Here is a 57,671-nt window from a genome sequence, read left to right as displayed (position 1 = left end):
CTCCCGGTCCTGCCTGCTCCAGCCAGGACAGGAAGGCCGCGGCGTCGTCCGTGGGGCGGCCGTTGTAGGAGGCGGCCACGACGACCACGGGACGGTCGGTGGGCAGCCGGCCGGCATACGCGTCCAGGGATGCCGTGGCGGGCGTGGCGAACCCGAGTTCCTCGGCCTCGCCGGCCAGTTGCCCGGCGAAGGCGCGGCAGGTCCCGTAGTTGGAGCCGTGCAGCACCAGCAGGTCCGTACCGGCCACCACCCGGGTGGGCGGCGCGTCCGCGCCGGCCGGGGCCGCCGGGTCCTCGGCCGGCGCGTCCATGACGTGGACGGCGAGCGCGGTGCGGTCGTCGGCTCGGTCGGCGGGGGTGCGCGGGGTGAGCGTCAGGCTGAAGCCCTCGGGCTTGAGGGTGAGCGTCTCCTTGATCTTCAGCCGGTAGTCGGCGTGGTCGGTCAGCCGGTAGCGGTGCACCAGCAGCCCCAGCAGGAGGACGGCCTCGTGCAGCGCGAACTGCCGTCCGATGCAGGCGCGTTCACCGGTGCCGAAGGGCTTGTAGGCGTGCGGTGAGCGGGCGGCCTCGGCCTCCGGAGCGAAGCGGGCCGGGTCGAACAGCTCCGGGTTGGGTCCCCACACCGGATCGCGGTGGAGCATCGGGGTGAGGACCACGGCCGCCTGGCCGGCCCGCATCGGGATCCGGCCGCCCAGCAGGGTGTCCGCACGGGCCCGGCGCCCGAAGGCGGCCGCGGTCGGCCACAGCCGCAGCGCCTCGTTGACCACCTGGCGGGTGTAACGGAGCCGGCCCACGTCCTCGAACGACGGGTCCGGGTCGGGGGTGTCGCCCCAGAGCGCGTCCACCTCCCGCTGCACGAGGCGCAGCACGGTGGGGTCCTTGGCCAAGTGGTACAGGGCGAAGGAGAGGGCGCCGGAAGTGGTCTCGTGTCCCGCGATGAGGAAGGTGATGACCTGGTTGCGGATGTTGGCCAGGTCCAGGGTGGTGCCGTCGGACGGGTGCGGGGCGCCGAGCATCAGCCCGAGGAGGTCGTCGGTGGACCGGTCCCCGCCGGCCGCCCGGACCCCGATGACCTCGTCGACCACGGCGGCGAGATAGTCGGCGTCGGCGCGGAAGGCGCGGTCCTGAACGCTGTGGTCGCCGCCGGGCGCACGGCCCAGACTGGTCATGCTCCATTCGAGGCAGCGCACCATCGCACTCACGAAGGGGTGCATCCCGGGCCGGGAGAAGGACTCGAAGTCGTAGCCGAATCCGGCCAGTCCGATGGTGTCCAGCGTCATCCGGGTCATGTCGTCGGGTACGTCGACGGGCCGGCCCGCGGCGGCCGCGGCGTCCCAGGCGGCGAGCACCCGGCGGGCGACCTTCAGCATCACGGGGTGGTAGGTGCGCATGGAGCCGAGGGCGAAGGCCGGCATGAGGACGTCGTGCGCCTTGGCCCAGTTCGGCTCGTCGTTGTACGCCGTGAACAGCCCGTCGGCGGCCACCTCCCGGACGTTCTCCAGGGCGGGGCCGACGTGCTTGGCGAACCGGGTCTCGTCGGCGAGTTCCGTGACGAGGTCCAGTGAGCCGACGAACAGCGTCTCGATGCTGTGCAGCCGGCGGCGGAACACCGGGCCGTGCAGCCGGGCCTGCTCCATGGCCTGCTGGAGGGGCGTGTGCGAGGGGCCGGTGCGCGAAATGTCCACGACGGGGATCTCGTCGCGGTCCGGCCCGACGGTCGTGTCGGTCGTCATCACCTGTGCTGCTTCCGCTGGAGGAGGGGTACGCGGGTGCCCGTTCCCCGGACCGCCCGTGGTGGTGCGGTACGGGGCCGGAGGGGCACCTGGTTCAACCTTGGACCGAGTCACGTACCGTTCCGAGCGCGAGGACTACGGAAACATGTAGGGGATCGGCGGGGCGCGCGCTTGCGCTCGCACGGGCCGGGGTCCGGCCGGGTGCGGTGCGCGGGTTCGGCCGGGCGTGGTGCCCGGGTTCGTTCGGGCGTGGTGCGGGTTCCGCCGGGCGCGGTGCGGGTTCGGCCGGGCGCGGTGCGCTGGAGGTGGTCCCCGTTGTCTCGGGCGCGGTGCGCGGGAGACGTCCCGCTGTCACGGAAGGGGGCGTTCCGTTGTCGGAGTGCCGACGGTCGGCAGGGCCGGGCGAACAGTCGGGGCCGGGCGAGCGGTCAGGGCAAGTCGAGCGGTCAGGGCACGGCCGGCACCCGGGACCGGGCGAGCGGCCGGGGCCGCACCGTGACGAGGTGGTCTCCTGGCGCAACCGGTTCCTGGTGCTGTTCGACCGGATGCCGCTGCCTCTCGCCCTGTGCGGCGCGGACGGCGGCATCGGGCTGGCCAATCCCGCCATGGGTGCGGAGTTCGGGCGGACAGCCGGACAGCTCGTCGGCCGGAACATCCTCGAATTCTTCCGCCCGCAGGCCTCGGCCCAACTGGACCGGATCACCGAGGCGCTGCACCTGGGCCGGCGGTCACGCTATCCGCTGGCGGTGCGCTGGACGGCCGACGGCGCGGTGTGCGAGGGCGAGGGCGAGCTGATGGTCGATCCGGTCAGCGAGGACACCGGCGGCCCGCCCGGGCTGCTGGTGATGCTGCGGCGGACGGACGCGGCGCGGGCCGACGCCGACGGGCCCCCGGCGCACCGGCCACCGGAGGTCGGGCCGATGGCCGGGCGGATCCTGGCGCTGGCCGCGGCAGGACACACCACAGCGGCCATCGCCCGGACCGTGGGCCTGACCGTGGACGGCGTCACCTACCACCTGACGCAGCTGTCCCGGCGGTGGCGGGCCCCGAACCGGGCCGCGCTGGTGGCCCGGGCGTACGCCCTCGGGGTCCTGGTCCCGGGGCGTTGGCCGCCGGTACCGGCGGGGGACGAGGACCCGCCGCCGACGGAGGGCGGTACGGGGTGAGCCGCGGGGAGGCGTCACCCTCGCCGACGTGAACCGCGGGGAGGCGTACACCCTCGCCCGGGTGGGCCTCCGCGCCCGGCATCGGCCCCGCCCCGCCCTCACCCCGCCGGCGCGCCCCGCAGGCTGAGGGCGAGGAGCGTGACGAACACCAGCCCGCATCCGGCCAGCAGACAGGCCGCGACCAGGCGCCTGCGCAGGGTGCGGTAGCGGGCCCGGTACTCCTCCTGGAGCTCCTCGCAGCGGGCGGCGACCCGCCGCAGGTCGCGCCGGGCGTCGTCCAGCCGGTCCTGGACATAGACGCGTTCGACCTCCTCGCGCTGGCCCGTCGTGAGCCAGGGGAGCCGGTCGCAGAACGCCTCGGCCCGCTCCTCGGCTCCGGCTGTCTCGGCCTGCCACAGCAGATACCCCTCGATCCGGTTGATCCCGGCGGTGACCCCCTGCGGGTCGGGGGCGTCGGTGCTCGTCAACTGCGTACCTCCCTGGTCCGGAACTCCTTGGTATCCCCTTTCCGGTCAGTTCCGCTCGGAGGCAACGCCGGTGCCGCCCTGGCGAGGGGCCGGCGGGCGCCGCTCACCGGCTGCTGGATGTGCGTCGGCGCCGCCGAGTGCGCCGGCCGCGACATCCGGGTGGTGCAGATCGAACGCCGGGGACTCGGAGCGGATCCGGGGCAGGCTGACGAAGTTGTGCCGCGGTGGCGGGCAGGACGTCGCCCACTCCAGCGAACGGCCCCAGCCCCACGGGTCGTCCACCTCGATCTTCTTGCCGTACTTGGCGGTCTTCCAGACGTTGTAGAGGAACGGCAGGAAGGAGAGCCCCAGGACGAACGACGCGATGGTGGAGACCGTGTTCAGCGTGGTGACCCCGTCGGCCGCGAGGTAGTCCGGAATGCGGCGCTGCATGCCTTCGGTGCCCAGCCAGTGCTGGACGAGGAAGGTGCCGTGGAAGCCGATGAACAGCGTCCAGAAGGTGATCTTGCCGAGCCGCTCGTCCAGCATCTTGCCGGTGAACTTCGGCCACCAGAAGTGGAAGCCGGCGAACATCGCGAACACCACGGTGCCGAACACCACGTAGTGGAAGTGCGCCACCACGAAGTACGAGTCCGAGACGTGGAAGTCCATCGGCGGCGAGGCCAGGATCACCCCGGTCAGACCGCCGAAGAGGAAGGTGACCAGGAAGCCGACCGTCCACAGCATCGGCGTCTCGAAACTCAGCGAGCCCTTCCACATGGTGCCGATCCAGTTGAAGAACTTCACCCCGGTCGGGACCGCGATCAGCAGCGTCATGAACGAGAAGAACGGCAGCAGCACGCCACCCGAGACGTACATGTGGTGCGCCCACACCGTCACCGAGAGACCGGCGATGGAAATCGTCGCGGCGATGAGGCTGATGTAACCGAACATCGGCTTACGGCTGAAGACCGGCACCACCTCGGAGATGATGCCGAAGAACGGCAGCGCGATGATGTACACCTCGGGATGGCCGAAGAACCAGAAGAGGTGCTGCCAGAGCAGCGCCCCGCCGTTGGCCGCGTCGAAGATGTGCGCCCCGAACTTCCGGTCCAGTTCCAGTGCGAAGAGCGCGGCCGCCAGGACGGGGAAGGCCATCAGCACCAGCACCCCGGTGAGCAGCACGTTCCAGGTGAAGACCGGCATCCGGAACATCGTCATGCCGGGGGCCCGCAGGCACATGATGGTGGTGATGAAGTTGACCGCGCCCAGAATCGTGCCGAAGCCGGAGAGCGCCAGACCCATGATCCACATATCCGCGCCGACGCCCGGGGAGCGCACCGCGTCCGACAGCGGGGCGTAGGCGAACCAGCCGAAGTCCGCGGCGCCCTGCGGCGTCAGAAAGCCCCCTATCGCGATCAGCGAACCCAGCAGATACAGCCAGTAGGCGAACATGTTCAGCCGCGGGAACGCCACGTCGGGCGCGCCGATCTGCAGCGGCATGATCCAGTTCGCGAATCCGGCGAACAGCGGCGTCGCGAACATCAGCAGCATGATCGTGCCGTGCATCGTGAACGCCTGGTTGAACTGCTCGTTCGACATGATCTGCGTGCCCGGGCGGGCCAGTTCGGCGCGCATGAGCAGCGCCATCAGCCCGCCGAGGCAGAAGAAGGCGAACGACGTCACCAGATACAGCGTGCCGATCGTCTTGTGATCGGTGGTGGTCAGCCACTTCACCCATCCGGTGCGCGCGGCGGTGGACGGCTCGTGGGCCGGGTCTGTCTCGCTCATGCCCTGTTGGTGTCCGGCAGCGCTTCGATCGTCACCGCTCACCGGCGTTACGTGACCGGCGTCTCACCCGTGCCCGCGGCCCCGCCGGGACGGTGACAACGCTCACACCGCGAGGTGTGAGGATGCGGACCGTGCCGGACACGAACAGATCATGAGCAGGGACGACCTTTTCGCCGCCGCGTACCGCGAGCACTACTGGGCGGTCAGCCGCTATGTGGCCCGCCGGCTCGACGGGCAGGCGTGGGAGGTCGACGAAGTGGTCGCGGAGGTCTTCTCCGTGGCCTGGCGGCGCCACGCCGAGGCACCGGAGGCGATGCTGCCGTGGCTGTACGGGGTGGCCCGGAACTGCCTGGCGAACGCGGTGCGCGGCCGCAGCCGGTACCGGCGGCTCCTGCAACGGCTGAGCCACCACGAGGCCACCCGCGGCCCCCGCGTGATGTCCGGCCCCGACGCCGAACAGCCCGGCGCCTGGGTGCGCGAGGCGCTCGCCGCGCTCCCCGAGGCGGACCAGGAGGTGCTGCGGCTGACCACCTGGGAGGAACTGACCCTGGAGGAGGCCGGACTGGCACTGGGGTGCAGCACCACGGCGGCGGGCATGCGGCTGCACCGCGCGCGGCAACGGCTGCGCACGGTGATCGCCACGTTGGACACCACGACTCCGCGCGGTGAGCGGACAGCGGACGAAGCAGCCGGCGAAGCGGCGGACGCAACGGCCGTCGCGGCGGGGACGAGGAAGCGCCGATGAGCGATGAGTTGTCGATGAGTCATGAGGTGCCGACGGACGATGGGGTGCCGATGGACGATGGGGTGCCGGTGGCCGAGGAGGTGCCGATGGACGAAGAGGTGCCGAAGAGCAACGGAGTGCCGGAGGGCCACGAGGTGTCGGAGGGCCACGAGGTTCCGGAAAGCCACGCTGCTCGGGAGGGCGGGGATCGGCCGGTGAGGGATGAGCCGCCGGTGGACGACGCGTTGGACCTGATGCGCCGCGCGAACCCGGTACCGGCCGACGCCCCCCGCCTGCGGGACCGTCCACTGGACGCCGGCGCCGAGCGACGGCTGACGGCACTCCTCCGGGACCGAGGGAGCCCCTCCGGGGAAGCAGGGCGCGGCGCGGCCCCGCTCCGGCAGCGTCGTCCCCGCCGTCTGCTGTACGGACTGGCCGCGACGGTCGCGGGCGTGGTCACCGCGGTCACCATGACCCTGTCGGGGCCCGGAGCGCCGGTGGCGGTCGCGGCCCCCGCTCCCCTGGTGACCGACGGCTCCTCGGCCGTGCCCCTGGCCCGGATCGCCGACCGGGCCCAGAGCCTGGCCCGCCGCCCGGGCGCGGACCGGCGCGCCGAACCGGGCAGCCATGTGCAGGAGTGGGCCCTGGCCATGGAGTCCGGCCCCGGCGCCCGGCCGCCGGTGACCGTGCCCCAGGAGCGGTATCTGCGCTGGAACCGGGACGGCAGCGGCTCGCTGCTGGAGGTCGCCACCGACCCACGGCACCCCGGCAGGCCCGTCATCGACGGCAGCGGAGTGAAGTCCCGGGTGGTGGACGACGGCCATGTCGTCCGCCATGACACCTACCCCGCGGGGTCGCTGGCCGGCAACAGCCTCTACACCACTCCCCCGCCGCGGACCCCGGACGCCCTCCGCGCGTACTTCGACCGGGACGAACGGGCGGGCGTCTCGGAAGCAGGACCGGCCGCCGACCTGCTGGACGACGTGTCGGAGTTCCTCGGGGACTGGACACCCGGACCGCGGGAAACCGCCGCGATCACCACCCTGCTCGCCCGGTCCGACGGCCTGCGGCCGGCGGGAGCGGTGACGGACCGGCTCGGCCGGCGGGGACAGGCCTACGCCACGCGGGACGACCACGGCACCGGGGCGCGTCAGATGGTCGTCCTCGATCCGGAGACGGGCCGGATCCTCGGCCGCGAGGTGACCGTCACCAGGGACTGGAAGGAGGCGCGGGTCGAGGCCGGGGACGTGCTGTCCTACGAGGCGTGGATGTACTGAGGCCGGGGCGGTCGGGCGGGTGGCGAGCCGAGGCCCGTGGGCGCCCGGCACAGCAGCCACCGTCGGCAGGGGGCAGGTGCGTCAGGCGGCGGCCCGACGGATCGGTTCGCCCGCGTCGTGCAAGTGCCCCACGACCTCCCGGTACGACGCCAGCAGCCCGGTCTCGTAGTAGGGGATCCCCTTCTCCGCGCAGAACTCCTTGGTGATCTGGGCGGTCCGGCCGAGCGCGGGAGTCGGCATGCTCGGGAAGAGGTGGTGCTCGATCTGGTAGTTGAGACCGCCCATGACCGCGTCGATGAAGCGGCCGCCGCGGACGTTGCGGGAGGTGAGCACCTGCCGGCGCAGGAAGTCGAGCTTCATGTCGGGGGTGACCATCAGCATGCCCTTGTGGTTGGGGGCGAAGACGCACCCCATGTAGATCCCGAGCAGCCCCTCGTGCACGGCGATGAAGGCGAGTGCTTTGCCCAGCGGCAGCACGGCGAATATCGCACCGAAGTAGGCAACGAAGTGGGCGACCAGCAGGGCGCCTTCGAGATATGGCCGCTTCATCGCCGGACTCCGCAGCGCCCGGAAGCTGGAGACGCTGAGGTTGAGCCCCTCCAGCGTCAGCAGCGGGAAGAAGAGCAGGCCCTGCCGCTTGCCGATGAACTTCGCGAGCCCGTTCGCGTTCCTCGCCTGCCGCTGGGACCACACCAGGATGTCGGGGGCCACATCGGGGTCCCGCTCCTCGTGGTTGGGGTTGGCGTGGTGGCGGGTGTGCTTGTTCATCCACCAGCCGTAGCTCATCCCCATGACGAGGTTCGCGGCGATCCGGCCGCCGACCTCGCTGTACCTCCGGTGGGAGAACACCTGCCGGTGCGCCAGGTCATGGGCGATGAGCCCGACCTGGGCGAAGACCACGGCCAGCACCGCGGCCAGGGCCAGTTGCAGCCATGAGTCACCCAGCAGGAAGAACGCGACGCAGCCGCCCACCAGCGTCAGGCCCACCAGACCGAACCGCACCGTGTAGTAACCGGGCCGCCGGTCCAGCAGCCCTTCTTCGGCGACGCGGCGGCTGAGTTGCGCGAAGTCGCTCCCGGAGGCCCTGCCGACGGGTGGCGTGGCCACCCCCGCCGCGGGCGCCTCCACCGTTGTCATCACTGACTGAATGCTCATGGCCTCGAGTCTGGTTTCCGGGAGCGGGCGTCAGAACCCGCTTAGCCCCCCACTTCGAGGTGGGCAAAACCCTACCCCCGCCCCTGGGGCCCGCCTTGCCCGCCAGGGGGGCCGGCCATAGGCTCACTGGACATCACACCAGCCAGGACCACCCACAGTGCTTGGAGCATGCGAGTTGCCCACGAGGAGCACGTGGTGGCCCGAGCCGCTGCGCGGCGAACTGCGTCCCTGGCGTCGTACCGAACTACGTCCCTGGCTGCGCACCGAACTGCGTCCCTGGCTGATCACCGGGCTGGTGACCGCCCGGCGCGGCCTCGCCCTGGCCCTGCTGTCACAGCTGGGGGCCGTGCCCCTGCTCACGCTGACGGTGGTGTCCCTGGCCCTGCTCGTCACGGGCGTCGGTGTGCTCACCCTGCCGATCGCGCTGTTCGCCGTGCGCGGCCTCGCCGACATGCACCGCCGCTTCGCCCGGGAGTGGTGGTCGGTCGACATCCCCACTCCCTACCGGGCCCAGCAGGGCGAGGACTTCGAGCCGCTGGACGTGCCCAGCAGCCTGCGCTATTGCCGTTCGCTGCTCACCGACCCGGCCACCTGGCGTGATCTGCTGTGGCTCCTCATCCACGCCCCGGCCGGACTGGTCCTGGGACTGCTGCCGGGCTGGCTGATCGTCTACGGCATCCACGGGGTGGTGGCCACTCCCCTGTTCTGGCCCTTCATGCGGCCGGACTACGGGTACGGGCTGATCTGGCCGGTCCACAGCCCCGGCATGGCGGCGCTCGCGTTCGTCGAGGGACTGGTCATCCTCTTCCTGGGCTTCTGGTCGGGGACGCGGCTGCTGCGGGTCCACACCCGGATCACCGAGAGACTGCTGCGCCCCACGGAGAAGGCCCGGCTCGCCCGGCGGGTCCTGCACCTGACCGAGACCCGCTCGGAGGCCGTGGACGCCCAGGCCGCGGAGTTGCGGCGCATCGAACGGGATCTGCACGACGGCGCCCAGGCACGACTGGTGACCGTGGGGCTCAAACTCGGCCTCGCGGAGCAGCTGTTCACCCGGAACCCCGACGCCGCGCACAAACTGCTCACCGACGCCCGCGCGGCGAGCAGCCAGGCCCTTGCCGAGCTGCGGGACCTGGTGCGGGGCATCCATCCGCCGGTCCTCGCCGAACGCGGCCTCGACGGCGCCGTCCGGGCCCTCGCCCTCGATCTGCCGGTTCCGGTGGAGGTGCACATCGACCTGCCTGCCCGCCCGCAGGCGCCGGTGGAGTCGGCCGGATACTTCGCCGTCGCCGAGGCGCTGGCGAACGTCGTGAAGCACAGCGGCGCCGCCACGGCCCGGGTACGGATCCACCACGCCGACGGACGGCTGCACCTGACCGTCGGCGACAACGGCGGCGGGGGCGCCACGGTGCAGCCGGGCGGCGGGCTGGACGGCATGCGGCGCCGGCTCGCCACCTTCGACGGAACCCTCGACCTGAACAGTCCGGTGGGCGGACCCACCACAGTGACCATGGAGCTGCCGTGCGCGTTGTGATCGCCGAGGACCTGGCCCTGCTCCGGGAGGGCATCATCCAGTTGCTCACGATCAACGACTTCGAGGTCGTCGAAGCCGTGGACAACGGTCCCGATCTGCTGCGGGCGCTGCTGGAGCACCGTCCGGACGTCGCCGTGGTCGACGTCCGGCTGCCGCCCACCTTCACCGACGAAGGACTGCAGGCGGTCACCAAGGCCCGCCGCGAGGTTCCCGGCCTGCCGGTCCTGGTCCTGTCCCAGCACGTGGAGCACCTGTACGCGCGGGAGCTGCTCTCCGACCACGACGGCGGCATCGGCTACCTGCTCAAGGACCGGGTCTTCGAGGTGAGCGAATTCGTCGACGCCGTACGCCGGGTGGCCGCCGGCGGCACGGCCATGGACACCTCCGTCATCTCCCAGCTGCTGGCCAGGAACTCCGGACAGGAGCCGATGCAGTCCCTGACGGTCCGGGAACGCGAAGTGCTGGGCCTGATGGCGGAGGGACGGACCAACGCGGCGATAGCCCGGCAGCTGTGCATCACCGAGAAGTCGGTGAGCAAGCACACCAACAACATCTTCGCGAAACTGGGCCTGGCCCCGTCGGGCGACGACAACCGCCGGGTGCTGGCGGTGCTGGCCCATCTGGACCTCTGAGGGCGCGGAGCTGCAACGGCTCTCACCACCGACGGCCGACGGCCAGGGCCGCCGTGTCGCCGTCCCCGACAGCGAACGATCAGGACCAGCCCTCAAAACCTCAAGACAGCCCGCATGACCACGAACACCATCTGGAAGATCTCAGTGGACTCGGCGGTGGCCTCCGCCGTCGCCATCATGCTCGCGGCGGTCCACACCCCCTGGTGGCTGGCGGCCTACCCCCTGGTCATCGCCGTCTGCTGGACCCGAGTGGCCCTGACCTACCACTCCGTCGCCCAGACCGTCGCGGGGGCGTCCCTGGGGGCGGTGGCGGCGGGGGCCTTGGTGCTGTTCTAGGGGCTGCTCAGCCCTTGGAACGTGTGTTGATCCGGCAGGGACTACGGGACACCCCTCAGGTCGGACAGCAGCGTGTCGAGGACCGCTTCCTCCTCGACGCGGACGCCCGCCTCCGCGAGTGCGTCGGGCAACTCCGAATCCCAGGGAGCCTCAACCGGTATTCCCGTCAGGGGCGGTCCTTCCGGGGAGACGAGCACGGCGGCCCGGTAGTCGGCGGCCGTGTAGCGCCAGGGCCGCCAAGGGAGGCGCCTGAGCAGCGCGGAGGCGATGCGCAGCCCGCCCCAGTCGAAATCGCCGTGGTAGTGGAGCGTCGCCCCGCCCTCGTGAAGGTGGCGCAGGAGTGCGAGGCCGGCCGCGGACGGCTGGCCCTGCAGGCAGACCAGTGGTGCGCAGTCCGGTCCGTGGGCGTCGGCCGCCGCGGCAAGTACGGTGGGATTCTCGCAGATGTGAACCCTCGGCGGGGAAGCGGCGAGCGGCCGACGGACGAGCTGACGGAGGGTGAGGACAGCGGGCTCACCCATGTCGGCCAGCGAGTCGAGGGCGTGGGTCCCCCGCAGGTTCAGGGTGAGGACGGTCGAGGACAGCTCGTCGCGCAGCAGCCCCGCGGCCGCCCATGCTTCCCGCCGCCATTCGGCCCCGGTTCCGTCGGGAAAGCCGGTCAGTGCACGGATCCCGGACAGGGTGACGGTGGCCAGTGCGGTCCCGTCGTCCAGCGCATGGGCACCGCCCAGAAGGCGGGCTGCGAAGGCGGGCAGCGAGACGGGCGGGTCGGCAGGCAGCGCCCGCAGGGCGGTGGCGGCCTGATCGAGCAGGGACCGGGCAGCTTCCGGGCCCCCGGTGAGGCGTCGTACGAGACCGTCGCCCCGGAGCCGGGCGACCCATGGCGCGAGGGCCGGTTCCTCCTCCGCCGCGGCGTCGATCCGGGCGAACGCCTTCCGCCAGGCGTCCTCTTCGGCCAGGCGTGCGGGCCCTCGGAGGACCACGGGTCCGGTGAGGGCGGTGATCGCCACGGCGAGGCCACCGGGGCTGACACCGGAGCGGCGCAGCACGGCGTCCACGGTGTCCAGGCGCAGGGTCAGGGAGCGGCCCCCGCCGGGCCCTCGGCCCAGCAGCCGCTCGGCCGCCAGACGCTGCTCCGGAGTGGGATGCGCCAGTGAAACGGATCCCGTAAGCGGCTCCCCGGCAGCCATGCGCCGTCGTATCCGGTCGACGAGCCAGGTGAGTTCGGGGGGTCCGAGGAGGCGGTGAAGCCGTGTCCCGTCGACTGTCTGCGGGGTCCCGTCCCCCGCCGCCGTGCCGGATCTCTCTGTCACCCGGGCTCTCCTGCCGTCAGGACCGGGTCGGGCTGCCGGACCGGATCGCCGTGGCGCAGTCGCCGGGCGCCGTCCCACTGCCATCGCGTGACCAGCACAGCTGCCACCTCGTCGATCCGGGACAGCTGGGCGATCGCGATGCCGGGCACCTGCGGATAGCAGGCCCATTCCCGCTCGCTGGTCATCACCACGTCCAGGTCGAAGGCGTGCAGCAGGCCGAGGCACTTGGCCCTCGAGTCGTCGTCCACACCCGCGAACGCCTCGTCCAGGGTGACCAGACGCGGAGCGTACGGGCTGCCGGCGCTCGCGTAGTGCGAGGAGGCTGCGGCGAACAGCGGCACGGACACGGCGAGGACGCGTTCACCGCCGGATGCGGGACCCGTGGCGGGGACCCAGCGGCCGTGCTGGTGGCGCTCGACTCCGAACTCGTGCCAGGAGCGGTAATCGAGCGCCGCGGTGAGGTGCTCGAGCCAGCTGCCTGACGTGTCATCGGTCTGCTGCCGGGCGATCTGTGCCTGAAGGAACTCGCCCACTGCCGCGCGGTCTTCGGGCGTCCAGGCGTCGGCGGACTGGCGCAGCCGCTCACGGGCCTGGGCCAGTCCGGAGGGGGCCTTGCGGGAGGCCCGCCACACGAGCCGCAGTTTCATGCCGGTGGAGGTGGGGCGGTCCTCCAGCTCGGCGTTCATGTCCCGTACCTGCCGTTCGGCGGCCCCGATGAGCTCCTGGAGGGTGCCCGCCACCTCCGTGATCAGGTGGTTCTCCAGGATCTCCCGTTCATGTGCGGAGAGGATGCGGGTGAGCTCTGCGGTCTCGGTCACCAGGGCGTCAACGAGTTCGGGGACGGCGTGCTCGCGGCCCTGGTAGACGATGTCGACGACCATGCCGTCCTCGATGAGACGGGCGGAGGCCGTGTGACCGTGCCGGGACAGGGTGTCCTGAAGGGTCTTGAGTTCCCCGCCGATCCTGCTCTGTACGCGTTCCCAAGCACTGTCGGAGTCGTCGGTCGCGGACAGGCCCGTCTCGATGGCGCGGGCGAGCGCGACGGCGGGGGTGGCCGCCCAGGGCCCGCCGTCCGCGGCCGGCACCGTGAGGTCGGGGAGGGCCACGGTGATGAGCCCGGTGGCGGTGAACCGCTGGAGTGCCGCGATGGCCTCCCCGCGGGCGGCCAGGGCCTCCGCCAGGTCCTTCTCCAACTGCTCGATCCGGCCCTCGGCCCTGCTGGCCGTACGGTCGGCCTTCAGGTGATCCTCCCGGGCGGCCTTCCGGTCGCCGTCGCAGGTGCGCAGTGCCTGGGCGGTGTCGGCGAGCGCCTGCTGGAGTTCGGCGACCGCTGCGCCGACGGTGGTGCGCAGGGTGGTGTGGCGCGCCTCGGCTGCGGCCGCTTCGCGCCCGGCAGCCTCGGTGCGCAGGGCGAGTTCGGCAGCGCGCTCCCCTGCCTGCACCGCCTCGGTGCGTTCCTCGTCCGCCCGGTGGGCGGCCTCGGCGCAGTCCTTCAGAGCGGGCCACAGGGCGGCGAGGGCCACGGCGAGCGCGCTGTGCGCGGCGCGGACACCGACGAGGCCGACCCGGTCGGCGGGCAAGCCCAGGTCGGCCGCGGTCTCGGCGAGTTCTCCGGCCGCGTGCTCGGCCCGCTCGGTCGCCCGGGTGAGATCGGCGGCTCGTTCCGCCTGCCTGAGGCGAGCCGTGCGGACGTTCTCGGCGGCGGCGGTGACCTGTGCGTGGGCTCGGGTGAGGGGGCTTTCGTCGGGCAGCTCCGCGAGCTCGGCGTCGAGCCTCCGTCGGCGTACGCCGACGGCCTCGGCCTGCGCTCCGGCCTCCTCCGACTCCCGCTGAAGCAAGTCGAGTTCGGTCCGCAGATCAGCGATACGGGCGCGCCGTGCCGCCTCCCGGGCGCCTTCGCCGATGTACTCGGCGGCGGTCTTGTTCCAGCGGCCGGTCAGTGCGCCCACCCGGAACCGTCCGTCGGCCGCCACCCAGGTGCCTGCTCCGCTCTCCGCGCCGACGCCGACAGCGGCGAGCAGCCGCGCCACGGTGTCCTCACCGACGGCCGCGGCCCCGGCGTCGCCGCCGTCCACTGCCGGGCGGAGCAGCTCGGCCAGCCGGGCCCCCGTCACGGGGCCGTCCTCCGGGGACAGCAGGACGTCGAAGCCGTCGGCGGCGAGGACGGAGCCGTCCGGCAGCACCCAGGCGTCGAGCAGAGCCGAGGCCTCCAGGGCTGCCTCGAGCCCGGCCCGGTCGCGCTCCGGCAGCCCGTCACGGAAGTCCACGAGACGCCATAGCGGCGCGCCCCGGAGCCGGTCGCGGTGGCCCGGCGTGCGGGTGTACGGCGGTCGGGGGGCGCGTCCGCCGCCGGCTTCCAGCGCGGTGAGCTCGGCACGGACTTCGCCGGTACGCGCCGTCAGGTCGGCCAGCAGGTGAGCCGCGTCGGACGCGAGATCGGCGAGCCGTGCGGAGGCGGCGGCGTGTGCGCCTGCCGCGTGGGTGCGGGCCGGGCAGGGCCCGGTGAGATGCCGCGTCCACTCCTGGAGTTCGTCGAGCAGACCGGCTAGATCCGGGCAGGCCAGCTCGGTCCAGGTGGCGATGTGTTCCCGTACGTCATCGACGAGCGCCCGCCCGGCCTCGTCCGCGGTCTCCTCCGCCCGGCTGTGCACCTCGGCGGCCCGGTCGGCGTCGGTGGCCGCCTCGTCGAGGCGTACGGATGCCTGGCGCCGTTGCTCGGCGGCGTGTTCGGCCGTCCGGGCGAGCTCCTCCGCGCAGACGAGAGCGCGGTGACCGCGGTCGATCGCCTGCTCGGTCGCCCGTCGCAGGTCGGGGTCGGCAAGCCGGTCCTCGCCGGGCAGGTCGATCCGGGCCGTGGCTGCGGCCTCCCACGCCGTACGGAACGAGGCATCGGCGTGCTGCTCGGCGGCGCGCAGCCGGTTCTCGGCGGCGCCGAGACGGCCGAGCGCCTTGGTGTGCTGGTGGTCCGCCCGGTCATGGTCGTCCCGGGCCTGGCGCAGCGTGTGGGCGGCGCGCTCGACCGCCTCCGCCGCCTGCTCCAGCTCCCGGGCACTGCGCATCTCGGGGCCCTCGCGCAGGGCCGCGTCCCGGGCCCTCAGCCGTGCCTCGGTCTCCTCCAGGGCGGCAATGCGCTCCTCGGCCGCCGCCCGCGCCTCCTCAGCCCCGGTCCGCCGCGCCTGCGCCTCGGCGAGGTCCCGCTGAAGGTGTTCGTACCGGGAGTGCCTGGCCCGCGGCAGGCGGGCGCGCCGCCGGGTGGCGATGCGGGCGTAGCGCCGGTAGTGCTCCAGGAAGGCGGAGGCGGCGCGCTCGGCGGCAGACGCGGCCGCCAGCTCCTCCTTCTCCTCGTCCAGGGACCGGAACGCCTCGGCGACGTCGGCGATGACGGCCTGGTCCACGGGAGGCAGGGCCTCGGTGAGCGCCCGGGAGAGGGCGGCTTCGTTGGGGCGCTTGGACAGCTGCGGCTGGCGCAGCTGGATGAGCAGGTCGACCAGGGCGCCGTAGCGCTGCTCCCCCAGCCCGAACAGCGCCTCGTCGACGGCCCGGCGATACGCCTTCGCCTGGTCGTACACCATGCCGTGGCCGGCGACGGCCTCGGTCAGTCGGTCCCGGGAGAGCGCGGTGCCGGTGGCGTCGAGGAGGCTGAGCGTGCCGGCCGCGGGAACGGCGCCGTGGTCGACGCGCAGGCTGGTGACCGCGTACCAGTGGCGGGCGATACCTCGTCCGGTGACGGCCTTGAGACCGCAGAGCAGAGTGCGGAAGTGGGGATCTCCTCCGGCTTCGTCGAGCCGGCCGAACTCGACCCAGGTGTATCCGAGCCGTTCGGGATGAGGGTGCTCGCCGCCGAGGAGGAGGTTCCACTCCATCCGTTTGCCCGGGTCGCCGTCGGGTTCGACGCGTCGGGAACTGAGGTCCCCGTCGAGCAGGAAGGGCAGTGTCAGGGCCAGCACCTTGGACTTGCCGGTCCCGTTGTTTCCGCGCAGGAGCAGCCGGCCGTCGCGGAAGCGGAACTCCTCCACGTCGTAGTGGAACAGGTCGACGAGACCGATGCGCAGGGGCTGCCAGCGGGATCGCCCAGGGGTGGGGAGGCGGGTCATGGGGTGCCGGCCTTTCGCTGTGCGGGCATCCGCGCGGTCGTGGGTTCGATGACGACGGTCGTGCCGACCGCATACCGGGCGAGGGCGGGACGCGCCGCCACGCCCTCGGCCGTCCGGGCGGCGAGCCCGAGGGCGGCGAGCCGGGCGACGGCCTGGTCGACGAGCTCGTCCTCCATGCCCGGTTCCCGGGCGGATTTGGCCCAGAACCCCCCGTGCTCGGCGGCGAGTTCGCGGACGCGATCCGCCAGCTCGCCGGTGGTGACCGGGCCGTCGGCGGCGGCCAGGTGCTCGGCGAGCAGCAACGTGATGTGCCCGTACGTGCCCTGCTCGGGCATCCGGAGGTCGGTGAGATCATCGTCGGGGTCCACCATCGCGATGCCTTCGGCCCGTACTTCGGGCACGAGCCCGGTCAGTTCGGTGATGCGCGCGGTGAGGAAGCCGCGCTGGCGGGTGAGGTACCCGAGTTCGGCGTCGCCGAGCTCGTCGTAGTACAGCACCGGGTCGTCGAGCAACCGGCGGGTCAGGGTGCGCCGCATGGCCCGGAACCGCAGTTCGTCACTGTCCAGCGCGGTCTCGGCGACGAGTTCGGCGATCCGGCCCTCGAAGGTGTCCGCCTGTACCGTGGAGGGTCCCCGGCGAGCGGCGAGCAGGCCCGCGAGGACCCGCCGCTCCACGTCGTAGAGAACGTCTCCGGACCCGCTCACGTACGCCTCCTCGTCTCCGGCGACGCGCCGCAGCACACCGAGGGCGAGCAGCAGCCGGACGACGGCGGCCAGGTCGAGGCGCTCGTCCCTGCGGTCCAGGGTGAACTGGATGCCCGCTGCCGCGAGATGGGGATCCGCGGCGTCGAGGACGACCTGGTCGGCGAGGCGGCCGAGGGCGATCTGCGACTCACCGCGTTCGAGAGCGGCGAGGGCGAGGCAGAGCAGCACGTACCGGCGCCGGGTGAAGGGGGCTCCCGCCCGGGTCGCCTCGCGCGCCGGATGGGTGGGGTCGGTGGACGTTCCGGGGCTCTTGCGCAGCCGGGCGGTCTCCGCGTCCACCTGAAGTGCCCAGCCGGTGTTGCGGTCGAACCATTCGCGCAGCTCGGACGCGTGCCGGCGGACCAAGCGGAACTCATCGGCGTCCCGCCCGCGGGACAGCAGGAGCGGCTCCTTCAGCAGGGCGCGGGCCGCCTTGCGGAGATCGGCGGCGTGCTGTCCGTCGAGCACCTCGGCGAGCGGAGTGTTCACTGGTCCTCCTCTCCGTCCGTGCGGTCGATGATGTCGACGTGATGGTCGGGGCCGCGGAACACGCCACCGGGGGTACGGATCTCGGCGGTGGTCCCGTCGGCCAGGGCGCTGAGGCGGATTTCCATGGAGCCGTCGTTGCTGGTGGCCACGGTGTGGCGCATGCCGGGCCGCCAGGTGGCGAGGGCGTCGCCGAGCAGCTGGAGGAAGAGCCCGAAGGCGACCGGATCGAGTTCTCCGAGCGCGGAGAGCCTGGTGGTCCCGTCGGTGACGAGCCGAGCGCGCGCGGCGGCGGTCTCGGCGCGCTGCTTGGCGGCGATCTCGGCGAGCTGCCTGCGCCGTGCCTCCCGGTCCTCGACCTTGCGGGGCTTGCCGCGCCGCTCGTAGCTGCCGGTGCGGCGCAGCTGGGGACTGATGCGCAGCGGTTCGGCCTCCGACCAAGGGGTACCGGCGGGGACCGGCCGCGCGGCGCGGGCGGCGAGGGTGTCGGCGTCGACGGTGAGGTGCCGCGCCGGGTATAGCCCGAAGGCGGTGCGCCAGAGCCGGTGCCGGGCGTCGTCGTCGGGAGCCTCCGCGAACCAGCGGGCAAGCGTTCGCAGGTCGGCGGACCGGTCGGAGCGACCGCTCCGACGCTCGTTCAGCGCCCGTACGACCGCGAGGAGCTGCGGAATCGCGCCGAGCGCCCGGCTCCGTAGCAGTCGGGCCTGCGCCTCACGGCCGTCCCGGCTGAGGAACCACCCGCCGAGCCCGTTCCACCGCCCGGACCACCGCTCGCAGGCCTCCCGCTCGGCGTGCGGGGCTTCCTCGGGGGAGGCGTCGGCGGCCTCCCGCGCGGCGGCGGCCCACAGCAGGCCCTCGATCCGGCCGTCCTCCTCCAGCTCCAGAATCAGCCGGGCGATTCGCCCGCCGAGGGTGATCAGGTCCTGGATGAACCGCTCCAGGTACTGGATCAGCCGGTCCTTGTACGCGAGGAATGCCTCCTCCTCCACGTCGTGGAGGTCGATGGTGCGCTGGAGCGACCCCATGAACGCGCGCGCGTTGTCGGCCAGGGCGGCGAACCGGCTGGCCAGGCCGTCCAGCGCCAGATGTGTCTTCGCCGGGTCGGGCTCGTCCTCGGCCGCGAGCACGAGCAGGGCTCGCAGCTGCGTGACGATGTCGTGCAGGGCGACGGCCTGGAGCGCGCCGCGCCGCCCGAGGGCCTCGTCATAGACGGCCAGCGCTTCCTCGGCCGACTCCCCGGCGTGGGTGAGCTGGTAGATGAACCGCTTGCGGTAGAAGTCCTCGACAGCGGTGACCCGGGCCGTGTCGGGGTCGGCCCGCAGGTTGCCCCAGGCGACGAGGCTGTCCAGCGCCTTGGTGACGGCGTCCACCTCGGCGGGCCGCATCTCCGGCGGCAGCGCCCCGTACACGTCCTCGGGCCGCAGATGGACGGCGAACCGCTCCTTGGCGGTGACGAAGGCCCGCATCACCTGCCGGTAGAGCGCGGCGGAAGGGGCGGTGAGGTGAGCGAACGGACCGAAGCCTTCCGCCCCGGTCTCCGGACTGGTGGTGCTGCCGTTCATCGCCGGCCATTCTCCCTGACGAGGCGCTGCCGGGGGCAGGTCCGGCGATAGCTGGCCAGATCTCATCCGTCGGCCGGCTTCCCGCCGAGACGATCAGAGCTTCGACCTCGCCCGTCGGGTGCGCGCACCTGGCCGAGTCCCCTCCCCCGCATAGCATGTGAAATGCCACATTCACGTCACAGTCGACGAAACCACCCCCTTCCCACCGCGGCCCCAACAGTCGCTGTCCAGCGATCAGCGCGCCGCGTACGCGGCCGTCCCGGCCCTGGAGGTGCCACCGGTGAGCTCGGCCCACTTCGCGGCCACAGCCTCCGGGTCGGCAACGCCGTTGATCTTGTCGAAGTCGGCGATCAACGCATCCAGGTTGCCCCTGGGCCCGGCCCCTGGCGCAGGCCGTGCAACGCGACAGGTTCCGTCCTGATCACAAGCCCGAAATGCGTGAGGGCGACACGCAAGCGCCCACCCTCACGCCATCGTGCGTCAGGAAACCGGGAACCAGTCCGACAGGCGCTTGGCGATGACCGGTACGTCGATGTCGTCCTGCGCAACCGCCTCGACGAACGGGCCGGCAATGGAGACGGGCGGCGGGGCGACACTGGCGCTGACGCCGTTGAACCTCAGGAAGACGCGCAGGGCGAGCCAGGCGGTGCGCTTGTTGCCGTCGATCAGCGCGTGATTTCGGGCAACGGAATGCAGCAGTGCCGCCGCCTTCTCGTGCAGTGTGGGATATAGCTCGGCTCCGAACACGTTGGTTCGGGGCCGTTCGATCGCTGATACCAAAAGCCCCATGTCACGCACGCTGTGCTCGGTACCGTTGACCTTGCGAGCGATGACCAGGATCTCGTCGATCTGGATGTAGCGCACCGCGGTCACTTCAGGTAGTCCAGGATCTCCGCATCGCTGTCCATGAGCTCGGCCAGCACGTCATCGACCTTCAGTTCGGCCCGATCCTGGGCGTCACGAATGGCCTCGATGGCGAGTTCCTGCTTGCTGCGGCGCTCCCGACGAGCACGCTCGGTGAGCTTCGCGTCAAGGTCGTCGGGGAGTCGGAGTGTCATCGCCATACGGCGATGATACCGGAACGGTATCTAGGTGGCGAGGTGATACCAGCCACCCGGGACCTCGGACCGTGGGGCCACCCGCCCCTCCGCGGCCCGGGCGGGCTACGGCCGGAAGCCCTTGTCAGCAGGCTTCAGGATCGCCACGCACTCGACAGGGCGACGCCCTGCCCTGCTACCTCAACCAGGACCTGCTCCTCCAGCTGTGGCCGGTGCTGTGCACCTCGTCGATCGCACCGTCCGCGCCGTGCGGGAAGACACCTTCCACAGTTTTCCCACATCCGGGCAGCCGCGTGACGGACATGCCGGAGCTGAACACACGGCTCCTGGCGGACGTGATCGCCCTCGGTTGCCCAAATTCCACCGGTGCTCACCGGTGGACACGCCGTGCGGGCGCACCACCTCGCGAACCGCCCCCAGACAGGTTCTCGATGACACCACCGTCACCGCCCTCCGAGCCTGGGCCGTGCAGTGGACCGATGACCTCGCGGCTTGCCTTCTCGGAGAGGCCGATGATCCGGAATTCGACTGATCGTTTATGGGTGAGATCACATCCGCAAACGATCGGAGCGAGAGCCTGGAAGTGAGCAGGAAGGCGACCGGCCGCCCCGACATGCGAGCGGCCGGCCGCAATCACACATTGTCAGACGCGGAGTGCCATGCACTCGCGCAGCAGCGGTTCCAGGCACAGCAGAGTGCCCTCGCGGTCGAACACCTGGAGGGCGTCGAGGCAGGTCACGATCCACCGCGCCTCGTCCTCGTCGACCTCGCCCTGGACCGCCACGGCGGTCAGCGCGCTCTCCCAGTCGAACGATCCGTCCTTGTACTCCTCCGCCAGGGCCCGGTATCCGGTGGCGAGCAACGGGTCCGCGTACAGGCCCGTGTCCTTGGCGAAGGCGTGAGCGCGGGCCCGGTCGGTGCGCAAGTCGGCCAGGCGACGCAGCGCCTCGTCCGGGTCGTCCAGTTCGCGATGCAGCCGATGGGCGTCGCCGACCAGCCTCGGCCAGCCGCCGGTCAGCTCGTGAAGCCGGTTCAGCCGGTCCTCGCGCTGGAACATGTCGACCCGCTGCGCCCAGCCGCGCAGGCTGCGGCGGTCGTGACGGCGCAGCACCACCGGGGCGGCCGAGGTGGGTTCCGTGCCGGTCAGCAGGGGGCGCCACAGGGCCAGCTGGGTGGTGTCGGTGACGAGGACGACCGCGCGGGTCACCCCCGGGGTGAGCGGCAACAACGTCTCGGCGAGGTCGGCGGCCTCCCGGCAGGTCTCGGGACGCACCGGGTCCCGGTAGTTGACGAAGTCGCTGATGACGACGCGTCGTTCGCGGGGGCGTCCGCCGGTGAGTTCCTGCTTGTACACGCTGGGCTTGCCGACGGGCGGCAGTGTCCAGCCGGCGATGCCCGCGGTGAGCGTCCGCAGCGTGTGGGCGACGTCGCCCACACCGGTGGCGGGGCTGCCCAGGACGACCCTCGCCTGGTTGGACCGCTGGCCGAGTAGGTCATCCAGCTGGGTGTTGGTGAGCGGTGCGGGTCTGCCGTCGGGCAGCTCGGGACGGCCTTCCTGCACGATGCTCTCGTGGAGCTCGCACTCTTCCTCCGCCCTGAGCAGGCGGGATTCCACCTCATGGGAGGTGCCGATCATGCGCAGAGCGTTGGGGCCGCGCAGATGCCAGCCCAGGCCGTCGTGGTTGGGCGCCAGGATGCCGAGGCCGACCATCTCGGAGAGGTAGGCGCGGAAACCCTCGGTGTCGAGCTGTTCGAACCCCTTGCGCCAGTAGGTCTCGCACTCCTCGCGCAGCTCGGTGTCGCTCAGCCGCACCTCCAGACCGCGGTGGCGGGCGTGGTAAGCCAGTACGTTGGCGATCACGTCGTACCGGTGGTCGAGGCTGAGGGTGTCCTTGAAGGCTGCCGAGATGCTGTCCCTGAGTCCGGCGTCCGACTCCACGACCTCGATGTCGGCGAGTTCCACCGGGTACGGAGGTCCCTCGGCGCCGCGCCGAGCCCGCTTGCGGTGCATCAGCTCCACCAGCCGGTGGCCGAACATCTGGAGCAGGAACGGCTGGTAGGAGCAGTAGCCCAGCACCCGGTTGACCAGATCCATGTCCTGGAACTCGAAACCGAGTGCCCGCAGGGGCTCGACAAGTAGCTCGGCGGCGAACTGGGGGGCGAGCGGGCCGATCACCTTCGGGGTCTGAGCGAGATGGCCGAACGGCCCGTTGCTCGCAAGCTTGGCGAACCGCTGCACCGAGTGCAGCCCGGCGAAGACGACCTTGGCGCGATCCTTGGTGTCGTCCCCGAGGCCCTTGAGCCGCTTCGTCTGGTTGAACCGGGGGGCGTCCGCCTCGAAGAACTGGTCGCACTCGTCCAACAGGATCAGCAGCCGGCGACGCGAGTCCGCGTCGGTCCAGGCCCGGATGCCCGCGCGCACCCGCTCGGAGATGTCGGAGACGCCCTTCGCGGACCTGCGGCCCTGCGGCCGGTCCAGTACCTGCGCCTCGGTCAGCTTCCGGTCCAGGACGCTCCACAGCGCCTCCGGCCCGAGCGAACTGCCCTTACCGATGTTCTCTTGGTCGAGGTTCACGTACACCGCATGGTGGTAGCCGGGACGCTGCTCGACGAACCTGTCCCCGGCGTCGGCGAGCAGTGCCGACTTGCCCAGCCCCCGGCCGCCGTAGATGACCTGGGTGCCGCGCGGGTCGATGATGCTCTTGCGCTCGGCGTCACGGCCGTAGAACATCTCGCCGCCGATCCTGCCGCGCTTCTCCCTGATGTACGGGTTGACGCCGGAGAACGGCAGCAGTGTCTGCGTGGCCGTGCTGACCTGCCGGTTGCCCCATGCTGCGAGGTAGGCGAGGGCGGCGTCGTCCACGACGAGCAGGGGCTGCAACCGGTCCGAGCCGACAGCCAGTTCCACACGGGCCTCGCGACTGAGCGTACCGAAGTAGGCGACGAGGAGCCCCGCACCGCTGGTGTCGCGTTCCGCGAGGCTCATGACGACCTTGGCGGGCGGGCGCCCCCACACCATCAGCACCCGCAGCGTGCCGCCGTGCTCCCGGATCTGAGAGCCGAAAGCGGGCGCCTTCGCCCTGCCGTTGATCTCCACCTCGGTCGCCTCGAAGAAGCGGTACTCACGCCGGCGCAGGTTCGGCGACCGCTCGTCGAGCGGTCTGGCGCTCTTGGCGTCGTAGCCGAGGAGTTTGAGGAGCGGGGGCAGCTGCCGCCGCCCGGACACTTCGAGCCGGTCCTTCGGCTCGGTCGCGCCGAGTTCCCGCCACGCGTCGAGGGCGTCGGCCGCCAGTGCGGCCTCGTCGGTGGACAGGGAACCGTAGTCGAGAACAGAGAGCGTCGGATGCTTGGCACCGGACCGGACGAGGTCCACGAGCTCGCGATCGATGCCCCGGGGCAGGCCGTCGGGCACCGCGGGGAAGAACTCGGTCAGGTGGGGTTCACTGCCCTCGATCTCCGGGACGGGTTCGCCAATCTCCAGGAAATAGACGAGGTCCGCCGCGGTGGCCAGGCCGCCGGTGTCCAGGTGGCGCAGGACCTGAGCGCGCCCGTCCGAAGTGAGGTCCAGGGCGTCGAGCCGGGCCCGGATCCGGTCGGCGGCCTGCTGTCGGAAGTCGGGGAGGTCGCTGCGCACGGTGTCGAGGGCTCGCCGTACATCCCTCAGGTCGTGCGTACCGGTCCCCTCGAGCCGGTCACGGGCATCGGCCAGCAGCTCCTGCAGGCGGAGGTCCTGGTCGTCGGTCACAGCGCCGTCGGCCTGCGCGCGGTGCAGCTCGGCAACGATTTCGTCGTGTTCCCTGCGCAGCTCCGTGCGCCGGGCGGCCTCCCGCTCGTCGATCTCGGCCAGGGCGGGCGGGGTGAAGTCGCCGGCTTGCACGGCGGGGAGCAGCTCACGGCCGGCCAGCTCGACGATGGTACGGGCCGCGGTGAAGGCATCGCGGGAGAGCCGCTCGTCGAGGGCCTCCTGCCAGGTGCGGTCGACCGCGGTGAGGAGCCGGTCGAGGGACGGCCGCTCGTCAGGGGTGTCGCAGACCTTCAGCAGCTCCGCGTCCAACACCTTCTCGGGGGTGATCGAACCGCCGGGACGTGTGGTCGCGGAGGCACCTGCCAGCAGGACGAACAGCTCCTCCATCGAGGCGCGTGCCGCCCAGGCGGTCGCCGCGGCGACGGCACCCGAGCGCCGGGCCAGCTGTTCCAGATCGGCCAGCAGCGCCTCCTTGCCGTCCAGGAGCGACCGGCGCAGAGAGGAGATCTCCTTGATCGCCCGGTTGCTGTCGGAGCGGTCGCCGCGGCGGATGCCGTCGACCGCCAGACACCACTCCTTGGCCAGGCCGGCGGCTCGCTCGACGAGATGCACCAGGTCCATCCGCCCGGCGCCCTGGAGCGGTTTGCCGCTGGAACGGTGCTTGCGGTCCATGCGGTCGATCTCATTGTTGATCTCGGTCAGCTTCGACAGACGTTCGGCCTGTTCCCGAACCTGCGGCACAGCGTCGCGCTGGTCGCGGACCACGGGCGTCAGTAGCGACCCCAGCATTCCTGCGTCAGCAGCCAGCCAACACTTGGCGATCTCCGTCGCCCGCGCGAACCGCAGCCTCGGCGGCACGAGCAACGCACCACACTGCTCCCCCAGCTCCCGCAGCCGGGTCTCCGTCTCGGAGACGTCGGCGATGACGACCAACGGGGAGGCGATCATGAGGACACCGCTGAGGGCGCGGTCGGCAACGGCGGTCGCGGCCTCGGCGAGCCGGTCCGGCAGACGGGGCACCAGCGCCTTGAGCTGGGCGCCCGCCAGGTGATCGCCGGTGATCAGTGCCGTGCGCAGCAGAGCGGGCAGCAGCAGGAGCTCGCTGCCCTCTGCGTCGCGGCCCGCGTGTCCGCCGTACTGCTGGAGCACGCCCGTGGTCAACCTCGCACCCTGGCTGTCGCCGGAGGTGAGCAGCGCGGCGGCACCGGCCAGCCGGAGCGCCGTCACCTGCGGCTCGGGGTGCTCGGCGGCACGTGCCACGTGGTGGGCGAGTCCGAAGCGGCGCTCGACGACGAGCCGCGCCAGAGCCCGCTCAGCGTCGGTCTCGTGGTAGTCGTCGTCCTCGGCCGCTTCCCGAGCCGGCGCGTCCTCGTCCCTGGGTGTGGCGGGAGTGGGCACCGTAGTAGGCCCGTCCGGGTCCGTGCGGGGTGCCGGGTCGCTGTCGGCCCGTGTCGCAGTCTGAACATCGCAGGGGTCGACCGGCTCGGGAACAGCCGTCCGGGCGGGCTCAGCGGCTTCGGGCGCGGAGGCGGGCTCGGAAGCGGTCTCCTCGGTGGAGCGACCGGCGGTCTCCTCCTCCCCGGCCGGAGGTACGTCCCCATGCTCCACAGCCGTCTCGGCGCCGACGAGTTCGGTGGTGCCGTCCGCCTGCGCTCCGGCGCGCTCGCGGAGGGGCTCCTCCGGCTGAGGCAACGACAGTTCGGGGGCCATGACCACCGCCATGGCACACGCGGGCAGCCCCCGCACGACCTGCCCCTGCAGAGCCAGGATCTCCGCCGCGGCGTCCGCCTGCCGCCCCAGCCGGATGAGCTGGGCCAAGGCCGTGAGTGCGGCGCTCTCCTCCCGTTGCGCCTGTTCCCACACCGGTGTGTCCAGCAGGCGGCGGGCCACGTCTCGCACAGCCTCGGCGGCAGCGGCGGCGGGGCTGTCCGGACGGCAGACGACACCCAGCAGTTCGCGCAGGGTCTCCCGTGTCCGGAGGTCATGTTCGTGTGCCGCTCGGTGTGCGTCCGCGGCGCGCGTCATGTCCTCCAACCGACGAGGCACCCCCTCGATCCCCGCCGCACGGAACACCGCCTCGGCGCTGTCGAACACGCCGCTCAGCGCGGCCAGCTCTGTCAGGTCCTCGTCCTGCGGAGGGCGGCCGTCCGTGACCGCACCCGTCACCTTCTCCACGGCTTGCCGGGCTCGGGCGAGGGCCGACTCCAGCTCCCGGCAGACCTCGTCCGGCCGCCACGCCTCGTCGGGGCGGTCATCGTCGGCCGCCGGTGCGGACACGTCGCAGGAGGGGAACACGAGCGGCGGCTCCTGCTCCTCCGCCGCGCCGGGCACAAAGCCCGGATGCGCCGCCACGATCGACCTCGCCATGTCACCGACGGCAGCGAGTCGTGGCGTCTCGTTCTCGTCGGCCGTCGCCGCGAACCAGTCCTGGTCCGCGGCCCAGGCAAGGATGCAGGCATCGGCGACGGAGGCGTTGCAGTACGCGAACACCGTGGCCCGGACCAGCGTCGCACCCCACCGGGAAACGGGGTCGGAAGCGGACTTTCCGTCCGATGCGATGACGTACGCGATCACCTGGTCCATCACGGTCTGCGTGAGGCCCCTGATCCCACAGCTGCATGCGTGCTGCCGGGCATCGCGCCGCAGCCGGGCGAGAACGTCCTGGCACAGAGCATGGCCGGCCCGTCGAGGAGCCGCCATGCGGATGCCCAGGTTGCCGAGCAACTTCTGCCGGTCCTTGGGCGGCAGAGAATTGAAGGCGAGTTCCACCATGTCGACCGTGAGGTCGTTCAGGGCGGCGGCCGGATGCTCCAAGGCGTTGAGGGCTGCGGCCAAGCCTGAGAGTTTCTCGGCCGAGGCGCTCGGCGGGGACAACGGCGGCCCCGTTACGACGTGGTAGCGGTCATGCATGTACGCGCACTCCGTTTCTGTGGTCGGTCCTGCGGGATCGGCTCACCCGACACCGAGGAGCCTGAAGAGAGGAGCGGGACGTGAGGGACGCGGCGGAAGCCTTGGCACGCGGATCAGCGGCCGCGCGTATGCTCGGTAACAAAGGTGTAGCCGTGGGGCAGTTCCCAGCCGTCCGCCTTGCCGAGCCTGCGGCAGTGCTCCCGGAAGGCTGCTCGCTGGCCTTCGCTGGGCGAACAACTCGGCCGCAGGCGACGGAGGTGGCCGGAGACGAATTGGGCCGCCGACAGCCCCACACCGCACGCTTCCGCGTCCGTACCGCCCCACGGGCGTATCACCCGTCGCCGGACCGGCCGGTAGCCAATGAGAGGGATGGTCGGCTCCCTGTCGCGCGCCGGGAAGTGCGGCTGACCCCAGGCGTCCCGACTGCCGAGGGCCGGCGCCAGGAGCCGTTCCGCCAGCAGTTCCATGACCGCCGCTTCCAGGGCGACGGCCTGTGACCGGGCCGGCAGAGGCCCGTATACCGCGCTGGGCAGGACCGAACGGTCCATCAGGGCGTGTCCGTCCAGGGAGAGCAACCCACAACGGCGCACAGTGCGCATCACCAGTTGCCGGGGCCCGAGCCCGACCGCGCTGTCTCCACGGCGGTCACTGCCCGGAGCGTCCTCCCTGGTGAGCACACGAGGGTCATAACAGTGCCCGGTCTCGCGGTCGCCGACCTGCACCCGTTCCTCGAGTCGCGTCGTGGCCAGGCGGATCACTGTGCCGCCGCGGAGACGGCGCAGTTCAAGCATCAGTCCGGGGAAGAAATCGTGGGGCCAGGCGATCCCGGTCAACCGTCCCGATTCGTCATCGAGTTCGGCGGTGACGTCCTGCGTCGCCTCTTTCGCGCCCGACACCTCCCCGACATGGTCGAGTTCGAGGCGTACCGTGGGGCGCGCGCCGTGGGACTGCCGAAGGTCCTCTACGACGTACGGATGCAAGGGGAACCAGCCGTCGATGAGATGGGCCAGCCGCAGGGGCGCCCGCCAGACGGTTTCCCTCGCGTCGTTCCGCAGAAGTTCACCGATACCGAGGGAGGCGTCGTCGGCGAGGGGCAGATCGACCGGGTCCGGCTCCGCTTCCGGCTCCGACTGCCCAGGCAGCGATGACCTCCAGCCGCGTCCGGCCGGGTCGAGGGGGTCTCCGGGTGCCTCCGTCTCACCGGGATGATGGGATCGCCACACGCCTCCGCCCTCGAAGGCGTCGTCGAGAGTGATTCGCGAGCCGTTCTCGAACAGGCCCTGGTCGCTGTCCCCTTGAACGACGTCGGCAAGTGCCACGTTCGCCCGGCACACCGCGGCGGCGTACCCCACTCCCCTGAGCGATGCCGTCGCACCCGGGAACCCGCGGAGCCTCGGTCCGACCGCTGTGTACACGGTGGCCGGAGCGGCGAGGCCGTAGCGCCGCCTCGCCGGGGTGGCCGCGCGTTCCACGGCTGCCGCGAGAGACCTGAGGTCGTCACCGCCCAGCGGCCCTGTGTCCCGCCAGCAGTCTGCGAGGGAGGCCCGGGTCATGGCGTAATGCCCCCATGTCCGCACTGCAGCAATGGAGTTGAGGACGCCCCGCACCGTGTCGAGGAGACCGAGCAGACCCGCCCGCAGATCGTCGTCCTGCGTGCCGCCCACCAGTGCGGCGAGGGACACGGGGACGAAGGGGCTGAGAAGCTGTTCCCGTGCCGTCGTCAGGAGATGGTGGGCATAGGCCGTCAGGTCGTCGCCCCGAGCTGCTTCCCTGGACGGGTAGCACACGTCGACGACGACATGCCCGTCCCCATTGAGCCAGCGCCGGCGCGTGCGTAAGCGGTGGAGCTGCGCCGGTGACAGGCTCAGCGCCGGGCCGAAGGCGTGGAGATCCGGGATCAGGAGCTCCCTTCGCCGTGGCGCGGCGCCGTTCCCCGGCCTGCCCGGACCCTCAGCGCCCGCCGGCGCCCCAGACACCCAGGCCGGTACGTCACCGAGGACGTCCACCTCCGAGTGGGCACCCTCCCGATGGACGATCTCGGCGTACAGCGGCTCCGATCCGGTGGCGACGCACACCATGGCGCCGACCGGGAGCACTGGAGCACACTCACCGAACGTGATCACAGGGAAGTCGTCAAGGCACAACGGGCTGCCGCCGTAACCGTCGCCGCCGAGGTCGTATCCGAAGTACACGGCATTGAAGGCGACAGTGGTGTGCACCGGAGCCGACCGGGCCGCGACAACGGCTTCGAGATAGCGGCGCAGCCGATCCCGTTCCTGGTCGGGTACGGCGTCGTAGCCCTTCGTCATGACGGAGGTCAGCAGGGCCCGATCACCGTACGGATCAGGCACCCCCGTCCCTCCGCGTTCGCCGACCGTTGCTGACACATACGGGTCCCCACCCATGACACCTCCGCCGCACTACAGGTTCATCCCAGCCCGCCTGCGGTAATTCCCGCAGAGTATGCCCGCGGTTGGGGTTCCTGTGGCACTTTCACCACTTTGCGACGGCTGACAGCGGCTTGCGCCGAACACGTCGTGAATGCCGTCGCGGGTGCCCGGCAAGTGGCCCGGCAACTGGCACGGATGTGGCGAGACGACGATCGCGTCCGGATCGGCACCGTCCACACCTCCCAGGGCCGACAGCGCGACGCGATGGTGCTCAGCCCGGTAGCAGCGCACAACACACCGCTCCGGACGACACAATGGGTCGCGAGCCAGGTCAACCTGTGGAACGTAGCGGTCACCCGGGCCAAGTCACAGCTGATCACGGTGGGCGGCTATGCCTTCTGGCAGGACCAGAGCGGCCTGCCCGCCCTCCTCGCCGCGCGCTCGGTGCCGCTGGGAGCAGGCGACGACGGCACGACGGCCGAGGTCGGCATGCCCGGCCCAATGACCGACGCCCGCGAGGACCTCGCCGACCGCTTGCAGCGGTACTTGGCCGAACAGGGCATCACCGATCTGGAGCGGGCCGTGCTGGTGGGCGACCACCCGAGGGACCTGCTGTTCACCGAGGCCGGCGAGAACACGGCAGTGCTGATCGACCCCGGCCCGCACCCCGGTCACGACCCCGCACGCGCTGGACAGGACGGCCAAGCCCGGCGGCCCGTTCAGCCGCCGGGCAGGCTCCGCACAACGTCAGTCATGTGCCGCTCCCCCATGAAACGGCGTCTCGCGCAGCCATCGCCGCCAGAAGGTTGAACCGCAGCTCAGGAGCCCTGTGCGACCGGCTTCAGAATCGCCACGCACTCCACATGGTGCGTCATCGGAAACAGATCGAACGCCCGCAGCGACACCGGCTCATACCCCTCGCCCCGGAAGTACCCCAGGTCCCGGGCCAGGGCCGCCGGATCGCACGCCACGTACGCGATGCGGCGGGCGCCCAGGCCGGCCAGGTGGGCGACCGTCGGCTTGCCCGCGCCCGCGCGCGGGGGGTCCAGGACGATCAGGTCCGCTTCGGTGATGCGGGTGCGCGGGAGGATCTGGTCGACCTTGCCGTGTTCGATGCGGACGCGGTCCAGGTCCTCGAGGTTGTGGCGGGCGTCCTCGGCGGCGCGCTTGCCGGACTCGATGCCCAGCACCGCGCCCTGGTCGCCGACCCGTTCGGCCAGGGCGCCGGCGAACAGGCCGACGCCGCAGTACAGGTCGAGCGCCATCTCGCCCTTGCGCGGCATCAGGCCCTGCATCACCGCTTCGACCAGCAGGTCGGCGGCCTTCGGGTGGACCTGCCAGAAGCCACCGGCGCCGACTCGCCAGGTGCGGTCGGCAGCGCGTTCGCGGACGAAGGGGCGCCCGTGCACGCGGTGCACGCCCTTGTCCTTCTCGTCCACCCGCATCACCGATACGGGCTTGTCCAGCTCGACGATGGGCAGCCGTCCGCCCGGCGCCGGGGTGAGAATCACCTGGCGGTCGTGCGAGCCGGTGGCCGCGATGGCTTCGACGCCCGCGATCTGCGGCCACTCCCGCTTCTCCACGCCCAGTTCGCTGACGCCGGGCGCCGCGATCATGCAGTGGTCGACCGGCTGCACCTCGTGCGAGCGGTGCTTGCGCAGCCCCGCCCGGCCCTCGGCGTCCACCGCGTACTGCACCCGGGTCCGCCACTGGGGCACCTCGCCGCGGGCCACCTTGTCGCCGGGCGCCGGCTCGACCGTGCCGTCCCAGCCCGCCTCTTCGGGGGTGAGTCCGGCGAGCCGGCTCAGCTGCTCGGTGATGACGGCGACCTTCAGCCGGCGCTGTGCGCCAGGGGCGGCGTGCTGCCAGTCGCAGCCGCCGCACCGGCCGGGGCCGGCGTACGGGCAGGGCGCCTCGACCCGGTCCGGGGACGCCTCCAGCACCTGCACCGCGTCGGCGCGCAGGAACCGCGAGTCCTCCTGCCCCTCGGTGACGCGGGCCACGACCCGCTCGCCCGGCAGTGTGTGCCGGACGAAGAGGACCCGGCCCCCGGGCGTCCGGGCGATGCAGTGCCCGCCGTGGGCGACGGGGCCGACCTCGACCTCGTACTCCTCGCCGATCAGAGACTCGGTGGCTGGGTTCGTCACGGGGGAAGGTGCTCCTGAGCTGGTGGGATGCGAGCCCCGGGAAGGACGGGGACATTCGGCTGTGGACCGCAGCCGTCCAGTCTACGGCCCCGCGGCCCGTCGGCCTCACCCGGTCGGCCGGCGGGCGGAAACCCCCTCGGCCGGATCCCCCTCGGTCCTCAGCCGATCAGCCCCGGTCCCGGACCGGGGCTGATCGGGTTCACTTCCGCCCGGCCTTGTCCTTGTCCCGCTCGTTGACGACCGGTCCGCGCCGTACCGAGCCCGGAGCGTTCCACTCCGCGCGCTTGCGGGCCCGCAGCTTCGCCGCCTCCGAGGACTCCAGCTGGTACGGCACCGAGGTCACCATGACGCCCGGGGTGAAGAGCAGCCGCCCCTTGAGCCGCAACGCGCTCTGGTTGTGCAGCAGATGCTCGTACCAGTGACCGACGACGTACTCCGGGATGAAGATGCTGACCGCGGTGCGCGGGCTCTCCCGGCGGAGTCGCTTGACGTAGTCGACGACCGGGCGGGTGATCTCCCGGTACGGGGAGTCGAGGACCTTCAGCGGGACGTCGATGCGGCGCCGCTCCCACTCGTCCCGCAGCGCCTTCGTCTCCTCGGGGTCGACGTTGATGGTGAGCGCCTCGAGCTTGTCCGAGCGCATCAGCTTGGCGTACGCGAGGGCGCGCAGCGTGGGCTTGTGCAGCTTGGAGACGAGCACCATGGAGTGCACGCGGGAGGGGCGGCCGGCGTCGTCGCCGGGCTCGTCCGGTGCGGCGATCTCGGCCGCGACCCGATCGTAGTGGCGCCGGATCGCGGTCATCGTCACGTAGAAGATCACCATGCCGAGCAGGGCGACCCAGGCGCCGTGGGTGAACTTGGTGAGCAGCACGACGACCAGCACCAGGCCGGTGAAGAAGGCGCCGAAGGTGTTGATCGCGCGGGAGCGGATCATGTGGCGGCGCTTGGCCGGGTCGGTCTCGGTGACCAGGTGCCGGTTCCAGTGCCGCACCATGCCGGTCTGGCTCAGGGTGAAGGAGACGAACACCCCGACGATGTACAGCTGGATCAGCCGGGTCGAGTCGGCGCCGTAGATCCAGACCAGCAGTACCGCGGCGCCGGCGAGCAGCACGATGCCGTTGGAGAAGGCGAGCCGGTCGCCGCGGGTGTGCAGCTGCCGCGGCAGGTAGCGGTCCTGGGCGAGGATCGAGCCGAGCAGCGGGAAGCCGTTGTAGGCGGTGTTGGCGGCCAGGAACAGCACGAGCGCGGTGGCCGCGGCGAGCAGCACGAACATGAACGTGCCGTCGCCGAAGACGGCCGCGGCGACCTGCGAGATGACGGGGTTCTGGGTGTAGCCGGAGCCGACCGGGGTGCCGTTGCGCAGCAGGTCGGTGGCCGGGTTCTCGGCCATCTTCACGTCGGTGGCCATGGCCAGGCCGATGATGCCGCAGAACATGGTGACGGCCAGGGCGCCCATGAGCAGCAGCGTGGTGGCCGCGTTCTTGCTCTTCGGCTTGCGGAAGGCGGGCACGCCGTTGCTGATCGCCTCGACGCCGGTGAGGGCCGCACAGCCGGAGGAGAAGGCCCGCAGCAGCAGGAAGAGCAGGGCGACGCCGCCGATTCCGGCGTGCTCGGCCTTGATCTCGTAGTCGGCGGTGGGGGCGTTCATGTCCTCGCCGAGGACGAATCCGCGGAACGCGCCCCACGCGATCATCAGGAAGACGCCCGCCACGAAGACGTAGGTGGGGATGGCGAAGAGCTTCCCGGACTCCTTGACCCCGCGCAGGTTCATCAGCGTCAGCAGCACGATCATGCCGACGGCGCAGAGGGTCTTGTGTTCGACGAAGAAGGGGATCGCGGAGCCGAGGTTCTCCACGCCGGAGGAGATGGACACCGCGACAGTGAGCACGTAGTCGACCAGCAGGGCACTGGCGACGGTCAGCCCGGCGCGGGGGCCGAGGTTGGTGTTGGCGACCTCGTAGTCGCCGCCGCCGCTGGGATAGGCGTGCACGTTCTGCCGGTACGAGGCGACGACCGTGAACATCAGCACGACGACCGCGACGGCGATCCAGGGACTGAAGCTGTACGCCGACACACCCGCAACGGAGAGTACGAGCAGCACCTCGCCCGGTGCATAGGCCACGGACGACAGCGGGTCGGACGCGAAGACCGGGAGCGCGATGCGCTTGGGGAGCAGGGTTTCCCCGAGCCTGTCGCTGCGCAGCGCCCGGCCGATCAGGATCCGTTTGGGTAGGTCGGTCAGTTTGGACACGCAGAGGATCGTAAGCGTTCGGTCTGACGCGTGCCCACTCGCGTCCCGGCGAACCACCACCCGGCTCCCGGTGGCCCACCGCCCGCGTCCGGTGGGCGACGTTCCGCGTCCGGTGAGGGGCGGCCCGCGACCTGACGCTGCGCCCCCGGCAGCCGGTGAACGACCGCCTCCGCCCGCGGACCGAACGGCCCGCACCACAAGCGGAACCGCACACCACGGAGACACGCCACAGAGAGCCGCCACGGAGAGCCGCCCCCACGAGGAGCGCCCCCCGCCCGCGCCCTCGCCGCACCACCCGCGCCCCCATATCGTCCCCTCCCGCCGGGCAACGGGCACAGCATCGTCCGCTCCCTCCCGACAACAGTGCGCAGCATCGTTCGCTCCCGCCGGGCAACGGGCGCAGCATGGATGACATGGCGGACTTCCCTGCCGATCGCGCCGTCGATCGTTCCCGAGGCCCCTCCGAAACGGACGGCCCGCCCTCCCCCGACCGGCCCCTGCGCTGCCTGGTGACCGGGGCGACGGGCTACATCGGAGGCCGGCTCGTGCCCGAGCTGCTGGACGCGGGCCACACGGTCCGCTGTCTGGCCCGCTCGCCCGGGAAGCTCCGCGACCACCCCTGGTCGGGGCAGGCCGAGGTGGTGCGCGGCGATGTGACGGACGCGGAGTCCGTGCGGTCCGCCCTGGCGGACGTCGATGTCGCCTACTACCTGGTCCACGCACTGGGGACGGGACGCGGCTTCGAGCGGACCGACCGGGAGGCGGCCCGGATCTTCGGCGAACAGGCCCGGGCCGCGGGCGTCCGGCGGATCGTCTACCTCGGCGGACTCACCCCGGAAGGGGTCCCGGAGGAGGAGCTGTCCCCGCATCTGCGGTCCCGTGCCGAGGTGGGCCGGGTACTGATGGACTCCGGGGTGCCGACGGCGGTGCTCCGGGCCGCGGTCATCATCGGTTCCGGATCGGCCTCGTTCGAGATGCTGCGTTATCTGACCGAGCGGCTGCCGTTGATGGTCACGCCGAGCTGGGTGGACACCCGGATCCAGCCGGTCGCCGTCCGGGACGTGCTCCGCTACCTGGCGGGCTGCGCGCGGCTGCCGCCGGAGGTGAACCGGACGTTCGACATCGGCGGGCCGGACCGGCTGACGTACCGGGAGATGATGCAGCGGTACGCCGCGGTGTCCGGGCTGCCGCGGCGGCTGATCCTGCCCGTTCCGGTGCTCACTCCCCGGCTGTCGGGGCTGTGGGTGGGGCTGGTGACGCCGGTCCCGGGGTCCATCGCCCGGCCGCTGGCCGAGTCGCTGCGGCACGAGGTGCTCTGCACCGAGCAGGACATCGCCCGCTGGGTGCCCGCCCCGCCGGAGGGCCTGGCCGGGATCGACCGGGCCCTGCGGCTGGCGCTGCAGCGCATCCGGGAGGCGGACGTCGCCACCCGCTGGTCCTCCGCCTCGGTGCCGGGGGCGCCGAGCGATCCGCTGCCCACCGACCCGGACTGGGCGGGCGGCAGCCTCTACAGCGACCGGCGGCAGCGGGCGGTGGCCGCGCCGCCGGAGGCCCTGTGGCGGGTGGTGGAGGGCATCGGCGGGGAGAACGGCTGGTACTCGTTCCCGCTCGCCTGGGCCGTCCGCGGCTGGCTGGACCGGCTGGTCGGCGGCGTGGGGCTGCGGCGCGGCCGGCGGGACGCGCAGCGGCTGCGGGTCGGCGACTCGCTGGACTTCTGGCGGGTGGAGGAGCTGGAGCCGGGCCGGCTGCTGCGGCTGCGGGCGGAGATGCGGCTGCCCGGGATGGCCTGGCTGGAAATGACGATCGACCGGGACGGTCCGGGCGGCAGCGTGCTCCGGCAGCGGGCCGTCTTCCACCCCCGCGGTCTGGCCGGCCACGCGTACTGGTGGAGCGTCTCGCCGTTCCACGCCGTGGTGTTCGGCGGAATGGCCCGGAACATCGCGACGGCCGCGGAGAGCAACCGTGAGGGGCTCGGATCAGGTCATGACGGGTAGCGTTACCGGCGACGGTTTTGGACGAGCAGGTGGCCCGAGTGGGCGCGGAAGGATGATGGACGATGTTTGCGCAGGTCACAGCGCTAGGGGAAGGTGCAAGGTAGAGACCTCATGCACATCGTGATCATGGGCTGCGGGCGGGTGGGTTCCGCCCTCGCGCAGACTCTTGAGCAGCAGGGCCACACCGTCGCGGTCGTGGACCAGGACCCCACCGCATTCCGGCGCCTCGGCTCCGGGTTCGGCGGACGCCGGGTGACCGGTGTCGGCTTCGACCAGGACACCCTGCGGGAAGCGGGCATCGAGGAGGCCGGTGCGTTCGCCGCGGTGAGCAGCGGCGACAACTCCAACATCATCGCGGCCCGGGTGGCGCGCGAGATGTTCGGCGTCGAGAACGTCGCGGCCCGCATCTACGACCCGCGCCGGGCCGAGGTCTACCAGCGTCTGGGCATCCCGACGGTGGCCACGGTCCGCTGGACCGCGGACCAGATGCTGCGGCGGCTGCTGCCGTCCGGCGCCGAGCCGCTGTGGCGGGACCCCAGCGGAGCGGTGCAGCTCGCCGAGGTGCACGCCTCCCCGGCCTGGGTGGGCCACAAGGTGAGCAAGCTGCAGGAGGAGACCGGGGTCCGGGTCGCCTTCCTCACCCGGCTGGGTGAGGCCATGCTGCCGACCTCGCAGACGGTGCTGCAGGAGGGCGACCTCGTGCACGCCATGCTGCGCAGTGACGAGGTCGAGAAGGTCGAGGCGGCGTTCGCCGAGGGGCCCGAGGAGGAGCACCGATGAGGGTCGCCATTGCGGGCGCGGGCGCCGTGGGCCGCTCGATCGCCGGTGAGCTGCTGGAGAACGGGCACGAGGTGCTCCTGATCGACAAGGCGCCGACCGCCATCTCGGTGGAGCGGGTGCCGCAGGCCGAGTGGCTGCTCGCCGACGCCTGCGAGATCACCTCGCTGGACGAGGCCGCGCTGCAGCGCTGCAACGTGGTCATCGCGGCGACCGGCGACGACAAGGTGAACCTGGTCGTCTCGCTGCTCGCGAAGACGGAGTACGGGGTGCCGCGGGTCGTGGCCCGGGTCAACAACCCGAAGAACGAATGGCTGTTCAACGAGTCCTGGGGCGTCGACGTCGCGGTCTCCACGCCGCGTCTGATGTCGGCACTGGTCGAGGAGGCGGTGAGCGTCGGCGACCTGGTCCGGCTGCTGCGCTTCAGCCACGGCGACGCCAACCTGGTGGAGCTGACCCTGCCGCCGGAGTCCGCGCTGGCCGGGACCCGGGTGGGCGACGTGGACTGGCCCGAGGACACCTCGCTGGTCACGATCATCCGCGGGAACCGGGTGCTCACGCCGAACCCCGAGGACGCCCTGGAGGCCGGTGACGAGCTGCTGTTCGTCGCGGCGCAGGCCCGTGAGGAACAGCTGGAGGACCTGCTCTCGGCACGGCGGCAGACGGCCGAGGGCTGAGGCAGCCGTCCGAGGGCCGGACCCCGGCGGCCCCGGGCCGTCGGGGTCCGGCGACGGCCCGGAACGACAGCGGGCGGCCCGGAACGACAACGGCCACAGGGGCCCTGGACGACAGCGGCCACAGTGGCCCTGGACGACAAGCGGTCCGGAACGACAGCGGCGGGGCCCGGAACACCTCGGTGAGAAGGTGTTCCGGGCCCCGCCGTCCGTTCGTCAGGCAACCGGGGATCAGTCCGCCGCGGCGGCCCGGGCGCGCTCCTTCTCCGCGGCCTCCTCCGCCTCCATCTCGGCGAACACGTCGATCGGCGGCGGCGCCTTGGCCAGGAAGATCCAGGTGAGGTAGACCGCCAGCAGGAACGGCGGGATGCCGAGAGCGACCTTGACCCAGCCGAGCTGGGTGGCGTCCCCCCACCAGTAGAGCGGGAAGAGGATCGCCGACTTGGCGAGCAGGATCAGGCCCCAGGCGTAGCTGGCCTTGGTGTAGGCCCGCTTACGGCCCGGGTTGCGTTTGCGCCAGGAGAGGTTCTCCTTGAACACCGGTCCGAGGATCAGCCCCAGCAGCGGGTAGCCGATCATCGCGGTGACCAGGTAGGCCACCGCGAGGCCGAGGGTGTAGAGCATGCCCGGCAGGTAGAAGTTCTTGGCGTCGCCCGACATCATCGCGAACACGGCGCCGAAGGCGACCCCGAAGACCCCGCTGAAGGCGTGCTTGAGGGTGTCCCGCCGGGCCAGCCGCGCGATGCCGAGCAGCAGCGAGAGCCCGAGCGCGGCGATGGCCGCGATGTGGATGTCCCGGTTGACGGTGTAGATCGCCACGAACACCAGGCCCGGCACGGTGGTCTCCACCATGCCGCGTACCCCGCCGAACGCCTCGAAAAGGGCCGCCTCGGTGACGGCCTTGGACTCGGGGTCCTGATCGGTCTGCTTGTCCGGAGTGGTCACCGGCTACTCCTGTCCGAGCGGTCGGAGTTCGTACTTCGGATTGAACAGCACCCGGCGGCCGTGGCTCATCGAGACCCGGCCCGAGGCGATGAGCTTGCGCCCCGGCTCTATGCCGACGATGGACCGGCGGCCGAGCCAGACGACGTCGAGCGCGTCGGAGCCGTCGAAGAGCTCGGCCTCCAGGGCGGGCACACCGGCCCGGGGGCGCAGGGTGACGGTCCGCAGGGTCCCGGCGACCTTCACGATCTGCCGGTCGTCGCAGTCGGAGATCCGGGTGCAGCCCTCGGCGCGGGCGTCCTGCCGCAGCTCGTCGGCGTGCAGCTCCTCCTGGGTGGAGGACAGCCGGTCGAGCATCCGGCGGAATCGGCCGGGTGGCCTCTCGGATCGGGGAACAGCACTCATACGGGAAGCGTACCGGGGCCGGGCCCCGCGGATCACTGCTCGAAGCGGTATCCCATGCCGGGTTCGGTGACGAAGTGCTCCGGGTGCGAGGGGTCGGCCTCCAGTTTGCGGCGCAGCTGTGCCATGTAGACCCGGAGGTAGTTGGTCTCGGTGCCGTACGCGGGCCCCCAGACCTCCTGGAGGAGCTGCTTCTGGCCGACGAGCCGGCCGGGCTGCCGGACCAGTACCTCCAGCAGGTGCCACTCGGTGGGCGTTAGCCGGACGTCCCGGCCGTCCCGGCGGACCCGCTTGGCGGCCAGGTCGACGGTGAAGGTGTCCGTCTCGACCAGGGCGGTGTCCGCGGCGGGCCCGGTGGGCTCGGCGCGGCGCACGGCGGCCCGCAGCCGGGCCAGCAGCTCGTCCATGCCGAAGGGCTTGGTGACGTAGTCGTCGGCCCCCGCGTCCAGGGCAGCCACCTTCTCGTCGGAGGTCTGCCGCGCGGAGAGCACCAGCACCGGCACCCGGGTCCAGCCGCGCAGCCCCCGGATCACCTCGATGCCGTCCATGTCGGGCAGGCCGAGGTCGAGGACGACCACGTCGGGCCGGCGGGAGGCGGCGAGCCGGAGCGCGGTCGCCCCGTCCGGCGCCGCGTCCACCTCGTACGCGCGGGCCCGGAGGTTGATCACGAGCGCCCGGACGATCTGCGGGTCGTCCTCGACCACGAGCACCCGCCGCGGGGCGCGGGGCGGCCCGTCGTGCGTCGCGGTGGTCGGGTCGCCCCCGTGCTGTGCCATGGCCGTCGCCTCTCTCGTGCGGACCGCCCCCGGACGGTCCCGTGTCCCGGGCTGCTGCCCCTCCTGCTCCGGTGCCCCGTGCCCCGGCGCCCGTCCGCGCTCCCGCACCGGCCGCTCCCGCGTCTCCCGGGCCGCCGTCGACGGCGGCCGCTCAAGCCTGTACCGGGGTGCCGGCGGACGCTCCCGCGCCGTCACGGGGCGGCCCCGGCCGGCAGGTCCGCGGGGGCCGCCGGGCGGCCCGGAGCGGCCCGGAGGGCCAGCACCATCGTCATCCCGCCGCCGGGGGTGTCCTCGGCGGCCAGCGTGCCGCCCATGGCCTCGGCGAAGCCGCGGGCCACCGCGAGACCGAGGCCGACCCCGGCGCCGCGCGGCGCGTCCCCGTACCGCTGGAAGGGCTCGAAGATGCGGTCCTTGCCGGTGTCCGGCACGCCCGGACCCCGGTCCACCACCCGCAGCTCGACCCGCTCGCCGAGCGCGCTCGCGGCGACCAGCACGGGCCGGCCGGGCGGGCCGTACTTGACGGCGTTCTCCACCAGATTGGCCACACTGCGCTCCAGCAGTCCGGGGTCCACCCGGACCATGGGCAGGTCCTCGGGGATGTCCATGACGACGCTGCCGTCCGGCACCCCGCCGAGGGCCATGGGCACGACCTCGTCCAGATCGGCCTCGCGGATCAGCGGGCTGACCGTGCCGGTCTGCAGCCGGGACATGTCGAGGAGGTTGCCGACCAGGTGGTCGAGCCGGTCCGCGCCCTCCTCGACCCCGGCGAGCAGCTCGGCCTCGTCCTCCGCGGACCAGGCCACGTCCTCCGAGCGCAGCGAGCTGACCGCGGCCTTGATGGCGGCGAGCGGGGTGCGCAGGTCGTGGGAGACGGCGGCGAGCAGCGCCGTGCGGATGCGGTTGCCCTCGTCCAGCTCCCGGGCCCGCTCCGCCTCGCCGAGCAGCCGCTGGCGGTCCAGGACGACGGCGGCCTGGGCGGCGAAGGCGGCGAGCACCCGGCGGTCCGCCGCCGGCAGGACCCGGCCGCTGAGCGCCAGCGCCATGTGGTCGCCGACGGGCACGTCCACCTCCGCGTCCTCGGGCCGGGCCGGCGGCGGGGCGTCGCCGACGCCGGCCGCGCGGCTCCACGGCTCGGTCCCGCCGGCCCGTTCGAACAGGGCCACGGCGTCCATGCCGAACGTCTCGCGGACCCGCTCCAGCAGGGCCTCCAGGCTGCTCTCGCCGCGCAGCACGCTGCCGGCCAGATAGGACAGGATCTCGGACTCGGCGCGCAGCCGGGCGGCCTGGTGGGTGCGCCGGGCGGCCTGGTCGACGACCGAGGCGACCGACGCCGCCACTGCGAAGAAGATCACGATGGCCACCAGGTTCTCCGGGTCGGAGATCGTCCAGGTGTGCCGGGGCGGGGTGAAGTAGTAGTTGAGCAGCAGGGATCCGGCCGCCGCCGAGGCCAGTGCCGGCATGAGCCCGCCGAGCAGCGCCGCGCCCACGGTCAGCGACAGGAACAACAGCATGTCGGTGGCGAGCCCCGGACCGGTCGGCAGCCCGGTCAGCAGCAGACTGAGCAGCGCGGGACCGGCCACGCCGACCAGCCAGCCGCCGACGATCCGGGAGCGGCCGAGGCGGGCGCCGCGGGCGGCGGGCAGCCCGCGCCCCCGGGCGGCCCGGTCGTGGGTGACGATGTGCACGTCGAGGTCGGGGCCCGAGTCACGGGCGACGGTCGTGCCGACACCGGGCCCGAGGACGTACTGCCACGGCTTGCGCCGGCTGGAGCCCAGCACGATCTGTGTGGCGTTGACGCCGCGGGCGAATTCGAGCAGGGCCTCCGGGATGTCGTCGCCCACGACGTGGTGGTAGGTGCCGCCGAGGTCCTCGACGAGGGTGCGCTGGGCCTCCAGCTCCTTGGGGGAGGCCGAGGTGAGGCCGTCGCTCCGGGAGACGTAGACGGCCAGCACCTCGCCGCCGGCCCCCTTCGCCGCCAGCCGCGCCGCGCGGCGGATGAGGGTGCTGCCCTCGGGACCGCCGGTGAGCCCGACGACGATGCGCTCCCGGGCCTGCCAGGTGGAGCGGATGCGGTGCTCGCTGCGGTACTGGCGGAGGTATTCGTCGGCGCGGTCCGCGGTCCACAGCAGCGCCAGCTCCCGCAGCGCGGTCAGGTTGCCCGGCCGGAAGTAGTTGGACAGGGCGGCGTCCACGGTGCCGGAGCCGTAGATGTTGCCGTGCGCCATGCGGCGGCGCAGGGCGTGCGGCGACATGTCGACCAGTTCGATCTCGTCGGCGCGGCGCACCACCTCGTCCGGGACGGTCTCGCGCTGCCGCACGCCCGTTATGGACTCGACCACGTCCCCGAGCGACTCCAGGTGCTGGATGTTGAGGGTGGAGATCACGTCGATGCCGGCCCGGAGGAGTTCCTCGACGTCCTGCCAGCGCTTGGTGTTGCCCGGCCCGGGCACGTTGGTGTGGGCCAGTTCGTCCACCAGGACCACCGCGGGCCGCCGCCGCAGCACCGCCGCGAGGTCCAGTTCGGTGAAGACGCGGCCGCGGTACTCCCGCTCCCGCCGCGGGATGCGTTCCAGGCCGTCCAGCAACGCCTCGGTGCGGGGGCGGCCGTGGTGCTCCACGAGGCCGGCCACGACGTCCGTGCCGCGCCCGGCGCGCCGGTGTGCCTCCGCGAGCATGGCGTACGTCTTCCCGACGCCGGGTGCCGCGCCGAGATGGATCCTGAGCTTGCCGCGTCCCATGGCTCCACTGTCTGCGTCGGCGACGGTCGGTCCGTGCTGTCGACTGTAGAGCGACAGCGGGGGACGAACCGGACCGGATGCCGCGATGGCACCCGGTATTGACGCAACCCTGACGCGGACCGCCCGGCACCCGCCCGACCAGCCCCGATCCGCTCCCCAAGATCAGTAGTACCGGAGGCCGCCGGCTGCAAGGATGATCGCCATGACAGAGCTACGGACGGCGCACAGCGCCGACCTGGACGCGGACGCACGCAAGGCGATACGGATGCTGCTCGATGCCGCGTTCGAGGGCGATTTCTCCGATACGGACTGGGACCACGCGCTGGGCGGCGTGCACGTCCTGGTCCGGGAGGACGGCGAGCTGATCGCGCACGGCGCCGTGGTGCAGCGGCGGCTGCTGCACGCGGGCCGGGCCCTGCGCACCGGTTACGTGGAGGGCGTCGCGGTCCGTGCCGACCGGCGCGGGCAGGGCCACGGCGCGCGGGTGATGACGGAGCTGGAGCGGGTGATCCGCGGCGGGTACGTCCTGGGCGCGCTGTCCGCCGCGGACGACGCCGCAGGGTTCTACGCGGCCCGCGGCTGGCAGGCCTGGCAGGGCCGGACCTGTGTGCTGTCGCCGTCCGGCATGGAGCGCACCCCGGAGGACGACGGCAGCACCTTTGTGCTCCCGGTGGGGCCGGCCCCCGACCTCACCGGGGTGCTGGTGTGCGACTGGCGGGACGGCGAGGTCTGGTAGCCCGCGCCACGCAGCGCCCCGGCGGGCGCTGCCCGGGGCGGCAGCGTCCCGGCAGGCGGCGGGCGTCGGCCGGGGCCCGCTCACCGGCCCCGGTGCGGCAGGCGGCCGCTCAGTGCGGAATGGTGTCGATCAGCTCCCGGGCCCCCTGCCGCAGCAGCGCCACGGCCACCGAGGTGCCCAGCGTGGCGGGGTCGAGCGGACCGGCCCACTCGTGCGCGTCCAGCACGGTCTTGCCGTCCGGGGAGAACACCCGGGCGCGCAGCGACAGCCGCCCGTCCCGCTCGGCCCGCGCGTATCCGGCGATCGGCGAGTTGCAGTGACCCTGGAGGACGTGGAGGAACATCCGCTCCGCGGTGGTCTCGCGCCAGGTGCCGTGGTGCCCGAGCCCGGAGACCGCGTCGATGGTCGCGGTGTCCTCCTCCCGGCACTGCAGGCCGAGGACCCCGGCGCCGATCGGCGGGCACATCGCCTCGACCGACAGGGTCTCGGTGATCCGGGAGGTCAGCCCGATCCGCTCCAGCCCGGAGACGGCGAGCAGCAGCGCGTCGGCCTCGCCCGCCTCCATCTTCTCCAGCCGCCGGTTGGCGTTGCCGCGCATCGGCACGCACTCCAGGTGCGGGTGGGAGATGGCGAGCTGGGCGACCCGGCGCACCGACGAGGTGCCGATGCGGGTACCCGCCGGAAGCTGATCCAGCGTCAGCCCGCCGGGGTGCACCAGCGCGTCGCGGATGTCGTCGCGCTCGAGGTAGGCCGCGAAGACCGTGCCGGCCGGCAGCGGCCGGTCCGCGGGCACGTCCTTCATGCAGTGCACCGCGAGGTCCGCCTCACCGGCGAGCAGCGCGGCGTCGACCTCCTTGGTGAAGGCCCCCTTGCCGCCGAGCTTCGACAGATCGCCCATCCACCGGTCCCCGGAGGTGGTGACGGGGACGACCTCGGTGCGCATTCCGGGGTGCAGCCGGGCCAGTTCGGCGCGGACGCGCTCCACCTGGGCCAGGGCCATCGGTGAGGAACGCGAGACGATACGGATCAGTTCGGCGGACGGCATGCGGACACGATAGAGCGTCAGCTCCGCTCTCCCGGCACCGGCCGGGTGCCCGCGGCGGGTACGCGGCCCGGTGTCCCGGCAAGGGAACCGTGACCGGCCCGGGCGGCTCCGTGGTTCCGCCCGCGGTCGGCCGGTACGGATCCGGCAGGGACCAACGGCGGGGGCGAACGGCCCGGCGGCCCGGGAGGTCGTCCGGACCGGACGGAGTGTTATCCGACCGGGTGATCCCGGAACCGGCCCGGCACCTGGTAGGCGTGCCGTCCGTTCGCCTGCGGCGCCGTCATCGAGCGGGACGGCGGGCCCAGCGGCCGGCCCGGCGGTCCTCGACGCAGGACGGAGCAGTGGCGCCCGCACCGGCGCGCAGCCCTCCCGCGCACTCCGGGGCGGCCGCCGACCGCCGGCGCGACGGGCGGGGACGCGACGGGCGGGCACAGGCCGCCGCGCGGCGGGGCCGCGGGGACGCGACGGGCGGGCACAGGCCGCGCACCGACGCAGGCGGGCCGGCCCCGGGGACTCCCGGAACCGGCCCGCACAGGCGGAAATACCGTGTCAGCGCACCTCGGTGATCTCGGGGCCGCGGGTGAGCCGGTCGACGCCGCCCGCGAACCGCGAGCTCTCGTCGGCCTGCTCCTGCTGCACACCCTCGGGCACCATCTGCGCGTCGTTCGGCAGCTTGAGCACGATCGGGTCGCGGGGCGCCATCGGCGCGTCACCGCGCACCACGACGGAGTCCTTGAAGACCTGCTCCAGCAGACCGGCCGCCTCCGGCTGCACCGCGCCCTGGCCGGAGATCACACCGCGCAGGAACCAGCGCGGCCCGTCGACCCCGATGAAGCGCACCATCTGCACGCCGTTGGTGCCGTCCGGCAGCTGGACCGGGACCTGGGCGCGCAGCTCCCAGCCGAGCGGGCCCTCGACCTCGTCGACCACACCGCCCTGCTGGGTGATGCCGGTGGCGATCTCCTCGCGCACCTCGCCCCAGATGCCTTCCTTCTTGGGTGCGGCGAACGCCTGCAGCTGGACCGCACTGTCGCGCACCACCACGGTCGCGGCGACGATCGCGTCACCGGCGACCTCGACCCGCAGCTCCATGCCCTCGACCCCGGGCACCAGGACGCCGCCGAGATCCACTCGCCCCTCGGCGGGGTCCCGCACCTCCGAGATGTCCCAGGGGCCGTCCGGGCGCGGTGCCGGCGGCAGGCTCACCCGGCGCTGCCCGGTGTCCTCCGCGGCGTCGTCCGGCTCGAACTCGTCCGAGCCCACGCCGTCGGCCGGGCCGCCGGCTGTGCCCGCAGCATTCCTGGCGTCTGCGCTTTCCTTGCGACGACGTCCGAACACGTCACTGTCCTTCCCGGTCGGTTACGACCGCTGCGAAATCATTTCCCCCGACAGGGCCGCCCACCGCGGCGTGGCCGCCGGTGGAGCCGAAGCCCCCTCCGGCCCGCGCGGAGCCGGGAAGTTCCGCGACCTCATGGAAGCGCACCTTCTCGACCTGCTGGACAACCAGTTGGGCGATGCGGTCGAAACGCTCGAACCGCACGCTCTCGCGCGGGTCCAGATTGACCACGATCACCTTGATCTCTCCACGGTACCCGGCATCGACCGTCCCGGGCGCATTCACCAGGGCGACGCCGCAGCGGGCGGCCAGGCCGGAACGCGGATGGACGAAGGCGGCGTACCCGTCCGGCAGGGCGATCGACACCCCCGTCGGCAGCACGGCCCGCTCACCGGGGGCCAGCTCGGCCGCCTCGGTGGTGACGAGGTCGGCGCCGGCGTCCCCGGGGTGGCCGTACGCGGGGAGCGGGACCTCGGCGTCCAGGCGCCGGATCAGGACATCGACAGGGAGACGGCTCACGGATTCACCTCGAACGCACGTGCGACCTTGGTCTGGTCGGGATCCTCGAGCGCGGCCTTGATCTCGGCGGGCCGGCCGTGCTCGATGAAGTGGTCCACCTTCACCTCGATGAAGAGGGCGTCGGCCCGCACCGCGACGGGCCCCTCGGGGCCGCCGATCCGGCCGACCGCGGAGGAGTAGATCTTCCGGCCCGCCACCGCGGTGACGTGCGCGTCGAGGTGGAGCACCGTGTCCACCGGCACCGGCCGGACGAAGTCGGTCTCCAGCCGCCCGGTCACCGCGATCACCCGCAGCAGCCAGTTCAGCGAGCCCAGGGTCTCGTCCAGGGCCGTCGCCAGCACGCCGCCGTGCGCCAGCCCCGGGGCGCCCTGGTGGGCGGGCTTCACCGTGAACTCGGCGGTGACGCTCACCCCCTGCCCGGCACGCGCCGCCAGGTGCAGGCCGTGCGGCTGGCTCCCGCCGCAGCCGAAACACTGGTCGTAGTGGGCTCCGAGGAGCTCTCCGGGGGCGGGTGCGTCGGGGTGCCGTACCGGCGGTTGGGCGTCGGCCGGCGGCCGCAGCGATGCAGTTGGTCCACTCACGAGTGCTGACCCTACCCGCGCGCGCCTGCGGACAGCGGTGCCGTGCCAAGCTTGTGCCCATGCAGTCCTTCGACGAACGCCTCACCGCCCCCCGATCGTGGTGGCTCGTCGCCACGCTGGCGGGGATCTCGATGGGGCTCATCCTGCTCCCCTTCGGCATCCTGCCGATGCTGGGCGGTGTGCTCGGCGGTACGGCGCTCGCCATGGTCGCGGTGAGCTCGTACGGCTCGGCCCGGATCCGGGTCGTGGCGGGCTCACTGGTCGCCGGGGACGCCCGCATTCCGGTCGAGGCCCTGGGCGCCGCCGAGGTGCTGAACGCCGCCGAGGCGGCCGCCTGGCGCAGCTACAAGGCCGATCCGCGGGCCTTCATGGTGCTGCGCAGCTACATTCCCACCGCGCTGCGGGTGGAGATCACGGATCCGGCGGACCCCACGCCGTACGTCTACCTGTCGACCCGGGACCCGGAGGGGTTGGCCGCGGCACTCTCGGCCGTCCGCGCCTGACACCGCGTTCCGGCGGGCCGGATACCCGAGCCGGCACACCGGGGCCGAGCACGCCCGAGGGGAATTCCCTGAGCGCCGACGGCTCAGGCGTCGAGTTCCGGCGGCTCAGGCGTCCCCGTCCGGCCGCCGCGGGGCGCCGGGCTCCGGGTCGGGGTGCTGGAGCGCCTTGGGGCTGCCGAGCTCGTCGACGCCCTCGGCCTCCCAGGAGGGGCCCGGTGCGGGCAGCCGGCTCCAGGGCACCTGCCGGGTGCGGAGGTCCTTGCGGATCTTCTCGGCGAGCCGCTTGGTGCTGCGCCGGTTCATCATCGCGCCGACCGTGGCACCGACCATGAACGGAATCAGGTTGGGCTTGTTGCGCACGGTGCGCTTGAGGATCTGCTGCCGTAGCTCCCGCCGCATCTGACCGCCGAGGGCGAAGTTGAGGCTCGACGGCTTGGACACGTCGACGCCGCGCTCCTCGGCCCAGGCGGTGAGGTAGGCGGTGGCCCGCTGGGTGCGGCTTCCGGGGACCGGCAGGCCGTACACCTCGTGCAGCTCGGCGATGAGTTTGATCTCCACCGAGGCGACGCCGACGACCTCGGTCGCGAGCTCGGCCGGCATGGCGGGCGGCACCGGCAGCATCGCGGCCGCGCCCACGCCCGCACCGACGGCGGCCGAACCGCGGGTGGCGGACGTCACCAGCCGGTCGGCGATCTGCTCCGGGCCCATGCCCGGGTACTGGCGGCGGAGCGTGGCCAGATCGCGGACGGGGATCCGTGGCGCGATCTCGATGATCCGGTCGACGACCACCGAGAGGCCCACGCGGACCCCGCGACCGCCCAGCCGCACACCGCGGCCGGCCGCTGCTGCGAGCGAGGCCGCCCGGCCTCGCTCGTCGCGTGCGTCCGCGGGCCCGTCGGGGCCCGTGCGGGGCGGGGTGGAGCCTGTCACGGCCCGTCCCGGTCTCAGGCCGCGCAGTCGCGGCAGATCGGCTGGCCGTTCTTCTCGGCGGCCAGCTGGCTCCGGTGGTGCACGAGGAAGCAGCTCATACAGGTGAACTCGTCGGCCTGGCGGGGCAGCACCCGCACGGACAGCTCCTCGTTGGAGAGGTCCGCACCCGGCAGCTCGAGACCCTCGGCCTGCTCGAACTCGTCGACGTCGACGCTGGACGTCGACTTGTCGTTCCGCCGGGCCTTCAGCTCCTCGATGCTGTCCTCGTTGAGTTCGTCATCGGTCTTGCGTGGAGTGTCGTAGTCCGTTGCCATGTCGCTCTCCCCCTCTGGGTGTCTGCGGTGTCTCAGCGCACGTAACGCGTGAGAGGCCGGACTTGTGCCCGACCCGAGGCGGAGATTTTGCCTCACATCAAGGTCTGTTACTCAATCGACACCCAACCGCACCCCTGAAGAGGTGATCGGGTTGGATGGCGATCGGGACCGTACACGGTCCGAATGTCGCACTCACGGGCGCCACCCCGTGTACTTCCCGTGATCAGGGGCCCGGGAAACCAGGATTTTCCCGGCTTTCCGGCGACCTTTGCGACCACGGAGCGTAGATGGCCCGAAATTCGCGCATGTGATCGATCACACACGAATCCACCAGCGGCGGAGCCCCGGAATTCCGCTCACAGCGAACGGAATGCCGCGCCTCAGACCGGCAGCGTGACACGCATCACCAGGCCCCCTCCCTCGCGGGGCTCCGCCGTGATCCGGCCACCGTGCGCCCGCGCCACCGACCGGACGATCGACAGCCCGAGCCCGACGCCCTTGTCGCTCCCGGTCCGCTCGGTCCGCAGCCTGCGGAACGGCTCGAAAATGCTGTCCACCTCGTAGGCCGGGACCACCGGACCGGTGTTGGAGACGGTCAGCACCGCCTGCCCCGGCAGGGCCTCGGTGGTGACCTCGATCCAGCCGTCCGCCGTGTTGTACCGCGCGGCATTCTGCACCAGGTTCAGCGCGACCCGCTCCAGCAGGACGCCGTTGCCCTGGACGATCACCGGCGCCCGCTCGCCGCGCAGCAGGAGCCCCTTGGCCTCGGCCTCGGCGCGGATCTGCTCGATGGCCCGCAGGGCGACCTCGGCGAGGTCCACGGGCTTGCGGTCGACGAGCTCGTTCTCGCTGCGCGCCAGCAGCAGAAGCCCCTCCACCAGCTGCTCGCTGCGCTCATTGGTGGCCAGCAGCGTCTTGCCCAGCTGGGTCAGCTCCGGGGGCGCCTCCGGGTCGGAGAGCTGCACCTCCAGCAGGGTGCGGTTGATCGCCAGTGGGGTGCGCAGCTCGTGCGAGGCGTTGGCCACGAACCGTCGCTGTGCGTCGAAGGCGCGGGCGAGCCGGTCCAGCATCTCGTCGAAGGTGTCGGCCAGCTCCTTCAACTCGTCGTCCGGGCCCTCCAGTTCGATCCGGCGGGAGAGCTCGGAGCCGACGACCAGCTGGGCGGTGCGGGTGATCCGGCCCAGCGGCGAGAGGACCCGGCCGGCCATGGCGTAGCCGAAGGCGAAGGCGAGGACGCTCAGCCCCAGCAGGGCGAGCAGCGAGCGGCTCAGCAGGTCGTCGAGCGCCGCGTGCCGCTGCTGGTCCATGCAGGCGTCGAGGACGACATTGGCCTCGCTCGCCGACATCCCCGCACGGAGACCGGGACAGGCATTGCTGGTCAGCGCCACCTTGCTCTCCGGGAGGAGCTTGAACAGCGGCTCGGTGCCCACGTTCAGCGCCTGCGCGGCCAGCAGATAGATGATCGAGAGCAGCAGGATGCCCGCGATCAGGAACATGCCGCCGTAGAGCAGGGTGAGCCGTATCCGGATGGTCGGGCGCAGCCAGGGGAAGGGGCGGGGCGGCTGGTGCGGGGGGTCCCAGGTGGGCCGCGGCGGGGCGGCCGGGGGCGCGGGTGTCTGTGCCATCGGTCAGATCCGGTATCCGGAGCCGGGCACCGTGACGATCACCGCGGGCTCGCCGAGCTTGCGGCGGAGCGTCATCACGGTGACCCGGACGACGTTGGTGAACGGGTCGGTGTTCTCGTCCCAGGCCTTCTCCAGGAGCTGCTCGGCCGACACCACGGTTCCCTCGCTGCGCATGAGCACCTCGAGCACCGCGAACTCCTTGGGTGCCAGCTGCACCTCCTTGCCGTCGCGGAACACCTCGCGCCGGTTCGGGTCCAGCTTGATCCCGGCGCGTTCCAGGACCGGGGGCAGCGCGACGGTCGTGCGGCGGCCCAGGGCCCGCACCCGGGCGATGAGCTCGCTGAACGCGAAGGGCTTGGGGAGGTAGTCGTCCGCGCCGATCTCCAGGCCCTCCACGCGGTCGCTGACGTCGCCGGAGGCCGTCAGCATCAGCACCCGGGTGGGCAGCCCGAGCTCGACGACCTTGCGGCACACGTCGTCGCCGTGGACCTGCGGCAGGTCGCGGTCGAGGACCAGGACGTCGTAGTCGTTGACCTCGATCCGCTCCAGCGCGGCGGCCCCGTCGTACACGACGTCGACGGCCATGGCCTCCCGGCGCAGTCCGGTGGCCACCGCATCGGCGAGCAGTTGCTCGTCCTCGACGACGAGTACACGCACGGTGCAATTCCTTCCCTACGGGCCTGTGGGCAGGCCTGATGTCCTCGGATGAGCTCCTCCATCCTGCCCCTAAGTCTCGTAAACCGGCGGTAAGAGGTCCTTGCACCAGGAGCGGCCCATGAGGTCGCGCGGTCCTGAGGGTCCGGACGGCGGCCGGGGCACAAAGCCCGGACGAGCACGGCGGGAAGGGAAAATTCAGGAATCTCGGGGTGTTGAGGTTTCTCCGCGCCGAGGGAGGGGGAGGACGATTGCACACCCGAGATCACGCCGTGTCGAGCGGTACGCCGCGGTCTGCTGTCCCCGCAGGACCCACGATGTGTGATCACCCGCCGTCGGCACACCCCCGTGCCATCGACCCACGACGAGGGGGCGCAATGGACGCGTTCACCGCAGGAATTCTGCAGCGTATACGAACCACCGAGTCCGATCTGACGCGCGCTCGCGAATCGGGCGACGACTTCCTCGCCGAGGTGGAGCAGTCCGAATTGGACGATCTGCACCGCCTGGCCGCCGATCATGGTGTGGAGATCAACGCTCTCAGCGCCTGACACCGAACCGTCTCACTGCGACAGGGCCCCGGAACCGCTCGGTTCCGGGGCCCTGTCGTGTGCTCGTGCTCTGTCGTGTGTCGTGGGCTCTGTCGTGAGCTGTGGGCTGGGCCCTGTGCTGAGCGCTCTGTCGCGTGCGGCGGTTCTCTGCCCCCTGCCCCCTGCCCCCGGCCTCAGGCCCGGGACACGGGGCCAGGGACGGGCCGTACGGCCCGTTCAGCCGGCCCGGCCGCCCGTGTCAGTCGTGCCAGGCGCCGAGCTCCTCCAGGAGCGCCTGCAGGGGCTCGAAGACCCCGGGAGCGGCGGCGACCGCGAGTTCCCCGGTCAGCTTCTCCCCGGGGCGCCCGCCGGTGAGCGCGCCCGCCTCCCGGGCGATCAGCTCGCCCGCCGCGTAGTCCCACGGATTGATCCCGCGCTCGTAGTAGCCGTTGAGACGGCCGGCGGCCACATCGCAGAGGTCGATCGCGGCGGCGCCGCCGCGGCGGATGTCCCGGACCCGGGTGAGCAGGCGGTGCACCACCTCCGCCTGGCCCGCCTTGCGCTCGGTGCGGTAGCCGAAGCCGGTGGCGATCAGGGCCTCCGCCAGCCGGGGTGCGGTGCGGCACTCCAGGGGCCGGTCGCCGAGGTACGCGCCGCCGCCGCGGACCGCCCGGAACGTTTCGCCACGCATCGGGACCGCCACCACGCCGACGGCCGTCTCGCCGTCGATCTCCGCGGCGATGCTCACCGCCCACGAGGGCAGCCCGTACAGGTAGTTGACCGTGCCGTCGATGGGGTCGATCACCCAGCGGACGCCGCTGGTGCCCTCGGTGCTGGATCCCTCCTCGCCGAGGAAGCCGTCCTGCGGCCGCGCCTCCGCCAGGAAGCCGGTGATCAGCTTCTCGGAGGCGATGTCCATCTCGGTGACCACGTCGATCGCGCTGGACTTGGTGGCGGCGACACCGAGGTCCTCGGGGCGGCCGTCGCGGAGCAGCGTGCCCGCGCGGCGGGCGGCCTCCAGGGCGAGTGCGAGAAGTTCGTCCGTGAGCTGGTGGTTCACCGGGCCCCCTGCAGTGGCTGGTACGGGCTGTCCGCGCCGGCGGCGGCCGGGCGCGGGGTGCGGCCGGGGCAGCAGCCCACGGGGCACAGATCGTGGCTCGGGCCGAGGGCGCCCAGCGCGCAGCGCTCCACCGAGCGCCCCTGCTCCGTCGCGGCGCGCTCCAGGACCAGCTCGCGGACCGCCTCGACGAACCGCGGGTCGGCGCCCACGGTTCCGGCGCGGGAGACCGGCAGCCCCAGTTCGGCGGCCTTCGCCGTCGCCTCGGTGTCGAGGTCGTACTTCACCTCCATGTGGTCGGAGACGAAGCCGATCGGGACCATCACCGCCGCCGGCGCCCCGGCGCCGTGCAGCTCCTCCAGGTGGTCGCAGATGTCCGGTTCCAGCCAGGGGATGTGCGGGGCCCCGCTGCGCGACTGGTAGACGAGCCGCCACGGGTGCTCGGTGCCCGTCTCCCGGGCCACCGCCCCGGCGATCTCCCGGGCGACGTCCAGGTGCTGGGCGACGTACGCCCCGCCCTCGCCGTGCCCGGACACCGGACCGGAGGTGTCCGCGGCGGAGGTCGGGATGGAGTGCGTGGTGAAGGCGAGGTGGGCCCCCGCGCGCACCTCCTCCGGCAGTTCGGCGAGCGCCGCGAGGGTGCGGTCCACCATGGGCCGGACGAAGCCGGGGTGGTTGAAGTACAGCCGCAGTTTGTCCACCTGCGGCAGCGGCAGGCCCTCGGCCTCCAGCGCGGCCAGCGCGTCGGCCAGGTTCTCCCGGTACTGCCGGCAGCCGGAGTACGAGGCGTACGCGCTGGTGGCGAGGACGAGGATGCGGCGCCGGCCCTCGGCCACCATCTCCCGCAGGGTGTCCGTCAGACAGGGCGCCCAGTTGCGGTTGCCCCAGTGGACGGGCAGGCCGAGCCCGTGCTCCGCGAAGTCCTTGCGCAGGGCGTCCAGCAGCTCCCGGTTCTGCGCGTTGATCGGGCTGACCCCGCCGAAGAGGAAGTAGTGCCGGCCCACCTCCTTCAGCCGCTCGCGGGGGATGCCGCGGCCGCGGGTGACGTTCTCCAGGAACGGCACGACGTCGTCCGGCCCCTCCGGGCCGCCGAAGGACAGGAGCAGCAGGGCGTCATAGGGGGCATGGGCCGGATGTGCGGGCATGCTCCCGATCCTGCCACCCGCCGGCGGCGGCCGGAAAACGGGCGGCGGCCGGGGCCGTCCGCCCGTAATCTGTTCGGGCCCCCGACATTCCTTACCGCGGAGTGACCCGTTGCCCAGCCCCTACCGCGCGATCTTCACCGCACCCGGCGCGAAGGGGTTCTCGGCCGCGGGGTTCCTGGGGCGGATGCCGATGTCGATGATGGGCGTCGGCGTGGTCACGATGATCTCCCAGCTGACCGGCCGCTACGGGCTGGCGGGCGCGCTCTCGGCCACCCTCGCGCTCTCGATGGCGGTGCTCGGCCCGCAGATGTCCCGGCTGGTCGACCGGCACGGCCAGCGCCGGGTGCTGCGCCCGACCGCCCTGGTCTCGGCCGGCGCCGTCGCCGGACTCCTGGTCTGCGCCCAGCGGGGCGCGCCGGACTGGCTGCTGTTCGTGTTCGCGGCGGGCGCCGGGTGCGTGCCCGGCCTCGGGTCGATGGTCCGCGCCCGCTGGGCGGCCCTGCACCGGGACGCGCCGCGCGCCCTGCACACGGCGTACGCCTGGGAGTCGATCGTCGACGAGGTCTGCTTCATCCTCGGCCCGATCGTCTCGATCGGGCTGTCCACCGCCTGGTTCCCGGCGGCGGGTCCGCTGCTGGCGCTGGTGTTCCTGGTCACCGGCATCCTCTGGTTCACCGCCCAGCGGGCCACCGAGCCGGTGCCCGCGCCCCGCGAGGAGCACACCCCGGGCTCCGCGCTCCGCTCGCCCGGCCTGCGGGTGCTGGTGGCCGCCCTGGTCGCGACCGGCGTCGTCTTCGGCGCGGTGGACGTGGTGACGGTGGCCTTCGCCGAGGAGGAGGGGCACAAGGCGGCGGCGAGCGTGGTGCTCGCGGTCTTCGCCCTGGGGTCCTGTCTGGCGGGGGCGGTCTTCGGGCTGCTGCACCCGACGGGCCCGGCCGCCCGCCGGTGGCTGTTGGGTTTCCTCGCGATGGCCGTGAGTATGATCCCTCTGCTACTGGCCGGGAACCTGGTGTTGCTGGCCGGGGCGCTCTTCGTCGCTGGCCTGTCGGTCGCCCCCACGATGGTGACCACCATGGGCCTCGTCGAGCAGCACGTACCGCGCGCCAAACTGACCGAGGGCATCACCTGGACGACCACCGGGATCACGGTCGGGGTGGCGCTCGGCTCGTCGGCCGCGGGATGGGTGGTCGACAGCGCCGGTGCCGACGCCGGATACGCGGTACCGGCGGTGGCCGGAGCGTCCGCGGCCGCCATCGCGCTCCTGGGATACCGCCGGCTCCGGCCGGCCGCCGAGCGGACGGGGACGCCCCGTCCGCAGGGAAGGGGAGGGTCCAGTGCGAACGACGACGATCGAGAACGGCACAGCCTGGCGTAACTGGGCGGGCAACGTCACCGCCCGGCCGGTCCGGACCCTGGCACCGGCCTCCGCCGACGAGGTGGCGCGGATCGTGACGGCCGCCGCCGAGGACGGCCTGACGGTGAAACCGGTCGGCACCGGCCACTCCTTCACCGCCGCCGCCGCGACCGACGGGGTGCTCATACGCCCGGACCGGCTCACCGGCATCCGGCGGATCGACCGCGCGGCCGGGACGGTGACGGCCGCCGCGGGCACCTCGCTGCGGCACCTCAACGAAACACTCGCCGCGCAGGGCCTCTCGCTCACCAATATGGGTGACATCATGGCGCAGACCGTGGCGGGTGCCGTCAGCACCGGCACCCATGGCACCGGCCGGGACTCCGCCTCGATCGCCGCCCAGATCACGGCGCTCGAACTGGTCGCCGCGGACGGTTCGGTGCTCACCTGCTCCGCCGAGGAGCACCCCGAGATCTTCGCGGCGGCCCGGATAGGGCTGGGCGCCCTCGGCGTCGTCACCGCCGTCACCTTCGCGGTGGAGCCGCTGTTCCTGGTCACCGCCCGTGAGGAACCCATGGGTTTCGAGCAGGTCATGGCGGAGTTCGACCAACACGTGGCCGAGAACGAGCACTTCGAGTTCTACTGGTTTCCGCACACCGCGAACTGCAACACCAAGCGGAACAACCGCAGCGCCGGTCCGGCCCGCCCGCCGGGCCGGGTCAGCGGCTGGGTCGAGGACGAGCTGCTCTCCAACGGGGTCTTCCAGGCCGCCTGTTCGGTGGGCCGGGCGGTGCCCGCGCTCATCCCCGGCATCGCCCGGGTGGCCAGCCGCGCGCTGTCGGCCCGCACCTACACCGACATCCCGTACAAGGTGTTCACCACTCCCCGCCGCGTGCGGTTCGTCGAGATGGAGTACGCCCTGCCGCGGGAGGCCGCGATGCCGGCGCTGCGCGAGGTGAAGGCGATGACCGAGCGCTCCCCGCTGCGGATCGGCTTCCCGGTGGAGGTCCGCACCGCCCCGGCCGACGACATCACGCTGTCCACCGCCTCGGGCCGGGACACCGCCTACATCGCCGTCCATCTGTACCGGGGCACCCCGCACCAGGCGTACTTCACCGCCGTGGAGCGGATCATGACGGCCCACGGCGGCCGGCCGCACTGGGGCAAGCTGCACAGCCGCGACGCCGGGTACCTGGCCGGCGTGTACCCCCGGTTCGGTGAATTCACCGCGCTGCGCGACCGGCTGGACCCGGGGCGGGTCTTCGGCAACGCGTATCTGCGGCGCGTGCTCGGAGAGTGACGGCCGCGGGGCGGAAGGACAGCCGGCACCCGGTCCACGCTCCCGTCCTCGCCGGCGCCGAGCCGCCCCCGCCACCAAGCGGACTGAAGGGCTCCGATTGAATGGATGCCGTGAACATCCCCGCCCTCGATTCGACGCCGTGGCAGCCAACTCCCCCACCCGGCCAGAAGTTCGGCCGCGCGGCGGGTCCACCTGCATGGTCCGAATGGAGTACTGTGGCCAGCCCTGGCTCCGGTTCCTCGTCCGGCCGCCCGGACCTACCGGAGGGGGCCGGAGGCGGCACTCGACCCGGCGGAGCCGCGGAAGGACACGGGTAGCGGCGCACAACGGAACGGCACGGTCACGGAGAGTGGCGAATCGGTAACCGTGTCATAACGGCGGATTCGGGCGCATGCCCGACACGCCGGGTAACACGGCAATGTTGTGGCAGGCTGCACCCGGGCAGGCCACACTCGTCCAGCGGAAGCAGCGACGCACGTGACGTCGGCAGGCACCACCCGGGAGGTCCCCATGCCCGAACTGCGTGTCGTGGCCGTCAGCAACGACGGCACACGGCTGGTGCTGAAGGCTGCGGACAGCACGGAGTACACCCTTCCGATCGACGAACGTCTGCGCGCGGCCGTGCGCAACGACCGGGCCCGGCTGGGGCAGATCGAGATCGAGGTCGAGAGCCACCTCCGTCCCCGCGACATCCAGGCACGGATACGGGCCGGTGCCTCCGCCGAGGAGGTCGCACAGCTCGCCGGCATCTCCGTCGACCGGGTGCGGCGCTTCGAGGGCCCGGTGCTGGCCGAGCGCGCGTTCATGGCCGAGCGGGCCCGCAAGACGCCCGTCCGGCGGCCCGGCGAGAACACCGGACCGCAGCTCGGCGAGGCGGTGGCGGAGCGACTGCTGCTGCGTGGCGCCGACCGCGACACGGTGCAGTGGGACTCCTGGCGGCGGGACGACGGCACCTGGGAGGTGCTGCTCGCCTACGAGGTCGCGGGCGAGCCGCACTCGGCGAGCTGGACCTACGACCCGCCGCGCCGGCTGGTGCAGGCCGTGGACGACGAGGCCCGGGCGCTGATCGGGGAGACGGACGACACCCCGGAGCCCAGCTTCCCGTTCATTCCGCGGATCGCCCGTCTGCCGCGGGACCGGCCGCTGGACCGCACGCAGCCCGCCCCCTCCGCGGAGCCGGAGGAGAGCGATGAGCGGGACTCGCTGACCAGTCTGCTGGAGGCGGTGCCGAGCTTCCGGGGCGACATGGTCGTGCCGGAGCCGGTGGCCTCTCCGCTGGCCGACGAGGAGGACGAGGAGGAGCCGGAGACCACGGCCGAACCGGCCACGCCCGCCGCGGCCGGTGCCGGGTCGGCGTACGCGGACGTGCTGATGCCGCGTGCGGTGGCGGGCCACCGCGACCGGCTGACCGGCACGACGGACCGGCAGGCCGAGGCGGACGGCGTGCGGCCGGGGCGCCGGGCCGCGGTGCCCAGCTGGGACGAGATCGTCTTCGGCACCCGCCGCAAGAAGCAGGAGTAGCGGGAACGCACGTGCCCGAGGGGGCCGTGATCACGGAAGTCCCCGTGGCCGCGGGCCCCCTCGGCGCGCCGGCGCCCCGTCAGCCGGGTTCGTGGCCGGTGGCCACGGGACGCTGTGCGTCCGCGGTCCACTCGCTCCACGAACCCACGTACAGCGCGGCCGGGAGACCCGCCACCGCCATGGCGAGCACCTGGTGGGCGGCCGAGACCCCGGAGCCGCAGTAGACGCCGATCCGCGCGCCGCTGTCCGCGCCCAACGCGTCGAAGCGCTTCCGCAGTTCGGCCGCGGGCAGGAACCGGCCGTCCGCCGCGACGTTCTCCGTCGTGGGGGCCGACACCGCCCCGGGGATGTGCCCGGCGACCGGGTCGATCGGCTCCACCTCGCCGCGGTAGCGCTCCGCGGCCCGGGCGTCGAGCAGCACGCCCGACCTCGCGAGGGCCGCCGCGTCGTCGGCGTCGAGCAGCGGCAGCGCTCCCGGCTCCGGGGTGAACGTCCCCTCCGCGGGCACCGGTACGTCCGTGGAGAGCGGCCGTCCCTCGGCGGTCCAGTGGGCGAAGCCGCCGTCCAGCACCCGGACGTCGGGGTGCCCGGACCAGCGCAGCATCCACCATGTCCGGGCCGCGGCCCAGCCCTTGCCGCCGTCGTAGACCACGACCGGGCGGTCCGCGGAGATCCCGGCCCGGCGCATCGCGCCGGTGAAGACCGCGAGTTCGGGCAGCGGGTGCCGGC

General features: G+C 72.4%; 43 protein-coding genes and 2 pseudogenes (2 of these 45 cut by a window edge). 16 read left to right on the top strand and 29 right to left on the bottom strand.

All coding sequences use genetic code 11. The features are described 5' to 3' along the window. Positions 1-1,732 carry the 5' portion of a cytochrome P450 gene (locus AC3EQ1_RS14695; protein WP_432094752.1) on the bottom strand. The gene continues 1,502 nt to the left of window position 1, outside the view, so 1,732 of the gene's 3,234 nt are visible here — the first part of the coding sequence; it begins with the start codon at positions 1,730-1,732; the stop codon falls past the left edge of the window. Positions 1,733-2,235: 503 nt separating this feature from the next. On the opposite strand from AC3EQ1_RS14695, the gene AC3EQ1_RS14690 reads away from it, so the two are divergent. Next, on the top strand, positions 2,236-2,898 hold the full coding sequence (locus AC3EQ1_RS14690) for a PAS domain-containing protein (RefSeq protein ID WP_432094751.1): 663 nt from the start codon (positions 2,236-2,238) through the stop codon (positions 2,896-2,898). Between the two features lie 98 nt (positions 2,899-2,996). On the opposite strand, the gene AC3EQ1_RS14685 is transcribed toward AC3EQ1_RS14690, so the two are convergent. Next, a complete protein-coding gene (locus AC3EQ1_RS14685) occupies positions 2,997-3,365 on the bottom strand; it encodes a hypothetical protein (RefSeq protein WP_432094750.1) in 369 nt (122 codons plus the stop codon). Positions 3,366-3,509: 144 nt separating this feature from the next. After that, a pseudogene (ctaD, locus tag AC3EQ1_RS14680) lies at positions 3,510-5,081 on the bottom strand (aa3-type cytochrome oxidase subunit I); the annotation flags it as partial. A gap of 205 nt (positions 5,082-5,286) precedes the next feature. Between ctaD and AC3EQ1_RS14675 the strand changes: the two are divergent. Then, positions 5,287-5,880, top strand: a complete 594-nt coding sequence (locus AC3EQ1_RS14675) for an RNA polymerase sigma factor (RefSeq protein ID WP_432094749.1) — start codon at positions 5,287-5,289, stop codon at positions 5,878-5,880. Next, complete coding sequence (locus AC3EQ1_RS14670; protein ID WP_432094748.1) at positions 5,877-7,136, top strand: CU044_5270 family protein; 1,260 nt, start codon at positions 5,877-5,879, stop codon at positions 7,134-7,136. The genes AC3EQ1_RS14675 and AC3EQ1_RS14670 overlap by 4 nt, the downstream gene beginning before the upstream one ends. 81 nt (positions 7,137-7,217) lie before the next feature. Here the strand turns inward: AC3EQ1_RS14670 and AC3EQ1_RS14665 are convergent, their stop codons facing one another. Then, complete coding sequence (locus AC3EQ1_RS14665; RefSeq protein WP_432094763.1) at positions 7,218-8,273, bottom strand: fatty acid desaturase family protein; 1,056 nt, start codon at positions 8,271-8,273, stop codon at positions 7,218-7,220. A gap of 193 nt (positions 8,274-8,466) precedes the next feature. On the opposite strand from AC3EQ1_RS14665, the gene AC3EQ1_RS14660 reads away from it, so the two are divergent. The 3 genes and pseudogenes from AC3EQ1_RS14660 to AC3EQ1_RS14650 all read left to right on the top strand — a co-directional run. Further along, on the top strand, positions 8,467-9,822 hold the full coding sequence (locus AC3EQ1_RS14660) for a sensor histidine kinase (RefSeq protein ID WP_432094747.1): 1,356 nt from the start codon (positions 8,467-8,469) through the stop codon (positions 9,820-9,822). Then, positions 9,810-10,454, top strand: a complete 645-nt coding sequence (locus AC3EQ1_RS14655; protein ID WP_351505139.1) for a LuxR C-terminal-related transcriptional regulator — start codon at positions 9,810-9,812, stop codon at positions 10,452-10,454. Before AC3EQ1_RS14660 ends, AC3EQ1_RS14655 begins: the two co-directional genes overlap by 13 nt. A 114-nt stretch (positions 10,455-10,568) precedes the next feature. Next, positions 10,569-10,790 (top strand): annotated as a pseudogene (locus AC3EQ1_RS14650) (hypothetical protein); the annotation flags it as partial. Between the two features lie 41 nt (positions 10,791-10,831). Here AC3EQ1_RS14650 and AC3EQ1_RS14645 read toward each other — a convergent pair. From AC3EQ1_RS14645 to AC3EQ1_RS14610, 8 genes are all read right to left on the bottom strand, one after another. Continuing rightward, positions 10,832-12,103, bottom strand: coding sequence for a TIGR02679 family protein (locus AC3EQ1_RS14645; RefSeq protein WP_432094746.1), 1,272 nt, complete (start codon positions 12,101-12,103; stop codon positions 10,832-10,834). Next, a complete protein-coding gene (locus AC3EQ1_RS14640; RefSeq protein ID WP_432094745.1) occupies positions 12,100-16,197 on the bottom strand; it encodes a TIGR02680 family protein in 4,098 nt (1,365 codons plus the stop codon). The genes AC3EQ1_RS14645 and AC3EQ1_RS14640 overlap by 4 nt, the downstream gene beginning before the upstream one ends. Then, positions 16,194-17,429, bottom strand: coding sequence for a TIGR02678 family protein (locus AC3EQ1_RS14635; RefSeq protein ID WP_432094744.1), 1,236 nt, complete (start codon positions 17,427-17,429; stop codon positions 16,194-16,196). Before AC3EQ1_RS14635 ends, AC3EQ1_RS14640 begins: the two co-directional genes overlap by 4 nt. After that, positions 17,426-18,988 (bottom strand): TIGR02677 family protein, encoded by a 1,563-nt coding sequence (locus AC3EQ1_RS14630; protein WP_432094743.1) that lies wholly within the window; start codon positions 18,986-18,988, stop codon positions 17,426-17,428. Before AC3EQ1_RS14630 ends, AC3EQ1_RS14635 begins: the two co-directional genes overlap by 4 nt. Positions 18,989-19,468: 480 nt before the next feature. Beyond that, positions 19,469-19,861: a type II toxin-antitoxin system death-on-curing family toxin gene (locus AC3EQ1_RS14625; RefSeq protein ID WP_432094742.1), complete on the bottom strand. Its 393-nt coding sequence runs from the start codon at positions 19,859-19,861 to the stop codon at positions 19,469-19,471. Next, the gene (locus AC3EQ1_RS14620; protein ID WP_031089472.1) at positions 19,858-20,052 is read right to left on the bottom strand and encodes a ribbon-helix-helix protein, CopG family; all 195 of its coding nucleotides are present in this window, start codon (positions 20,050-20,052) and stop codon (positions 19,858-19,860) included. Before AC3EQ1_RS14620 ends, AC3EQ1_RS14625 begins: the two co-directional genes overlap by 4 nt. 637 nt (positions 20,053-20,689) lie before the next feature. Continuing rightward, on the bottom strand, positions 20,690-26,701 hold the full coding sequence (locus tag AC3EQ1_RS14615; RefSeq protein ID WP_432094741.1) for a hypothetical protein: 6,012 nt from the start codon (positions 26,699-26,701) through the stop codon (positions 20,690-20,692). A gap of 113 nt (positions 26,702-26,814) precedes the next feature. Next, complete coding sequence (locus tag AC3EQ1_RS14610) at positions 26,815-29,052, bottom strand: hypothetical protein (RefSeq protein ID WP_432094740.1); 2,238 nt, start codon at positions 29,050-29,052, stop codon at positions 26,815-26,817. A gap of 213 nt (positions 29,053-29,265) precedes the next feature. Between AC3EQ1_RS14610 and AC3EQ1_RS14605 the strand changes: the two genes are divergently transcribed. After that, positions 29,266-29,901, top strand: a complete 636-nt coding sequence (locus AC3EQ1_RS14605; protein WP_432094739.1) for an AAA domain-containing protein — start codon at positions 29,266-29,268, stop codon at positions 29,899-29,901. A gap of 8 nt (positions 29,902-29,909) precedes the next feature. Here the strand turns inward: AC3EQ1_RS14605 and AC3EQ1_RS14600 are convergent, their stop codons facing one another. Both AC3EQ1_RS14600 and AC3EQ1_RS14595 read right to left on the bottom strand, forming a co-directional pair. Continuing rightward, the gene (locus AC3EQ1_RS14600) at positions 29,910-31,238 is read right to left on the bottom strand and encodes a class I SAM-dependent RNA methyltransferase (protein ID WP_432094738.1); all 1,329 of its coding nucleotides are present in this window, start codon (positions 31,236-31,238) and stop codon (positions 29,910-29,912) included. 199 nt (positions 31,239-31,437) lie between these two features. Beyond that, positions 31,438-33,489 (bottom strand): APC family permease, encoded by a 2,052-nt coding sequence (locus AC3EQ1_RS14595; protein WP_432094737.1) that lies wholly within the window; start codon positions 33,487-33,489, stop codon positions 31,438-31,440. 413 nt (positions 33,490-33,902) lie between these two features. Here AC3EQ1_RS14595 and AC3EQ1_RS14590 point away from each other — a divergent pair, with 413 nt between their 5' ends. The 3 genes from AC3EQ1_RS14590 (at position 33,903) to AC3EQ1_RS14580 (ending at position 36,937) form a co-directional block, all read left to right on the top strand. Then, on the top strand, positions 33,903-35,483 hold the full coding sequence (locus AC3EQ1_RS14590; protein WP_432094736.1) for an SDR family oxidoreductase: 1,581 nt from the start codon (positions 33,903-33,905) through the stop codon (positions 35,481-35,483). A 111-nt stretch (positions 35,484-35,594) separates the two neighbouring features. Continuing rightward, entirely contained in the window at positions 35,595-36,263 is a 669-nt protein-coding gene (locus AC3EQ1_RS14585; protein ID WP_388856631.1) for a potassium channel family protein, read from the top strand. Then, entirely contained in the window at positions 36,260-36,937 is a 678-nt protein-coding gene (locus tag AC3EQ1_RS14580) for a potassium channel family protein (protein ID WP_432094735.1), read from the top strand. Before AC3EQ1_RS14585 ends, AC3EQ1_RS14580 begins: the two co-directional genes overlap by 4 nt. Positions 36,938-37,165: 228 nt before the next feature. Here the strand turns inward: AC3EQ1_RS14580 and AC3EQ1_RS14575 are convergent, their stop codons facing one another. The 4 genes from AC3EQ1_RS14575 to AC3EQ1_RS14560 all read right to left on the bottom strand — a co-directional run bounded on the left by AC3EQ1_RS14575 (position 37,166) and on the right by AC3EQ1_RS14560 (position 41,792). After that, the gene (locus AC3EQ1_RS14575; RefSeq protein WP_432094734.1) at positions 37,166-37,879 is read right to left on the bottom strand and encodes a DUF3159 domain-containing protein; all 714 of its coding nucleotides are present in this window, start codon (positions 37,877-37,879) and stop codon (positions 37,166-37,168) included. 3 nt (positions 37,880-37,882) lie between these two features. Then, positions 37,883-38,281: an OB-fold nucleic acid binding domain-containing protein gene (locus tag AC3EQ1_RS14570; RefSeq protein ID WP_351505092.1), complete on the bottom strand. Its 399-nt coding sequence runs from the start codon at positions 38,279-38,281 to the stop codon at positions 37,883-37,885. Between the two features lie 32 nt (positions 38,282-38,313). Beyond that, positions 38,314-39,054 carry a response regulator gene (locus AC3EQ1_RS14565; protein ID WP_432094733.1) on the bottom strand — a complete coding sequence of 247 codons (741 nt, stop codon included), beginning with the start codon at positions 39,052-39,054 and terminating at the stop codon, positions 38,314-38,316. 191 nt (positions 39,055-39,245) lie between these two features. Further along, positions 39,246-41,792, bottom strand: coding sequence for a DUF4118 domain-containing protein (locus tag AC3EQ1_RS14560; protein ID WP_432094732.1), 2,547 nt, complete (start codon positions 41,790-41,792; stop codon positions 39,246-39,248). Positions 41,793-41,985: 193 nt separating this feature from the next. On the opposite strand from AC3EQ1_RS14560, the gene AC3EQ1_RS14555 reads away from it, so the two are divergent. Next, positions 41,986-42,528, top strand: a complete 543-nt coding sequence (locus AC3EQ1_RS14555; protein ID WP_432094731.1) for a GNAT family N-acetyltransferase — start codon at positions 41,986-41,988, stop codon at positions 42,526-42,528. A gap of 109 nt (positions 42,529-42,637) precedes the next feature. On the opposite strand, the gene hemC is transcribed toward AC3EQ1_RS14555, so the two are convergent. The 4 genes from hemC to AC3EQ1_RS14535 form a co-directional block, all read right to left on the bottom strand. Further along, entirely contained in the window at positions 42,638-43,573 is a 936-nt protein-coding gene (gene hemC, locus AC3EQ1_RS14550) for a hydroxymethylbilane synthase (protein ID WP_432094730.1), read from the bottom strand. A 549-nt stretch (positions 43,574-44,122) separates the two neighbouring features. After that, positions 44,123-44,911 (bottom strand): DUF3710 domain-containing protein, encoded by a 789-nt coding sequence (locus AC3EQ1_RS14545; RefSeq protein WP_432094729.1) that lies wholly within the window; start codon positions 44,909-44,911, stop codon positions 44,123-44,125. A 1-nt stretch (position 44,912) separates the two neighbouring features. After that, a complete protein-coding gene (gene dut / locus AC3EQ1_RS14540; RefSeq protein WP_432094728.1) occupies positions 44,913-45,428 on the bottom strand; it encodes a dUTP diphosphatase in 516 nt (171 codons plus the stop codon). Next, a complete protein-coding gene (locus AC3EQ1_RS14535) occupies positions 45,425-46,009 on the bottom strand; it encodes a PaaI family thioesterase (RefSeq protein WP_351505080.1) in 585 nt (194 codons plus the stop codon). The genes dut and AC3EQ1_RS14535 overlap by 4 nt, the downstream gene beginning before the upstream one ends. A gap of 59 nt (positions 46,010-46,068) precedes the next feature. Between AC3EQ1_RS14535 and AC3EQ1_RS14530 the strand changes: the two genes are divergently transcribed. Continuing rightward, positions 46,069-46,512 carry a DUF3093 domain-containing protein gene (locus AC3EQ1_RS14530; RefSeq protein ID WP_432094727.1) on the top strand — a complete coding sequence of 148 codons (444 nt, stop codon included), beginning with the start codon at positions 46,069-46,071 and terminating at the stop codon, positions 46,510-46,512. Positions 46,513-46,617: 105 nt separating this feature from the next. Here AC3EQ1_RS14530 and AC3EQ1_RS14525 read toward each other — a convergent pair whose 3' ends face one another. The 4 genes from AC3EQ1_RS14525 to AC3EQ1_RS14510 all read right to left on the bottom strand — a co-directional run bounded on the left by AC3EQ1_RS14525 (position 46,618) and on the right by AC3EQ1_RS14510 (position 50,038). Continuing rightward, a complete protein-coding gene (locus tag AC3EQ1_RS14525; protein ID WP_432094726.1) occupies positions 46,618-47,442 on the bottom strand; it encodes a hypothetical protein in 825 nt (274 codons plus the stop codon). A 14-nt stretch (positions 47,443-47,456) separates the two neighbouring features. Next, positions 47,457-47,756 (bottom strand): DUF4193 domain-containing protein, encoded by a 300-nt coding sequence (locus AC3EQ1_RS14520; protein ID WP_098754027.1) that lies wholly within the window; start codon positions 47,754-47,756, stop codon positions 47,457-47,459. Positions 47,757-48,136: 380 nt separating this feature from the next. Then, positions 48,137-49,381 (bottom strand): sensor histidine kinase, encoded by a 1,245-nt coding sequence (locus tag AC3EQ1_RS14515; protein ID WP_432094725.1) that lies wholly within the window; start codon positions 49,379-49,381, stop codon positions 48,137-48,139. Positions 49,382-49,384: 3 nt separating this feature from the next. Continuing rightward, complete coding sequence (locus AC3EQ1_RS14510) at positions 49,385-50,038, bottom strand: response regulator transcription factor (protein WP_351505072.1); 654 nt, start codon at positions 50,036-50,038, stop codon at positions 49,385-49,387. Between the two features lie 374 nt (positions 50,039-50,412). Here AC3EQ1_RS14510 and AC3EQ1_RS14505 point away from each other — a divergent pair, with 374 nt between their 5' ends. Further along, complete coding sequence (locus AC3EQ1_RS14505; RefSeq protein WP_351505070.1) at positions 50,413-50,586, top strand: hypothetical protein; 174 nt, start codon at positions 50,413-50,415, stop codon at positions 50,584-50,586. A 238-nt stretch (positions 50,587-50,824) separates the two neighbouring features. On the opposite strand, the gene AC3EQ1_RS14500 is transcribed toward AC3EQ1_RS14505, so the two are convergent. Both AC3EQ1_RS14500 and AC3EQ1_RS14495 read right to left on the bottom strand, forming a co-directional pair. Beyond that, positions 50,825-51,625 carry an inositol monophosphatase family protein gene (locus tag AC3EQ1_RS14500; RefSeq protein WP_432094724.1) on the bottom strand — a complete coding sequence of 267 codons (801 nt, stop codon included), beginning with the start codon at positions 51,623-51,625 and terminating at the stop codon, positions 50,825-50,827. Next, positions 51,622-52,767, bottom strand: coding sequence for a ferrochelatase (locus AC3EQ1_RS14495; RefSeq protein ID WP_432094723.1), 1,146 nt, complete (start codon positions 52,765-52,767; stop codon positions 51,622-51,624). The genes AC3EQ1_RS14500 and AC3EQ1_RS14495 overlap by 4 nt, the downstream gene beginning before the upstream one ends. A gap of 109 nt (positions 52,768-52,876) precedes the next feature. Between AC3EQ1_RS14495 and AC3EQ1_RS14490 the strand changes: the two genes are divergently transcribed. The 3 genes from AC3EQ1_RS14490 (at position 52,877) to sepH (ending at position 56,942) form a co-directional block, all read left to right on the top strand. Beyond that, a complete protein-coding gene (locus AC3EQ1_RS14490) occupies positions 52,877-54,142 on the top strand; it encodes an MFS transporter (RefSeq protein WP_432094722.1) in 1,266 nt (421 codons plus the stop codon). Beyond that, complete coding sequence (locus AC3EQ1_RS14485; protein ID WP_432094721.1) at positions 54,102-55,421, top strand: D-arabinono-1,4-lactone oxidase; 1,320 nt, start codon at positions 54,102-54,104, stop codon at positions 55,419-55,421. The genes AC3EQ1_RS14490 and AC3EQ1_RS14485 overlap by 41 nt, the downstream gene beginning before the upstream one ends. Before the next feature lie 477 nt (positions 55,422-55,898). Further along, positions 55,899-56,942, top strand: a complete 1,044-nt coding sequence (gene sepH / locus AC3EQ1_RS14480) for a septation protein SepH (RefSeq protein ID WP_432094720.1) — start codon at positions 55,899-55,901, stop codon at positions 56,940-56,942. Positions 56,943-57,021: 79 nt separating this feature from the next. Here the strand turns inward: sepH and AC3EQ1_RS14475 are convergent, their stop codons facing one another. Continuing rightward, positions 57,022-57,671, bottom strand: partial view of a sulfurtransferase gene (locus tag AC3EQ1_RS14475; protein ID WP_432094719.1) — the 3' portion only. Its footprint extends 187 nt past the window's final position; the window shows 650 of its 837 coding nt (coding positions 188-837); its start codon lies beyond the right edge, outside the window; its stop codon occupies positions 57,022-57,024.

The organism is Streptomyces sp. bgisy100, from assembly GCF_057709105.1.
Note: the sequence above shows the minus strand (reverse complement) of the source record. Positions and strands in the feature narration are given on the sequence as shown.

Coding starts and splice junctions, on each gene's coding strand:
- AC3EQ1_RS14675 (WP_432094749.1), top strand. CDS start 5,287: ATGAGCAGGGACGACCTTTTCGCCGCCGCGTACCGCGAGCACTACTGG.
- AC3EQ1_RS14670 (WP_432094748.1), top strand. CDS start 5,877: ATGAGCGATGAGTTGTCGATGAGTCATGAGGTGCCGACGGACGATGGG.
- AC3EQ1_RS14665 (WP_432094763.1), bottom strand. CDS start 8,273: ATGACAACGGTGGAGGCGCCCGCGGCGGGGGTGGCCACGCCACCCGTC.
- AC3EQ1_RS14640 (WP_432094745.1), bottom strand. CDS start 16,197: ATGACCCGCCTCCCCACCCCTGGGCGATCCCGCTGGCAGCCCCTGCGC.
- AC3EQ1_RS14630 (WP_432094743.1), bottom strand. CDS start 18,988: ATGAACGGCAGCACCACCAGTCCGGAGACCGGGGCGGAAGGCTTCGGT.
- AC3EQ1_RS14620 (WP_031089472.1), bottom strand. CDS start 20,052: ATGGCGATGACACTCCGACTCCCCGACGACCTTGACGCGAAGCTCACC.
- AC3EQ1_RS14615 (WP_432094741.1), bottom strand. CDS start 26,701: ATGCATGACCGCTACCACGTCGTAACGGGGCCGCCGTTGTCCCCGCCG.
- AC3EQ1_RS14590 (WP_432094736.1), top strand. CDS start 33,903: ATGGCGGACTTCCCTGCCGATCGCGCCGTCGATCGTTCCCGAGGCCCC.
- AC3EQ1_RS14585 (WP_388856631.1), top strand. CDS start 35,595: ATGCACATCGTGATCATGGGCTGCGGGCGGGTGGGTTCCGCCCTCGCG.
- AC3EQ1_RS14580 (WP_432094735.1), top strand. CDS start 36,260: ATGAGGGTCGCCATTGCGGGCGCGGGCGCCGTGGGCCGCTCGATCGCC.
- AC3EQ1_RS14570 (WP_351505092.1), bottom strand. CDS start 38,281: ATGAGTGCTGTTCCCCGATCCGAGAGGCCACCCGGCCGATTCCGCCGG.
- AC3EQ1_RS14565 (WP_432094733.1), bottom strand. CDS start 39,054: ATGGCACAGCACGGGGGCGACCCGACCACCGCGACGCACGACGGGCCG.
- AC3EQ1_RS14560 (WP_432094732.1), bottom strand. CDS start 41,792: ATGGGACGCGGCAAGCTCAGGATCCATCTCGGCGCGGCACCCGGCGTC.
- AC3EQ1_RS14555 (WP_432094731.1), top strand. CDS start 41,986: ATGATCGCCATGACAGAGCTACGGACGGCGCACAGCGCCGACCTGGAC.
- hemC (WP_432094730.1), bottom strand. CDS start 43,573: ATGCCGTCCGCCGAACTGATCCGTATCGTCTCGCGTTCCTCACCGATG.
- AC3EQ1_RS14530 (WP_432094727.1), top strand. CDS start 46,069: ATGCAGTCCTTCGACGAACGCCTCACCGCCCCCCGATCGTGGTGGCTC.
- AC3EQ1_RS14520 (WP_098754027.1), bottom strand. CDS start 47,756: ATGGCAACGGACTACGACACTCCACGCAAGACCGATGACGAACTCAAC.
- AC3EQ1_RS14515 (WP_432094725.1), bottom strand. CDS start 49,381: ATGGCACAGACACCCGCGCCCCCGGCCGCCCCGCCGCGGCCCACCTGG.
- AC3EQ1_RS14505 (WP_351505070.1), top strand. CDS start 50,413: ATGGACGCGTTCACCGCAGGAATTCTGCAGCGTATACGAACCACCGAG.
- AC3EQ1_RS14495 (WP_432094723.1), bottom strand. CDS start 52,767: ATGCCCGCACATCCGGCCCATGCCCCCTATGACGCCCTGCTGCTCCTG.